A 56,611-nucleotide genomic window follows, 5' to 3' on the forward strand; every position below is an offset into this window, starting at 1 on the left:
CTCCGTCAGCCTCGCCAATGGTAGAAGATTCGGATGAGGAGATCAAACCCAACTTTGACGATATATAATTTAGTTGCTGCATAACATGCAAAGGCAAAATGAAAACGCGAACATCATGTTCGCGTTTTTTTAAAAAGAAAAGCGCAGGTCCTAAATTGAACCTGCGCTGTTTAAGTTGTACGTGCCTATTTACTGCACGCATCGACCGACTGGCTCGGTAACGACCCAGTAGCCGAGGGTTTGTCCGTGTGGGGTTGCTGAATCGTCAGCGATGCTGATTATTCGGAGCTGAGGTCTTTCCTTCCGGAATTTTACCAACTCGTCGTTGAAGTTTTTCTTTACAACATCGAAATAGAACACGCCCTCTCCTTTGTCGATTATCGCTGGCTTATTTTCCTCCGATGAATTGACGACCGGACCTGAACTGCACTGATCGGCGTACAGAGCCATAAATACCACCAAAAATATCTTCATGTTGCTCTTCTCCTTCTAGTCGAGCTGCTGTTAAACGGCAGCGACAGTATTGGCCTCCTGCATTTCCTCGATCTCCGCTTCGTTGCGGAATTCGAGCCATACGTCGAGTCTCCGCGTAACTTCCTAAGCGGTGTTAGCGCAGCTGATTTTGCCGTTTCTACGATCAGCTGGATCGATCTCGATGGTGTCGAACTTCATAATCAGCCCTTTTTTCTTCAGAGCAGATTTGAAGTTCTGTAGCGCCATATGCTCTGGGCCTTTAAACCACAGAGTGAGCTTGTTATCGGGAATGCCGAATGTGTTAACTTCCGGTTCCGACCAGAACTCGCCATTGCTTTCGAGCCACGCGAGCATCAGATCTAGAAGCATGAAGTTTCCGTAGTTAAAGACTCCTACGTCGAATCGGAAAGCCTTGCTAACTCTTTCGAGTATGTCGATCTCGCTGTGCATTGCATTTCTGCAAGCTGAGCAGCCGACAGCACCATGAAGGCGGCCATGATCGTTGCATGCGACGGCGTCTCCGAAGTTCGTGTATTCGTTTTCGATGTCGCTGCGAAGGCTCTCGACAGCTGCTTCATGAGGAGTCATATCCTCTTCGCGGAGTTCTGCGGGGCAGGGCACTTCGCCAGCTTCTTCAAAACCTTCGTCAATTTCGCGTTCGCTTAATTTAGCCACGTTATTCATTCTCCTTTTTTTTGGGGTTGGTATCTGATTTTTGTGTGTATATTTTACCACAAAATAGTACTTTTGTCAATACTGCGTTTTTTATTAAAATTTACCAAACAGGCATAATAAAAACGCGAATATATTCGCGTTTTAGATAAAATCAGCCTATGGCTCAAAGTCTTCGACAAAAGTTAGCGATTCAACAGTGAATCGTTCCGGAGCAGTGGGTCCGTCCAAATCCGTCAGATCATTAATGGTCAGAAAGATCTGGTCATGGCTGGTCATGCCGTAGAGCTCCACTTTTGCAACTAGTCCAGAAGCAAAGAGCGGTCCCATGAACTGCGGGTTGGTCCGCAGATACTTCTCCAGAAAAATAAAAGAAAGTTTTCCTTCCTCAACCTTTTGCTCATAAGTGAACGATTTTGCTCGACCTAGGAAAATATGCAATCGGTGCTGATCTTTACGATTGGATAAGTGTTGCTCCCAGGTTTCTCGGATTAATTCTTTAACGTCGTTCCAGTTGATCACGGGTGTTGCTGCAGCTTCCATTTTACCTCCAGTTTTATACAAAAGCTTGTTCTTCGGTCCAGATGCCGTTTACTGAATGGAGAAATCCAAAGATTTCATTATTTACAGTCCAAGGCGTTAGGGGGCCTGCAGGTGAGAGTCCTGGTAAGCTGGGCTTGTTTAGCTCTCGTTCTGCAAACAATCGGGCTTTGTCTGAGTTAAGGTGTATTGAGTATACGAACTCTTCACCGCTGTCGGACGTGCGCCGCCATTTTTGCTTGAACACAGTGTGGTCCATATTCTATTCACCTCCTTTAAGATTTTATAACTAGTTATATCATGTGCCGTGATTTTAAGCAATACCCGGCAAAACACCGAAATAAAAAAGACTCGCATCGCAAGTCTTTATGAAGGCAACTTCACCAAGTTTACATCCAAATAATTTAAAAATGGATACGGGCGGCCTGGGCAAGCGGGGTCGCTGGGTTTGTCTCTGAATTCAAAATAGAACTCGTCCTGCTCAGCGAGTTTCCATCCCTTTACAATTCTATTCAAGCAAGAACCGCTCCGGAAGGTTATACTCTTTCTTTCGAGCCCAGATGCTGGTTGCAGAATTATATCTACCTCGTAGCTGTATTCGCTAACGTTAGCCGTGCGGATAGCCATCACTTTATAACGTCCGGCGAATTTCCTGGCTTCCTGTTTAGCTTCCTCTACTTGCTTTTCCGACAACCTGTTTGCGCCGCACGAGATAAACAGATTAGGCAAGACAATCAGCAGGCAAAGTATAAGCAGTCTAGATGTTGGTTTCATTTATGTCCTCCTTATATGACTTCATATTTTGCAATATAATACTACATATGTCAAGGTAGTCGCCGTTTCTTCTTCTGAATCCGGGATGCACGGCTCAAAGCTTGACAACCTGGCTTAAAAGCCATAAAATAATTTGTGATTGGCGCGCTTTGCGGCCGCCAGTTTTTAAATCATTAAAATTCTATACGCTAAACTTTTTAGTCACCTGGATTCCTAAGTGAAAAAAAGAGAAACCCTCTCTTTTTCCTCGCATCGATAGGGGAAGGAGCGAGGGTATCTCGGTACCAAAAAGAAGATATAGACGAAAGGTAAAAATGGCAGAAGCATTTGATCGTTCAAAGCCTCACCTTAATGTGGGAACCATTGGTCACGTAGACCACGGTAAAACCACATTGACCGCTGCTATCACTACCGTGCTTGCAAAGTCTGGACACGCTAAAGCGAAAGCTTACGACCAGATCGACAACGCACCGGAAGAAAAAGCTCGCGGTATTACTATTAATACCTCTCACAGCGAATACGAATCCGACAAGCGTCACTACGCTCACGTAGACTGTCCTGGTCACGCCGACTACATCAAGAACATGATTACCGGTGCTGCTCAGATGGATGGTGCGATTCTTGTGGTATCTGCTGCTGATGGTCCTATGCCTCAGACTCGCGAACACATCTTGCTCGCTCGTCAGGTAGGCGTACCTTCTATCGTTGTTTACATGAACAAGGTAGACCAGGTTTCTGATCCAGAACTTCTCGACTTGGTAGAAGAAGAAATTCGCGACTTGCTTAACAAGTACGAATTCCCTGGCAAAGACACCCCAATCATTCGCGGTTCCGCGTTAAAGGCTCTCGAAGGAGATGCTGCTAACGAAGAAACTATCACTAAGCTTGTAGAAGCTTTGGATACTTTCATCCCAGAACCAACTCGCGAAACCGACAAGCCTTTCTTGATGCCTATCGAAGATATCTTTACTATCGAAGGTCGCGGTACCGTAGTTACCGGTCGTATCGAACGCGGTATCATCAACATCAACGAAGAAGTAGAAATCGTTGGTATCAAACCAACTTCTAAGACTGTAGTTACCGGTATCGAAATGTTCAACAAGCAGTTGGACAAAGGTATGGCTGGTGACAACGCAGGTTTGTTGCTCCGCGGTGTTAAGAAGGAAGAAGTAGAACGCGGCCAAGTTTTGGCTAAGACTGGTTCTATCACTCCTCACACTGAATTCGAAGCTGAAGTTTATATCTTGAACAAAGAAGAAGGCGGACGCCACACTCCTTTCTTCAAGGGTTATAAGCCTCAGTTCTACGTGCGCACTACCGACGTAACCGGTGAAGTTATCTTGCCAGAAGGCCAAGAAATGGTTATGCCTGGCGATACTGTTAACATCAACGTAAAGCTTATTACTCCAATCGCTTTGGAAGAAAAAGGCAAGTTCGCTATCCGTGAAGGTGGCCGAACTGTTGGTGCTGGTGTTGTCGTTAAGATTGTAAAATAATATATAAAAACTATTTGCACGAAGGGAGCGCTTTCGTCACTTCGTGACGGCGCTAGCTGACTCCCTTCATAGCAAATAGTTTTTATTTTCATCTCAATCATAGAAACTCCCCGAAAGGGGAGTTTTATATTTTCCGGTTTGTGATATCATTACTTTTCTCAATTTTTGGTATAATTTAATATGAATAGACAAGAAAATAATCTAATCATATGAAAAAATATATATTACCCTTAACTCTAGTTGTATTACTTATTGGTGGTTTTATACAGTTTCCCATAGCTAAAGCTCAGACAGGGGCTTGTGCGCCGCTATTTGGTTTAACAAAGCCCAGTGGGCGTCATTTTTATACTACAAACAAAGGTGAGGTATTTCAGGTTATGCAGTACGGCTATCGCTATGATGGCATTGTCGCAAATATTTTAGCTGCACCTAACTCGGATACTTTGCCCATTCAGAGATATTATCGATCTGCAACCGGGGCTCATCGTTATTTTGCAAGCAATAATGTTTCGGAATCTTACGGCGCTCATGAGGGTGTAGTCGGATATATAGCGCAAACAGAAGGCAATGGAACGGCCTTGCACTTTGCAGCAGACGATTCAATTACCGATGTTGTTTTTTATCAAGGTACCCGCAACCCAACCAGTAATTATAGTCGTACTGGTACTTTAGGGTACGCTTGCGGAGGGGAATCATACTTGGATAAACAAAATACAATATACCGTTATTATAATCCTCGGTCAGGCAAGCATTTTTACACTACTAGCAAGACCGAAGGTGACAGCGCTGTCACAAAATCAGGATTCAAATATGAAGGGGTTGCGGGGTACGTATTCGACATAAATTCAGCAGGGAATAGCAATCCTATATATCGACTATATAATCCTTCTCAGAATAAGCATTTCTATACAACGAACGAAGAAGAGAAACAAGCATTAACTTCTAATGGCGGTTACCGTTTTGAGGAACGATGGGATATACAGCCGGCGGGTATCGTGGTTTGACCATGCACCGTTTATATAAGGCTAGTACTAACGACCATTTATGGACTACTGATAATTTAGAAGCAGAGCGGGCAGAAAATGTCGGATATACCAAAGAGTCAGCACTGGGATTCATCAATCCTCACATCAATTAAGCAGGAGCAATAACTCCCCGAAAGGGGAGTTTTATATTTTCCGGCTTGTGGATAACCTTTTTGCCAAATAAACATTATTAAACGATAATTTAAATACATTATTAAGGGTTTATTAAACCCACGAAATTTAAATATGAAATTTGATCAACAATCCTTAATTGTAGGACTGCTAATCGGTTTGGTTATAGGTGGTGGTGTAATTGGTTATATCGATGCTAATCGCCCTCAGCCTCTTTTCTCTTCAGCAGATTTTGAAGAGGCGGGAAACTGTGATGCAGAATGGGCAGCAGCTGCTAACTATGCGAGGAAGAATAGAGTAACTCCTCAGAATATAGCAAATCATCCGCAGTATATAAGCTTGTTGCAGAATTGGGCTGCATGCAGAGATGGGCAACCTCAAGAAGGCGGCGGTCCAGGCTTGCTCCAATAGCTATTAAAAACTCCCTTTTGGGAGTTTTTGTTTTAACTAATTTATTCACTTGCGATAGAATCACCCTATCAAAAAAATAAAGGAGTCACGATAATGAACACTGGTCCATGGCGCAGCATTAACTCCATTAACATCATGCTTAGCGGCAGCACTGCTTTTTTAAATCAGATTCTGACGGAAATTCAGATTGAGCTTGCCGAGCAAGCATGCGACAAATCTATTGAACTCTTTCGTTACCGCACCGCGGAGTTCTTGATCAACAACCCAAGACTGGAAAAGAAGATTTCCGAACTAACTCCCGGTCAAAAGGAAAGCTTGGATGAACTACTCGCTGGTTACGGCAAGTCGCTTGGATGTATTATGGAGCTAGATGCTGCCGAAATCGGCACGAAGACGAACTGCAGTATGCGATTCGGGTTTCCGAACCCGTCGAGGATATCTCTCCTAGCGGAGATGATGATAGTGACATCAAAGTCGATCTTGCTCCGGAAATATTCGAGCTCCCATGGCTATGACTGCACGGGCGTAATATAAGGCGAATCATTGCGATTCGCTTTTTTTGTATAATTAGGAAGTAGGGATGTAGGTTATAAGTTTGGCGGGTTGACTTGCGGCTTAAAACATACTAATATTGCTTGTTAAAAACAATAGGAGGAAAATCTTGTGGCACAAGTTTTAGCATTTAAACCATCTGCCAAAGTTGTGAGGCTTATGAAGAACCGTTTCGCGGAAATGAGCGAAGAAGATATTGAGGGGTATGTCAGAAGAGTAATATCTCCAATGGTCGAGCGCGGTAATCGAGCAGACGCCCTTACGGAGTTAAATGAAATTGTGAAGACTGTTGACTTCGAAGATAAGCCGCGGGGAATTGCCGCAGCCTTGGGTGTTCGAATAGTGTTGAATAAGCACTTGTGGCAGAATACGGGCGAAAAAATGTATTTATCCGAGATGCTTAATGATGTTTATCAGGGTATTCACCTGGATATATCGAATGCAGTTCGTGCCCAGTTTACCTGCGCGATGGTGATGTTTCTGCCTCAATCGGGGGATAAAAAGCCGCCGAAGTTAAATACGAGATGGCTCATAATTGTGTCACCAAGGGTGGCAGGGAAGAAGCCGAATATTTGGGCCATTATGGTGAGGCGCTCGCTAATAACGGCAAGGCTGTTCAGGGATTGTTCCAGGTTCAAAGAGCACTAGATCTTATGCGCTGCGATCTTACTGGAACTGTGGAAGAGCGGCTAATTGTGACTTCTGGCTTGTATGGCCGCCTGGCGAAATGCGCTTTCAAAAGCTTTCGCTTAATCTTGGCTGTTCGGTCTTATCGGACTGGTAGAAAGCAGGCCGAAGAGCTTGCGTACCGGTACGGCATGCCGCAAAGATTGAATCAATATCGTCTCCGCTTACGCGAGAGAAGTGTATAAAAATAGCTCCGAAACGAAATTCGTTTCGGAGCTTTTCAGTTCATCTTGAAAAGATTAGTACCAGCCGCCGATTTCTATTCCCATTTTATGTACAAAAATGGTATAGATTCCCAGGCTTAAGGCTATTGCGCCACTTATCGTGAGTGCGCAATTATCCCAAGGTATGGGGTAAAGAAAATCAGTGACACCATTGCCGCAGCTAATACAACAACCACGACAGCGAAAGTCTTCTCCAGAACTTTTTTAGCATATGTCCTCCAAAACTATTTGCAAAAACGTATAAATTCTACCATAAAATAGGACTTTTGTCAAGATTAAAAAGAAATCAGAATTTCTTTAAATTTTTCAAGAAAATCATTTGACAATGCCCTAAAAATGGGATAAAATTTTGATTAAGTTCTGCTAGCAGTAACGCTAGTAGTTTTAATTGCTGTAAAGTGGCTCAATTAAGAGCAAAAACAGCGTCTTGTCAATTCATTTACTATGCAAACGGCCGAACACAAGCCTAAAATTCGCATCAAGATTCGCGCATACGATCATAAACTGATCGATCAAAGTGCAAAGCAAATCGTTGATACTGCTAAGAGAACTGGCGCCAGCGTTTCTGGTCCAGTGCCTTTGCCGACCGCAAAGCGAAAGTACACCGTGCTTCGTTCGACTTTTGTACATAAGGACAGCCGAGAACAGTTCGAAATGCGCACTCATAAGCGCATGATCGATATCCTCGAGCCAACCCCTAAGACTATCGATTCTCTCACTAACCTAAGCCTTCCGGCCAGGGTAGATGTAGAAATCAAAATGAGTTAGACAGTGTGAATTGGTTCTAGTCTGTGCGAGCCCAGAAAGCTCTTCAAGCTAGATAACTATTCGCCGAATAATTGCAAAGCATCTTTGCTGCAAGGCTTAGGCCCGGGGCAAACGTGATGAATTGTTTTTATGTGGTGAATAGCCGCATTTTTTTATTTTTAAGGACCTGATGTCTCTTCCGAGACCAATCAAAACCGTTATGAAATTTATCGTAGGTAAAAAGTTGAATATGACTCAGTATTTTGCAGAAAATGGCGAAGTGATTCCAGCAACTGTAGTAAAAGCGCCAGAAATGGTAGTTACGCAGGTTAAGCTGGCGGATACTAAAGACGGCTATAACGCCGTTCAGGTAGGTATCTCTGCTGGTGTTGCCGGTAGTCGCAAAGCTAATAAAGCTAAGGCCGGTCACTCTAAAAATCTAGGGACTTTTGGAAAATTTATCGAATTCCGCGTAGAGAACCCGCAAGATTATTCTGTCGGGCAAAAGATAGACGCTACACAATTTGAAATTGGCGAAATGGTCAATGTTATCGGTACTATGAAGGGACGCGGTTTTGCCGGCGGCATTAAGCGTCATGGCTTCCACGGTTTCCCGGCTAGTCATGGTCATAACCGTCCTCGCAGCGTAGGTTCGATTGGTCAGCGCTATCCTCAGCACGTTAACAAAGGCCACCGCATGGCTGGTCATATGGGTACTAATTCCGTTACTGTAAAGAATTTGCAAATTGTTGATGTTGATACGGCTAAAGGTTTAATTTTAGTTAAGGGTGCGGTGCCTGGTACTCGCAATGGCATGGTGCGCATTTCTACAACTGGTGTTACTAAGCCAATCGTTGCTCCAGAAGCAACAGAGGGCAAGAAGAAGAAATAGCCTAATATAGTTATATGAAGATTCAAGTATACAATCAGAACGCAGAAAGCGTAGGCGAAATCGAAGTCAGCGATGCTATCTTTGCCGTCAAACCATCTTTGCACTTAATGGCAGAAAGCGTACGCGCTCAAGCTAATAATGCTCGCAAAGGTTTGGCTAACACCAAGACTCGCGGAGAAGTGAGCGGTGGTGGTAAAAAGCCTTGGCGTCAAAAGGGAACCGGTCGCGCTCGCGCGGGCAGTACCCGAAGCCCAATCTGGAGACACGGTGGTGTGACTTTTGGTCCTACTTCCGATCGTAACTGGAGCTTAAAGATCAACAAAAAAGCTAAGACCAAAGCGCTATTCATGTCCTTATCCGACAAGGCTCGCGATGGCAAGCTTATTGTAATCGAAGGCTTAAACCTCGAAGCGCCAAAGACAAAAGAATTTATCAAGGTTATGCAGGCTTTCCATACTAAGCTAAACAACCTGGGTAACAAGCAGATGATGGTTCTTCCAAAGAAAGAAGAAACTTTGATCCGTGCCTCCCGCAATTTACCAGAAGTTTCTACCGCTTTTGCAACTAGCTTAAACATTACCGATATTCTCAAGGCTGACTCTATGCTCGTGCTAAAAGACAGCTTGTCTATTATAGAAAAGACTTATTTGAAAGCTACCGATAAAGCTCCTAAGGCACCAGCGAAAGCTGCTACCAAGACAGAGAAGCCGGAAAGCTAAGCAGACAGAGAAGGCGGGAAGCAGCAGTTAAGTAAAACCACTCATTAATTTATGGCAATTTTTTCCAAAAAGAAGACAGCAACGTCAAAGTTGATGCTGTAGCTGGCGATCAGCCAAAGCAGGTAGACTCAGAAGTTGCTGCGGAATCTCAGCAAGATGCTCCACAAAAGATGGTGGATGTTGTTAACAGTGGTTTGGGCAGCAAGGGTTTAATCGTACCGCGCGTTTCTGAAAAAGCGGGTTTTGTTGGACGATTCAACCAATATATTTTTCACTATCTATGGCAAGTTGAATAAGATTGAAGTTAAGAACGCAGTCGAAAAAATGTACGGCGTTAAAATCGCTAACATTAACATGATTCAGGTTGCAGGCAAGAGCCGCCGTTTTGGCCGAACTCAGGGCATGCGCAGTGGATTCAAGAAAGCGATTGTAACCTTAACTCCGGATAGCAAGAAAATTGATATCGTTGAGCCGAGTTAATACCTTTATATAGATCAAATTTATGGCAGTTAAAATTTACAAACCAACTACACCGGCCCGCCGCCAAACTAGCGTTATAGACTACGCTAAGGTGCTCGATAAAAAGAAAAGACTCCAAAGTCTTTACTGATGAGCAAGGGCAAGAAAGCCGGCCGCAACAATTCTGGTAAGATTACGGTTCGCCATCGTGGCGGCGGCGCTAACAAAAAAGTCCGTATCGTCGACTTTATTCGTAGCGATCGCAAAGATATCCCTGGAACTGTTAAGAGTGTAGAATATGATCCGACCCGCACCGCATTTATCTCTTTAATTCACTATCGAGATGGCGTAAAGCGATTGATCTTAACTCCAGCCGGTTTAAAGGTTGGCGATCAGGTGATTTATAGCGACACGGCAGAGATCCATCCTGGTAATCGTTTACCAATTTCTAGCATCCTGTTGGTACCACTATTCACGATGTAGAATTGATCCCTGGCCAAGGGGGAAAGCTGGCTCGCAGTGCTGGCAGCGGAGTATTATTGCAGAACATCGAAAGCGGTTATGCATTCCTCAAGCTCCCATCTGGCGAAATCCGCAAAGTTCGCGAAACTTGTACCGCTTCTATTGGAGCAATCTCTAATAGCGACTGGATGAACGTTCGCATCGGTAAAGCTGGCCGCAAGCGCCATATGGGCTGGAGACCTCAGGTTCGCGGTAAAGTGATGAACCCGGTTGATCACCCTCACGGTGGTGGTGAAGGAAGCAACTCTATCGGTATGAAATATCCTAAGACTCCTTGGGGTAAGCATGCTCTCGGCGTAAAGACCCGCGACAAGAAGAAGGCTTCCAATAAATTTATTGTTAAGCGCCGCTAAGAAGCGCTAACGCATAAGCGTTAGACGAAGCGCTAGGTAAAACTAGCCGCGGCAAAAGAAACGTTAATTACTAATTATGTCTAGAAGTTTAAAAAAGGTCCATTTATAGATCCTCGCGTCATGAAGAAGGTTTTGGCTGGAAAGCCAGGCGATAAAATCAAGACCTGGGCTCGCGATTGTGCTATTTCTCCAGAAATGGTTGGTTTTACTTTCATGGTGCACAATGGCCGAACTCATCTCGAAGTATTCGTTACCGAGAATATGGTGGGTCATAAGTTAGGCGAATTTGCTCCGACCCGTAAGTTCATCAGTCATGGTGGTAAGCTGGCTAAAGAGCAAAAAGCCGAAGCCGCTTCTAAGTAAACTTTATTTATATCAATTCCAATGGCAGAAAAAACTGTACAAAAGAATAAGAAAGCTGTTGCTGGCAAATCTACTGCCAAGGCTGTTAAAGCTGCTCCAAAAAAAGCCGCTAGCAAAGTCGCAGCAGGTAAAAGCGAAGCCGTGGCAACTAAGCCGCTGGTTAAGGCTTTCGCCCGCAATTTGCGCATTTCTCCTCGCAAGGCTGGCTGGTTACCAATCTGGTAAAGAATATGCATGCAGGGGATGCGCTAGTTCAGCTTCCAGTTCACCAATAAAAAGGTGCGCCGATGGTGGCAAAGCTAATTCAGTCCGCGATTGCTAATGCAGAGAATAATTTCTCGCTAAACCGCGACGGCTTGTACATTAAGAGCATTACCTGCGATATGGGTCCGGTGTTGCAACGCGCGTTTCCTCGTGCTCGCGGCAGCGCTCTTCATTATCCGCCGCAAGATGGCTCACGTAAATCTGGTATTGGAAGAAAAGGAAGTAAAAAAGAAGAAAACCGCAAAGGTGGCTAAAGTGAAGAAAGCAGATAAGCCAGTCCAAACTGTAGAAGGTTCTGTTGGAATGCCCGTCGAGAAAGCAGCCAAGATGCCGAAGGAAAAGAAAGTGAAAGAAGTTCATCGCGAGAACGAAGGCAGCTTAGTAGATCAAAAGACTGAACCGGAGAATTTAATAAAATAATATGGGAAATAAGATTAATCCAACTTCATTTAGACTGAAAGTTACCGATACCTGGAAATCCAAATGGTATTCCAAGTTAAACTTTGTCGAGCTGCTTAAGGAAGATGTTCGCATCCGCGAATACTTAGAGAAGCATTTGCGCAAAGCCGGTCTGTCTCGTATCGATATCGAACGCCTTAATGACGGCACTATTACTATCGTTATCCGCACCACCAAGCCTGGTTTAATTATCGGCAAAGGCGGCGCCGGCATCGAAGAGTTAAAGAAGCGCGTTAAGAAGCAGCTAAAGATCAAGAGCGAACTCAAAGTTAATATCGAAGAAATTCGTGATGTTAATATGCACGCTCAGGTTATTGCTAACGGTATCGCCGAACAGATCGAACGCCGTGTCGCTTTTTCGCCGCTTAATGGAAGCAGTCGTTAGAGCAAGTCATGCAGGCCGGAGCTAAGGGTGTAAAGGTTGCTATCGGTGGGCGTTTGAATGGAGCAGAAATCGCTCGTACCGAACATTTATCCAGCGGTAAGATTCCTCTTCACACCTTGCGTGCCGACATCGACTACGCTAAGGCTACTGCCCATACTACCTACGGAACTATCGGTATTAAAGTATGGATCTACCGCGGCGACGTCTTCGCTAACAAAGAAGCTAAATAATTTCTTTCGTTAATATTTCAACAAGTTTATGTTAATTCCAAAAAAGGTCAAACACCGCAAGCATCACCGCGGTCATAACAAAGGCAAGGCTACTTCCGGCAATTTTATTGCCTTCGGCAGTTTCGCGCTTAAAGCAATGGAAGGCAGTTTTGTAACTGCCCGCCAGATTGAATCTGCCCGCCGCGCTATGACTCGCAGTATCAACCGCGGTGGTAAAATTTGGATCCGCATTTTTCCTGACAAGCCGATCACCGATCACGGTAACGAATCTGTAATGGGTAGCGGTAAAGGTGCTGTATCTCATTTCGTGGCTGTAGTTAAAAAGGGACGCATCTTGTTCGAAATGGACGGAGTACCAGAACCGGCTGCCCGCGAAGCTATGCGCCTTGCGGCACATAAACTTCCGGTAAAGACTAAATTCTTAATTAAGGCTTAAAGTTATGAAGTATTCAGAAGTTACAACTCAATCTGTAAGAGCTTTACGAAAGGAATTGGCTACTTTGCAGGAAAAGCGCGAAAACCTGAAGATGAAGATCAAGCTTGGCCAGGTCAAGAACACCAACGAGCTTTCTCTTGTAAAAAGGATATCGCTCGCATTCTAACTCATCTTAATTCAGGGAGCAACTAAGTAATCTAAATTTATGGAAAAGCATATTACAAAACAACAGATGTCTGGAACCGTTGTCTCGAATAAGATGGATAAAACTGTTGTGGTAAAAGTAGATGTGATCAAGCGTCACCCTAAATACCACAAGAGCTACACTAAGTCCTATCGATTCAAGGCTCACGATGCAGATAATAGCTGCGAGATCGGCGACAAGGTCGTTATCGAAGCTATCCGCCCAATGAGCCGCGACAAGAAGTTCGCTGTCATCAAGAAAGCCTAAGCGCAAAGCGCAGGCTCTGGCGCTAATCTTAATTAGAGCGCCTCGCACGACCCGTGCATTACTTAATCTTTTAATAATCGTATGTTACAAATTCGATCTTACATTAAAATAGCAGACAATACTGGCGCTAAAGTCGTCAACTTGTTCAGCGTGAACGGAAAAAACAAGCGACGTTACGCCCGGGTTGGTGACATTGTTGCTGGTAGCGTTCGTCAGGCCGCGCCTAATGGTTCGGTTAAGAAAGGCGATAAGATTTACGCTGTAATTGTCCGCACTAAGAAAGAAATCCGCCGCAAGGACGGTTCTTACATCCGATTTGATGAAAACGCTGGCGTATTGGTAGATAAGGAAAAAGGCGAACCGAAAGGTACCCGTATCTTTGGTCCGATCCCTCGCGAAGTTCGTGATGCCGGTTTCGCAAAGATTGCGTCATTAGCACCAGAAGTTATCTAATTTATATATATGAGTAAAGCAAAGTTAAAAATTAAGAAAGGCGACACCGTAAAGGTTTTGTCTGGTAAAGATAAAGGTAAGACTGGAAAAGTGTTGCGCGTTCTTCCTACTGCTGGAAAAGTAGTGGTAGAAAACGTCAACATGCATACTAAGTTCGAGCGCAGCCGTCGTGCTGGTCAGCCGGGTCAGCGAATTACTTTCGCTGGAGCTATGGCTGCTTCCAAAGTGATGGTTGTCGATCCAAATTCTGGCAATCCAACCCGTATCGGCTACCAGATCCTGGAAAATGGCACTAAGCAGAGAATCGCTAAGCAGAGTGGAAAGGCTATCTAATATTATGAACCGTTTACAAGAACAATATAATAAAGAGATCGTTCCAGCTCTAAAGGAAAAATTCGGCTACAAGAATATTATGGCTGTGCCGAAGATCAAGCAGATCAACCTTAACGTGGGTGTCGGCCGTTTCCTAAAAGATAACCGCTTTATGGAATCTTTGAAAAAAGATTTCACTAAGCTGGCTGGTCAGGCTCCCGTAGAAACTATGGCACGCAAGTCTATCGCTGGATTCAAAATCCGCGAAGGCCAGCAAGTCGGCCTTACTGTCACTTTGCGCGGAACCCGTATGTATGAATTCCTGGATAAGCTTATCAGTATCGGCATGCCTCGCGTTAAAGATTTCCGTGGCGTTTCCCGCAAAGGTTTCGACGGTCGCGGTAACTATAACCTTGGTCTTAAAGAGCATCTCGTATTCCCAGAAATTTCTCAGGATGCACTCGAACATATTTTCGGTCTTCAGGTAACGATTGTAACGAACGCAGGAGAAGACGAACCTGCATACCAATTATTAAAGCAAATGAAGTTTCCCTTTAAGGATTAATTAAAACAATGGCTAAAAAATCTCTAATCGCAAAAGCAAATAGAAGCTTAACAAAGCCGAAATTCTCTACCAGAGTAATTCGCCGTTGTTTTAAGTGTGGTCGAAAAGCGGCTTTCATGAGAGACTTCTCTCTTTGCCGTATTTGCTTCCGAGAACTAGCTAGCCGTGGAGAAATCCCTGGTGTAACCAAGTCCTCCTGGTAGAACTAAATCTAATTATATGTACACAGATCCAATTTCCGACATGTTAACCCGCATTCGCAATGCCCTGGCTAGCCGCAAGGCCGATTTAGTCATGCCTTACTCCAAGTTCAAACACAGCTTAGCTAAAGTCCTTTTAGAAGAAGAACTGTAGCTGGCGTTAACGAACTCCCAGGCCGCGTCAAAATGCTGCAGATCAATTTTAAAGTATGATCAAGGCGGGAAGCCCGGTCATCTCTGGCGTGAAACGCGTTAGTACTCCAGGCCAAAGAATCTATTTGCCAGTTACCAAAATTCCTCGCACTAATGGCGGTTTCGGCGTGACTGTAGTATCTACATCTAAAGGTCTAGTTACAGATAAGCGTGCCCGCAAGGACCGCATTGGCGGTGAAGTAATCTGCCAAGTCTGGTAGGGATAATTTTAAATATATGAGTAGAATAGGAAAAAACCAGTCATCTTACCGCAAGGCATTACTGCCGAGCTAAAAGACAATCATCTTACTATCAAAGGTAGCAAGGGTAGTTTAGAATTAGATATTCACCCAAAGGTTTTGGTAGAAGTTAAGGATGGGGGAAGTGACTGTAGACGTTGCAAAGAAAGAGAATAAGCAAGAAAAAGCTCTTTGGGGTTTGTTCCGCGCTTTGGTTCAGAACATGGTAGACGGCTTAACCACCGGCTACACTAAGCAGCTCGATATCGTCGGCGTAGGTTTTAAGGCAGAAAGCCGCGGCCAGAGCTTAATTTTGAACTTGGGTTTCTCTCACCCAATTGATTTTCCAATCCCAACTGGTATTGAAGTAAAAGTCGAAAAAGATCCAGCTAAAGTAACTATCCAGCAGTATCAAACCACGGTTACTTTAACCGGTATTGATAAGCAATTAGTCGGTCAGGTTGCAGCAAATATTCGCGAATTAAAGAAGCCAGAGCCTTACAAAGGCAAAGGTATCCGTTATAGCGATGAAACTATCCTGCGCAAGGCTGGTAAAGTTGTTAAAGCAGTAGGTAAGTAAACATATGAACAAACAACAGCACAAAATTTTAAAGCATAACTTACGCAAAGGTCGCGTTCGCAGCCGTGTTAGCGGTACCGAATCTCGCCCTCGTTTAAGCGTGTTCCGTTCTAATACTCAGATCTACGCTCAGATTATCGATGACGTTACTGGCAAGACTTTAGCCGCTACTTCTAGTATTAATCTGAAGGCTACCGGTAAAAAAGTAGACCAGGCTGTTAATGTTGGAAAAGACATCGCAGCGAAAGCAACCGCAGCTGGTATTAAAGCAGTTGTGTTTGATCGCGGTGGCTACAAGTACCACGGCCGAGTTAAAGCATTAGCAGACGCAGCTCGCGAAGCTGGGCTACAATTTTAATTTAATTCAAATATATGGATAAGAGACCTCGCAGAAACAATCAAAGAGACGGCGGCGAAGCCCGCGAATTCGACCAGAAAGTGGTAGAAATTAGCCGCGTAACCCGCGTAACCGGCGGCGGTAAGCGTATGCGTTTTCGTGCTTTGGTGGTAATTGGTGACCACAAAGGCAAAGTTGGTATTGGCTTGCGCAAAGGTATGGATGTAACCGGAGCTGTAAACAAAGCTGTGAATGCCGCTAAGAAAAGCATGATTACTGTACCGATTGTGAATGATACCATTCCTCATCAAGTTAATATCAAATATAAGGCTAGCAAACTGCTAATGATCCCAGCCCGTCCTGGTACCGGTGCGATTGCCGGCGGTGCTGTTCGCAGCGTATTAGACATGGCAGGCGTTAAGAATGTGATCAGCAAAATGATCGGTTCTAACAATAAGACTAACAACGTTCGTGCTGCATACAGAAGCTTTCAAAATGATGCGCAGCAAAGAAGATATTAAAAAGAGCCGCGCCTAATTAACTGCAGCGAATAATTCGCAGCGTAATTTAAATATATGATTAAACTTCATCAATTAAAACGTCATCCAAAATCCACTAAGCGCCGCAAAGTTGTCGGCCGCGGTATTGGTAGTGGTCATGGTACCTATTCTACTCGTGGTGCAAAAGGGCAGAAGGCTCGCAGCGGTCACTCTAAGTCTCCGGCAGCATTCGAAGGCGGACGTCAGCCACTGGTACGCCAGATTAAAAAGCTTCGCGGTTTTAAGAGCTTGGCGCCAAACGCTCAAGCGATTAAGCTCGACTTGCTTAACAAGTTTGACGACGGTGCCGAAGTAACTTTGAACAGCTTGATCGCTAAAGGCATTGTTGCTTCTACCACTAAGAAAGTTAAACTCTTGAAGGGTGAGTTAAAGCGCAAGCTAACAGTAAAAGTTCCCGCATCTGGCACTGCTAAGTCTGCAATCGAAGCAGCAGGCGGTTCAGTTAAATAAATCAGAGCTCACAGTGAATTTTTGATCACCGTCGCTGAACAGCTACGACCAGCTTCGCTGGTCTGGGCAGTGAGGCTCCTTTGACCAAAAATTCACTGTGAGCTGTTTTATTTCTTATCCCATAAATCAATTAGACCCGAATCTCCGGGTAGAGTATAATACTAAATATGAACAAATTAAGCTTAATTTGGAAAACAAAAGATTTGCGCTGGAAGATTTTCATGGTGCTTCTTCTGCTCCTTGCTACCCGTGTTTTATCTCATATTCCAATCCCTGGGATCAGCGTAACTGGTCTTCGCGCCTTCTTCGAAAGCAATCAGTTCTTAAACTTATTGAATATTTTCTCAGGCGGAGGCTTGAGCAACTTTTCTATTGTACTGCTTGGTGTCGGTCCTTACATTACCGCATCTATTATTATGCAGTTATTGACCATGATCGTGCCTTCTTTGACTGAGCTGCAGAAGGAAAGCGGAGAAGCCGGCCGACAGAAGATTAATCAATACACCCGCTTCTTAACCATCCCTTTGGCGGTACTCTCTGGGTTTGGAACTATCCGATTATTGCAAAGTCAAGGCGGTGCAGAACTCCTTGGTACTTTTTCTCCTTTCCAGTGGTTCTTAACTTTGTTGACCGTTACAGCCGGCACTATGTTCATCATGTGGATCGGTGAAATTATTTCCGAATACGGGATTGGTAACGGTATTTCTTTAATTATATTTGCGGGTATCGTTTCTCAGCTCCCAACCAGTGTTGGTTCTTTGATCCAACTTTATGATCCAAGCCAGCTGCCGACAATTATTGCGTTTGCAGTGGCGATCTTGGTGGTAATTGCTAGCGTGGTTATGGTTAGCGAAGCCCAGCGCAACGTACCGGTTACATACGCCAAGCGCGTGGCAGGGGATAAGCAAGTCGGCGGAGTAAACTCCTTCTTGCCGCTGCGCTTAAACCAAGCCGGTGTAATCCCGATTATTTTTGCAATTTCTTTATTGCTATTCCCGGCGATCATTGCCCAATTCTTCTTAAACGCTAAAACCCCAATCATTGCAGAATACGCGCAGAAGGCGATTGACTTTACCAACAATCAGGGCGTTTGGTATGGTGTGGCCTACTTTGTATTAGTTGTGATGTTTACTTACTTCTATACGAACATCGTTGTGAATCCAGATGAAGTGTCCGAAAATATGCAACGCAGCGGCGGATTTGTCCCGGGTATTCGCCCTGGCAAACAGACTGCCGACTATCTGTACAAAGTTCTGAATCGTATTACTTTGCCTGGTTCTTTGTTCCTGGGCTTGATTGCAATCCTTCCTTTTATCGTTCAGTATTTTACCGGCACGCAGGCGCTGACCTTTGGTGGTACCGGCTTGTTGATCGTTGTAGCGGTGGTTATTGAAAGCATCAAGCAAGTGGAAGCCCAGCTGACCATGCATGACTATCAGAAATAATTAAAACCCTCGCAAGAGGGTTTTTAATTTTGTTTAAACTCTATTACATGGCCAATAAAAAACCCCGTCAATTTGACGAGGTTATTTTTTAAATTGGTAATATTTAGGCTGTGCTTTTATCGGCAATCAGCTTATCCATAGGCGATTGGCCAGAGTTTAGCTGCTTAGCATTATCGACCATATCTATTCCGACGTTATTGACTTTGCTCACTTCAGACCCTATCTCACGGAGTTTGTTTATTTGTCCTTCAAATAGGCGTGTTGCAGTATCATTAACCGATTCATAGCTACCCCCAGCATATTTTTGTATGAGAGGGTCAGCCTCTGATACGCTACGCAGGTCATTGACCATCTTGCTTAGTTCTCTGGAAACCTGTTCTGCTATTTGCATTTGGGCTTCTGTTTGGTCTCTCACTGCTATCAATTCTTCAGGGGCGCGGATGGCGCTGAGTTGAGAAGCGATGTTGTCCCGTGTCTCTTCGACCGCCTTTTTTTGGCTTGTATTTAGGAATCTATCTTCCTGAATAATTCTTTCGATCTTGCTCAGATCGTTTTCCAGCTCGAATCTTAAGCTATGTAATGCAGAGCTTACGTCGGCCTTAGCGTTTTCGAATTTGATCCTGAGTGCTGGTATTTTACACTCGCTGAGGAATTTATGCATCTCATCCATGCGAAAGATTGGGTCTATGAGAAACTGTCCCCTCATTTTACCCACCTGGGTAGATGTTCTTTTTGAGCTTCTTAAAATGCGCTCGGTGCGATCTTTAAGATAAAAGAAATTGGCACCCAGATAGCTGCCGATGGCTGCGCAAAGGAACCCTAACCCAATTCTTAGTGCTAGCCAGGGGACCCCAAATTCAGGGAAGTAAGGGTCGATGATGAAGACTCCTATGGTTGAAGCAACTAAAAACGCAAACAATATATTTCCGATTAAACCGCCTATCCTGGAATATAATTCTTTTCTGGTAGGGGGTTTGATGCTATCTTTCCAAAATTCCTCTAGTTCCGGCATCAGCCAGTCAAAACTGGTAGAATCCAAATAGGCTTTCGCCATATTATCAATTGATGACATATTACCTCCTAAGGATTAAGTTTTATTTTACTTATTTTTTACATAAATGTCAAGTACCGCGCCATGTATTGAATTCCCTAAAGATAGCTACATTTTATACTTTTGTGGTATAATGATGGCAATATGATTGATTTATTGCGTAATACTCCAGACCTAAATTCACCCGAAGCTGGGCACTCTCCAAATGAGTCCGAGCAGATTATTCACGGGCAGGAAGGACAATTAGAAGGCCAGGAAGGCGGAGCAGAACATCAGGGCTACGAAGCTCAGCCCGGCAGTTCCGAACAGGGAAATGCGCTAGAAGAAGAACCGGCAGCAGCAGGTCAGCAATATGAACAATCGCAAGTAGAAACGTTCGTACCGGCGCCGGAAGCTGTGCTAAATGAAACTCCACAGCAAATAGAGGATGAAACCGGCAAGCTTTTAACCGGAGAGAACAGGATTAATCCGGCAGACAGCTCTACAGCTAAAGCGCTGCTAGACATCCTTAACGGCGGAAAATAGCTTCTATTCAGCCGCTTTTATTCGGACATAGGTTCATGCGCAGTGAATTGTAAAATCATCTGAGATAAAAACTCAAAAACCAAAACAAATAAATGTTCGGATTAGAAACTAATACTATTATTTTTGCTTCACTGCTACTGGGTCTTTTAGTAGTAGTGTTTTTGTCTATCCTGGCGTATTATTTGCACCGCCACTGGTACTATAAGAAAGTCATTCTGCCTCGCACCAAGAACTGGGTGTTTTTAGAAATCCAGATGCCTAAAGATAATAGCGAAGATAAAGAAAAGTATCAGCGCGATGAAGAAAAGAAAAATCTAATTTCTATTGCCGAACAGCTTTATACCACTCTGTCTGGCATAAGCCACGAGAATTGGTTTTGGCAGCCGCGCGAATACATCAGTTTCGAAATTGCCTGTATAGAAAAAAAGATTTCTTTTTTCATTAACTGTCCGCGCAACTTGCAGGAGCTAATCGAAAAGCAGATTCAGGCTCAATACCCCCACGCCTTTATCGAGGAGATCAAAGGCTACAATCCGTTTCCGGCTAACGGCACTATCGAAGCGACTGAGTTAAAGCTCAATAAAGCCTATATGTTCCCGGTGCGCACTTATCGCAATATGGAAACCGATCCGCTGAATGCGCTTACTAACGCCATGTCCAAGTTAGGTGAAGAAGATGGCGCGGTCATTCAATTGATTCTGTATCCGGCCGGCCATCATTGGCAGCATCGCCCGCGCCATATGGCTTTGGAAATTCAGCAGGGAAAAAATCCCAACGTAGTTGCTAAGAGCGCTCTGGGAAGATTTGGAAAGGAAGTCGGCGGCGAATTAAAGAATACAGTTATCGGCGGCGGCAAGCTGACCGACGATCAGCGCAGTCAGCGTACGGACTTATCCGGACGTTATATGGCTATTAATCTAACGCCCATGCAGCAGGAGATGGTCAAGCGCTTTGAAGAAAAAGCCAGCCGGCCAGGGTTTTACAGCAATATCCGCATCATCACCGCATCGCCAAACGCCAATACTGCCAAGGTTAATATGCACAACCTCACTGCATCTTTTTTGCAGTACAGCATGCCGCCATTTAATGGCTTTCGCGTTAAGCGCCGTTCTAAAAAGCGAATTATCAAAGATTATATTTTCCGGATTTATCGCCGTTACGGCCGCAAGGCAATCTTGAATACCGAAGAGCTGACCAGTATTTGGCATCTGCCAACTCCATTTTTAGAAACCCCAAATATCAAATGGCTGCTTTCTAAGAAAGCTCCACCGCCGATTAACTTGCACGAAGATGGCGTATTAATCGGCCGCAATATTTACCGCGGCACAGAGACTAAGATTCATATGGGCCGAGATGACCGCCGCCGTCATATGTACATTCTCGGCCGTACCGGTGTGGGTAAGACCGAAATCATGAAGTATATGTCTGTACAGGATATCCAGAACGGCGATGGCGTTTGTATTATCGACCCCCACGGCGACTTTATCGAAGACGTATTGCCACACATTCCTAAGGAGCGAGCTGAAGATGTTATTCTGTTTGACCCATTCGATACCGACAGGCCGATGGGCTTAAACATGCTTGAGGTTACCAGCGAAGAGCAAAAAGACTTTGCTGTGCAGGAAATGATTTCCATTTTCTATAAATTGGTCACCGATCCGGCTATGCTAGGACCGATGTTTGAGCATAATATGCGCAATGCGATGTTAACGCTGATGGCAGACGAAGAAAGCCCAGGCACGTTGGTAGAAATTCCGCGTATTTTTACAGATACGGAATTTCAGAAGTATAAGGTTTCCAAGCTCCGCGATCCAGTTGTTCGGGCATTTTGGGAAAAGGAAATGGCCAAGACTTCGGACTTCCACAAGTCGGAGATGTTAGGTTATTTGGTTTCCAAAGTTGGCCGCTTCGTAGAAAATTCTATGATGCGCAATATCGTCGGTCAGCCAAAGAGTTCTTTTAATTTCCGAGAGATAATGGACAACAAAAAGATCTTGCTGGTTAACTTGGCTAAAGGAAAAGTGGGGGAGATGAATGCTAAACTTATCGGTTTGATTTTAGTTAGTAAGATCCAAATGGCTGCATTGTCCCGCGCTGATATTCCGGAAAGCGAACGCCAGGACTTCTATCTTTATGTAGATGAATTCCAAAACTTTATCACCGATGCATTTTCTTCTATTCTGAGTGAAGCGCGTAAATACAGACTTAATTTGATTATTGGCCACCAATTCTTGGCTCAGCTCGCGCAAGGAGCCGGTGCGCAAGGAGCCGGCAGTAACGATTTGCGTGACGCTGTATTCGGTAATGCTGGCAGCATGGTTACTTTCCGTATCGGTGTAGAGGATGCCGAGACTATGGCTAAAGAGTTTGCGCCAACCTTCAATGAATTTGATTTATTGAATGTTGATCGGTTTAATGCCTTTGTAAAGCTAATGATCAACGGTACAGCCAGTAAACCGTTTAACATCGCTACGTATCCGCTCCCTAAGCCAAACGAAGAGCAAAAGAAAACCGCCGGCGCTATTCGCCAGCTGTCGCGATTAAAGTTTGGCCGGCCGCGCAGCGATGTAGAAACGGAAATTCTAGAGGCTAGTCAGATTGCCGACATGATGGCCGCCGGTCCTGGCGCTATAGAAAAAACAGTTTAAAAAAGAAGCGTTCTCGGGAGAGAACGCTTCGATGCTTTTCAGCGAAAGAGGTAAAAGAATTTGGCCTACGGTTCAACAATCAAAGGCGATTGCTGCGAGATCGTGTCGTCGTAGATATCCTCGAAGAACTTTTGGAACTCCGGGTTATAAACGATATGATCGGCTGTACCTTCTGCAATACGGTCTATAAGACCGTCTGCTCGAAGATCGCGGATCACGAAGATCAATGCTCGCCGCGTTTTCGCCGACATCGGAGCGCCTTTGATATTGGCGCCAATGTCGAATGCGGAACCGATTACGTGCGTCCGTGGCTGCGTTTGGGGCAGGCACTTTCTCACGTCGTACATCCAGTTCGACCGGATTAATCCGGTCACTTCGAACGGGTCTGTACCCTCTTGCTCCTTTACCTTAGCAGCGATGAAGAATATCATGCCGGTGGTTGCTTTCCTGGTGTAGTAGTAGCTACTTTTGTGTTCAGGATCGCATTCGCCCACGGGGTTTTGTCCGGTAGTGCGGAGGACAAACCCATATTTGGCATTGTCAGGTACCGATACTAATTCTCCCCGCTTGGCAGCAAGGTCGATGTCTTGGCGAGTATTATACACCGCTTCGTCATCACCGTACCACGCGCGCATCGGCCGGTTGGCCAAACCGCCGTCCGGATCCTGCTGTTCGGCTACCATCTTGTCGAAGGCAGTACGATCGCTCCTCATTAGCTCGAAGCCTTTGAGGGCGGCTAGGCCGGTGTAGACGTAGGTGGCAGAACTGTCCTCAAGCCTATACAAGAACGAATATGTTTTCGGTGTCTTTGTGGGAGTGCACCGGAAAAATATGTCGTCGTACGTAAAGCCGTATTTGGCTATGGCTTTGGGAATGGACCTGTCCGGGTCGCTGATCTGGAACCTTTGCACGTTTTTCATGCCAGGAACATTAGATCGGTCGATCGGAAATTCTTTGCTCCAGCCTGGGTAGACTTCATCCAGGTAATGAACTACCAGCTTGCGCTGGAAGCCCTGACCCATATGGTACTGGACGAAAGCCCAGTTTTCGTCGCCCCAGTATTTGGTCGCCTTGCCTAGGATCGATGCAGCTACGGGAACAGCCGCGGACGGGTTAAGCCGTTTGTCGTCGATGTTTTCACCTTTGGGGATGAACTTCATCTTCTTCGCACGGGCTCGCTTGCAGAATGCTTTGTCGGCGATTAAGCCTTCTTCGCATCCCACACTCAACATAATCTGAGCAATGCCTGCCGCACCCGACGTGTTGTTAACTTTGTCGGTACTGCTGGCGCTCTCTACGAATAGCTGAGCTTCCAGGCGATTGGGAGTGATGCCGTTGGCATTGGCCTCATTCTCAATCAGATTCCGGAATTGACCCATACGCTCTGCATTCTTGGTAGCATCCTTTTGTCCCCACACTGCCCACATGGCGTGGTTGATGCGGTTCTCCTTGCGCTTTGCCAGATCTTCTACGCTCATGTCTCCGCGGTTTCGTCCATAAGGCCATTTCGATGCAACTGTTTCGACCGTTTTAATCGAAATGAATACCGAAACCGGAATAACGAAAGCGAGCGTAACGCCGATAGCTATTAGCCTGGTTCGGAGCGGTAAAGCCATGAACCATTTACCGGCGATTTTGGCGTACTCAATTTGTACAGAGTGAAGCTTTCCAAGACCCCTGCGAATGAATCGCAGGAAGGCATTGCCGATCTCAATAGCTCTGAAGAGCTTTGGCCGGTTTGCGAAAAGTTCAGGCTTGTGAACAAGTTTGCCTAGCACATAGCTTGAAACGATCAATAAGGTAAAACCTAAAATCAACCATATCGCGCCGTATGCCAGAGTTACGAACAGGTAGGTGAGCGCCAAAGCGGCTGCTGCTCCTACCGTCAGCCAGGGTAAAACATAGAACGTCCAAATGACGGTCAGTTTTACCAGCCACTTCGAAATCCAATGGTTCTTTGTACCATTGGACAGCATTTTATCAACCATCTTTTACCTCAATATTTCCTCTTTATATTTGAAATCGTCACAAATTTCAGTGACTTATTAAAATAGCATATTTTACCTGTTTTGTCAATAAATAAAGGGTTTTTTGGCTTTACCCTTGACAAAAACTTAAAAATAGTGTATACTAATCCTTCAAACTAAATACAGTGAATTTCCTGAGGAAAATTGGTTTATGAGGGATATAATCAATTTGCCCAAGAGTAAAGCAATTTTCCTCAGGTCATGCACAGTGCAGACCGTTGTAGCGTAGCGCCAAGAAATTGGTTAGCGACATTGTAACGGTCAGCATTTTGACCAGAGATTTCAAACATCGCCTAAAGGAGGGCACTATGTTTAAAAAGATTATTACTTTTGTACTGTTTGCTGTTTTCACGTTTGGTTTCGTTTCGCCGGCCCTTGCTGGCGGCGGTGACGATTGTCCGGTCGCCAAGAAGAAGGCTACTACGGTCGTCAAAAAGCGTACCTGCGTAACCTGTCCGAAAGCGGATGGTGTCGCACGGGCCGATAACAAGCGCCAGGACGAAGAGCTTGCTGCTCTTCGCGACGGTAAAGCTGACAAGGCCGACCTCGCGGGAAAAGCCAATCAGGCCGACCACGAGAACCTTGAAAAGCGGGTCACGGTGATCGAAAACAAGCTTCCAAGCTTCTTCGTTCTTCCGGACCTTGGTGGTCTGGGCTGGCTGATCTTCTGGATCGGTATCATGGCGCTAATCGCCGCTGCGATTTACGCACTCGTGCGAGGTCGTGGTAACGGCGGTGGTACTGTGTACAATTACCCGGCAAACCCGCCGGCCCCTCAGCCGGTGCCGGTGGCGTACAACCCCGGTTATCAATACCACCCGTATGGTTATCCGGCCCCGGCTCCTCAGCCCGCACCTGCGCCGGCCGCGCAGCAGAACCAAAACGGGGTATTCGTCCCCGTTAACTACGAGGTCGCTCCGATCACAATTCGACTGGGAGCCACCGTGGTTCCTCAGCAAGGCCCGGCAAACCCGCCGGCAGCGCAATAGTGCGCGAATCTTTTTTTACCAGAGGTCTAAGTTTCATGCTTGGGCCTCTTTTTTTGAGCTATTTTTATCCACTTTTCTTATTTATGGTTTATATATGGTATAATTAAGCAAAGCTGATTTCCTAATTTTGAAATAAAAACATGGCGAAACGCGAAGGTGCGCCTCGGCCTGAACAAGAAAACGACCAACAAAATATTGGACAAAATACAACCAGAATGCAGATCAAGCTGGTCGTTTAGACGTACCTCAGACAGAACAGGAGGCCCGTTATTATCAAGAAATTAACGAGTCTCGAGCTAAGGCCAAAGCTTACGAAGCTAAGCTAGAAGGTTCCATTGCAGAGCGTGAAGCTCAGGCAAAATACGTGGATAAGATGCGAGCCATGTACCCAAACTGGGATAAGTTCAACGGGGTGTCTTTAGCTGAGCAGTATGCAAATCGCGAACAGCTGCAAGCCAGAGCGGAGGTTGCGAGGGAGGTTGTTAATGGCGCAGAACAAATTGTAAACGAAGTTGTTCATGGCCCAGAACTTATTGCTCAGGTGGACCACGCATTGGCTACGGGCGCATTAACAGCAGAACAGGCGGCGCAGATGCGCGCAGCTCTGCAAAATGAGCAGGCCCGCCAGCAAATTGTTACCAAAACTATTACATGGAAGGATCGCGCATCTAATTTTAAAGATTGGGTTGTAGACAGAGCACCGGCATTTATTGCAGGTGCTGTTGCCGGTGGAGCCGCGCGCAAAGCCGTTAAAGTCGGAGCTATAGCAGCTTTTGGGGCTAATTTGCCTGTGGCTATTGCCGCCGGTGCTTTAGGCGGTGGTCTAGTAGAGGGGATTAAAACCGCCTGGCGCGAATCTAAATCATACCGCACCAAAGATATAATGGAGCGTTTTAATAATGCGGGCGATTTAGATAAAGCTGCGATGTTGGCGAAAATAGAGCAGTTGCACGCAGAGCAGCGTTTAGAGGCTAGTCCGGAGGAATATTTGGCAATCGGCAATGCTTTGGCTCAAGCAAGAGCACAAATGCAGCTCAGCGTGGAAGGTCGCGATAATCGCTATGCCAATATGAGTGAACGCGATAAAATCGCGTATATTCTTCATATTACAGACAAGAACCGTAAAGATGTGATGAAACTGGAAGACAAGAACCGTATGAAGGAATCTAAGGCTTTGATTAAAGCTTTAAATAAGGAAATTGAATCCAAGCATGACAAGAGCTTTGCACGCTTGGGCGGCAAGAAAGCCGTCGTCGGTAAAGCGATCTTTAAAGGGGCCGCATTCGGTGCGCTGGGCGGCACTATTGGCGCTGCTGTTGTAGATTACTTTAGCGGTCCGTCTAGTGAGACTATATCTAGAGTTGTAGAACAGAAACCTACTGTATCCGAGAGTTTTCATGCGCATATGGATCACCGCGGCATTACCGGTGGAGCGCGCGATTCGCTTCATACTTTAATCGAACAGCAGCGAGGTATAGATCCAGAATTTGCTAAGGGTATTAATGTCGAACAGCTTGTCTATGCAGAAGATACTCTTGCTAAAGATGCACTAAGAGCTGGAGTTAATCCTGGCGTAGAGAGCATGACTTGGTCTAAAGATGAGTTAATGGGCGCTTTGGAAAAGTCTGGCGCTATTCCGGATGATGCGACTCTAACAGAAGCCGGTCAGCAGAATATAAGTGAAGTTATCAAAACTAAAGCTCATTTCTTATCGGAAGCGACCAAGGCAAAGATGCTCGATTTTGATCCGGCTGAGGCCCGCACTTTTATAGAAGAAGTTTCTGTCGACAGAAATGATAGTTTTACTTATGAAGATTATGCAGCCTTGGCGGGCGTTTTGGCAGCTATATTAGCTTCCGAAGCCATAAGTTATGCAGATCGCGATAAAGCTGCCGCTAAGCTTCGAACTTTATATTACAACGTTCCAGGATTACCAGGACGGCCGCCAGAAGGCGTAGCTCCGACGGCCGGCGGCGAGTATGTTGCTCCCACTCCTGTTTTTAGGACCACAGAAGGGCGAGATGTAAACAGAACCCAACCGGAAGACCAGCCGATTCCAAGGCCAGAGGGTGTGCCGTTTGATCGAGCCGAAAATTCAGAAGATGCTCCGATAGCTAAGCCGGAGGGCACGCCTTTTAATAACGAAGAAAAATCTGATGAAGATGACCAGGGAGACAAAAATGAGCGTTTTCCAAATGGAGCGCCTCCATCGCCATTTACTCATCCGGAAGGAGTGAATCCTGAAGCGCAAGATAACGAGGAGCAGAATGAAGAAGCTGAAGAAGCTACAGAAGGTGAACAGCCTAACGAGGAAGGCACAGAGTCTAAGCCTAAGGGTCCTCACGCGAAGTTCGCGGAAAAATTAAATAAGGAATTGCAGGATGCAAAGATTCCTACCGAAGTGAAGTTGCCGCGGGGTAAGCTTAGCGAAAAAGACAGAAATCGCATCGAGTACTTAACCGATGAGTTTATTTTGAATTCCGAAAGATTGGATGGCTTGGATATTCCTCATAAGGTTGTGTTAGATTTTTATCCGAAAGGGGAGAGGAAGTTAGGATTTAATCAGGACAACGAAATTGTTGTTGGAGTGCCTTTTACAGATAAGCAAATCAATGGCAAGTCTATGCTAAAACTTGCTAAAGAAATCGTTAAGCTAAAAGTCGAGGATGTGATCCAGGGCGTTAAGGAATTGTATGGCCAGGTATTAACAAAGAGCGAACGCAAGCGTTTGAATAAACTTCCTGTAGAGAACCAGCTTAGGGCTGCTAATATGCTGTTAGAAGCGCATGATAAGAAAGCTATGGAGAAGGTTCTGCCTAATGTCAGGGGTTACTTGAAGGAATCACCGTTGGCTGAGGAAGGCGAAAATATTATCGAAGGTGAGTTCATTGATATTGTTGAAGACAAAAATGAAGTCGAATCTGTGCCGGAGAAAGAAGAACAGCTTACTAGCGCCGAGATACCGGGATATTCTAATATTTTTATCGATGAGAGATTTGATAAAGTCGATAATAAACAGCAGGTATTTTTTAAAGATACAGTTAGGGATATTTTGGACCATGAGTTTTTAGGTGGACTGAATCCGGATTTGAAAATTGTGCTTTCAAATCAATTTTCTGTTAAGGATAAAACTCTATATTTGGATGCCAATAAATCCGATTGGAAACATATATCAGGACGTTTGCACAGCGGTATTCGCTTAGCTTTGAAAGGCGGGGATTTCCGTACGCTAGAACCGGCGAAAGATTACGCTTCAAAAGCGAAGAGAAAAAAAGCAGACGACGAATACCAGATGGGTCAGCCTAAATTTAGAAGCAGCGAGGGGCGCGATTTAAACCAAGAAAAGGAAGAATTACAGGATAGCAATACTCCAGATAGAATTGCTGCAGAAAAGTTTGCCGACAGTGCTGTAAAAGAGCTGTTTGATACTGATGTTAATTTAGTGGATTTGAAAAAAGGCGACACCGAATGGCAGCAGTGGATCGACGAAGAGAGATTGAATTTGGATAGAATTTCATCCAAGAAAATTTCCAATACCCAAAAGAAAAAGATCGAAAGTCATTTGGGGAAGAAAAAAATCACAATAGAAAGTTTATTAGATGAAGAAGCACCTCCCGAAATTGCCGGTGTAAAGCCTAATACTGTAAAGAGGTATATTGCAGAAGCTGCCTTGAATAAATTGGAAGAAATAATTAATGACCCTGCTGACCTTGACGAAGAATTTAACAGTCTTCGCAATAAAACCGAAGAATATTTGGAAAGGAAAGACAAGTGATCAAAGACATTATCAACAAAGCATTAGCTGATCTTAATATTAACGACCTGCAGGAAGCAGAGCAGTACCAGGTCATGACTCAGCTTACTGAGCATTTTAACCAAATCGCAATCGATACTGTAATTGCTAATTTGAACGATGAACAATTAGCGGAGTTTAAAAGTATTGTTTCGGGCGGCGACCCGGAGAAATTGGAAGATGACTTGTCCGTGCTTGTGGCTAAGATTCCGGCTATCGATTTAAAGCTAGAAGAAGCGATTAATTCTGAAATTGCCCATATCAAAGCCTCTAAGGCAATTATGGATAAGTAACTAGCTTGCCTAATTTTATTAGGGGTGTTATAATTTTTTTGAACTTCTGAGATTCTGAAATACAAATAAAAAACAAAATTACAATGGATAAAGGAAATTTTGCTTTGATCGTGCAAATGATCGAAGCGGCAGAAAAAAATATTCAGTCAGCCAAGCATTTGTTGCGCGAAATGGCCGGTGGAACTATACCTAAATCGACTACTAACTTTGCAGAAAAGGCTAGTACTCTTGGCGTTGCCGAAGGCGGTAAAGTTATAGAAGGGGTATTTGACGGCCAAAATATGATTGGACCAGACAGCAAGCAGTATCCGGTGCCTGCAAACTATGCTTCTAAGTCTAAGCTGGTTGAAGGGGATGTGTTAAAGCTGACCATCGCCGAAGACGGATCTTTTATTTACAAACAAATTGGTCCGGTTGAACGCCGCAAAATCATTGGCGTATTGATGCAGGATGAAAATGGCGATTACAAAGTTATTGCTGATGGAAAAACTTACCGCGTCCTTTTGGCTTCGCTTACTTACTTTAAAGCAGAAGCAGGGGATGAAGTTACCATTGTGGTGCCTAGCGAAGGAGAAACCCAGTGGGCGGCGGTGGAAAATGTGATCAAGCACTTGGCTGGCGGAGCTGGCGGCGAATTTGCCGGTCCTTCTAGTGCTCCTAAAGATGAAGACATCGAAGCCGACTTAGCTGTCGGAGAAACCGAAGAATTTTAATGCAAGCTTTGCAGAGCTATAATCAAAAAATTTCACAATTACTGGCCGAAAAACCAGTAATTTTGCAACTGTTAAAATTTGCCGCAATTGGCTCGTTAAATACGGCCTTGGATTTTATAATCCTGAATTACGTTACTAAATCTTTCGGCGTTACTTCCGGTTTAAATCTGGGCCTGCTCAATTTTATCAGCTTTAGCGCCGCAATGATCCAAAGTTACCTATGGAACCGTGCTTGGACGTTTGCCTCTTCCACACTGTCTCCACTGCGTAATCTATTCCGCTTGATCGTAGTCGGCAGCTTGGGGTTTGGCGCGTTTGCCCTGGTGTTTATTGGCGGCCTATACAGCGTAGTCGATACTTATTATCTATTCATTTTAATTGTCTTCCTTATTGCCGAAATTTTAATCTGGTATGGATTTGGCCTGAACTTAAGCCAGAAGGTAGATGCCGGAGCCAGTCATCAGTTTGGCGTATTTATGATAGTTAGTCTTGTGGGACTGGTAATCAACAGCGCAATTGTGGTTGGCGCCTCTATTGCCTTGGCGCCTATGCTGACTAGTTTGATCAACGCTGACACTATAAAAAACGTGGCGAAAATCTTGGCAACGGCAGTTTCTTTGATCTGGAATTTCGTAGGCTATAAGCTGATCGTTTTCAAAAAATAAAGCGCTTATATAAGAGATAAATCAGCCTCAAAAAGGCTGATTTTTGTATGGTATAATATAAGTAATAAAAGTTTACTTTTTCTTCAGAAATCCTTATAAAATTTAGATCAAAAACAAACCCGAATGGCAGTCTTTTACCAAATTTATCGCCCAAAAAATTTCTCTGAAGTGATTGGTCAAGAATCAATCGTTAGGACTCTTCAGCAAGCTGTTTCCAATAAGAATGTTGGACACGCTTATTTATTTACCGGGAGCCGGGGGATTGGTAAAACCACTCTGGCCAGAATTTTGGCGAAGGCTGTCAATTGCGAAAAAGTTAAAGACGGCAATCCTTGCGGTGCATGCGATGTGTGCACTTCGATTGCGGCAGGAAACTTTTTGGATGTCATAGAAATAGACGCTGCCTCCCATACGGGCGTAGACAATATTCGCGAGCTAATCGAACATATTCACTTTCAGCCAACGCGAGGACGTACCAAAGTTTTTGTCATCGACGAAGTCCACATGCTGTCTAAGGCTGCTTTTAATGCGTTACTAAAGACTTTGGAAGAACCGCCAGCAAACGTCTTGTTTATTTTAGCCACCACCGACATCGAAAAAGTCTTGGATACGATTATTTCCCGAACTCAGCGCTTTGATTTTCGCAAGATCACCGGCGAAAATATGAAACCTGCTTTGGAGCAGATTGTAAAAAATGAAAAACTGAAATTGCCGGCCGGCACCCTGGATGTGATTGTAGAAAATAGTGAAGGCGGCCTGCGCGATGCATTGTCCCAGCTGTCTATGGCAGCTCACTTGGACAGCTCGAGCAGTATTGATGATGTTCATTTATTGCTCGGCACCACTGCCCGCGCATCCGTAATAGAATTGTTGAACTTAATTGCCCAAGGCAGCACAGGAGAAATGAGCAGTTTTTTCAAAACGCAGACAGCCGCCAATTTTGATGCTGCTTCGTTTGCCCGCAAGACTCTGGTTATTTTGCAGGAGCATTTGGAGGTTTCTCTGTCTAAACAGCAAGGAGCTCCGGATTTAGTAACCCAGTTCAGCCTTAATCAGCTACTGTATATTATCCGTCTGTTCATGCGAGCCTACAAAGAAATTGACAGGGCTACTTCGTCCGAATTGCCTTTATTATTGGCCAGTATAGAAGCGGCTATGTTTATTCAGCCTGGTAGTTCTGATTCTGGCACCGATAAGGATGAACCGACTTATACCCCAGGCAAGCGGGCGGGTGCTGCTCCGGCAATCTCAAAAATGGAAGTAATAGAAGAAAAAGTTTCTTTAAAGCAGCCTGCGATGGCCAAAGATGTTCCGGAGGCAAGTGCGCAAAACTCAGTCGTGTTTAATAGCAGCGACATAGAGTTGGACACCGCTCAGGTAATTGCCTGGTGGCCGGGACTCATTGCTAACGTTAAGAGCGTAAATAGCCCTCTGGCGACACTGCTTAAAAATTCTCCCTTGCATGAGGTCAGCGGCAATAAAATCATCATTGGCGTAAAGTATTTATTCCATAAGGAGCAGCTGGAAGCGGCTAAGGTTCGCACTCAGATAACTAACTTCTTAAGGGAGAAAGCTGGCGGGGATGTAGAATTTCGGGTTGTCATCGCTAAAGATTCTATGGGCGAGCAAATCGTCGACACGGCCGCCGCGGTCTCTGATGCTTTAAAGATATTCGGCGGCGAGCTGGTAGAGTAGCTTCCTTGCAGAATGGCTTTAACGAAATAAAAATTTTAAAACAACAAAAAAATTAAAAAATTATGGAAGACAAAAATAAAAAATTATCATACGCAATCATAGCCCTGGCGGTGGTGGCATTGGTTGTCATAACAGTTTGGCAGCCGGGGGAGTGGAGCTTTAGGGACCGCACCAATTACGACGCTGCCACCAAGGCTGCCCAGGAAGAACTGGAGCAGTACAAAGCTTTTCTGGCAGAGCTTGATCCAAATTACGAAGCCAGCCAGCAATTGTTGGAAAAGATTGCCACCGAAGATGTTGTGCGGGAACAGGTAGAGACTGTTCTTAATACCAAGCAGCGCATTGTCGTTCCTCAATTGGCTAATTCGGAAATTAAAATCAGCTCCCGCAAAGATGCAGGTTTTGTAGTCAATTACCTTACGGATATAAATTCGATGGTAACCAATTACCGCAACGCCATCAATACCAGCGTAAATAATCTGTATTCAGCCAATGCCAGCCTGGCCGATTTGCAAAAAGGTAAATCCGAAACCGCGAAGCTGGTAGCTAGCTTAAAATCGGCAGAAGTTCCGAGTTCTTTGGTGGAAATGCATAAAGCCAATATCGTATCTTTTCAAAAGTACGGTGAAATTTTTGACAGTGCTACTGGTTATAGTGAAGGCCGCGTAGCGGAGCCTTGGGCGGATTTCTATCAGGATTATGCCGTTATAGATAACCGATTGGCAGTGGTGAATTCCGAGCTGGAGAAGACTGCTCAGCAATATGCTATGGCCGGAGAGCTGGAACAGAACTTGAATGTATTCGGCATTAAGACGGCTCAAGCCCAAATTCCGAGCGTGGTTACTGTAAGCACAGATCTGAAACGCGACATTCTGGAAGGCGTCAAAATGGGTTTAGCCAAAGCTTTTGCTAATTTTTCTATAAAGATGCTGGATAAGCTGGTGGCGCATATAGAAAAGAGCTTTGCCATTGCCAGCCAGCTTTATTACTCTAACGAGCTCGGACGGTTCTATTCGGTGGAATATATGAAGAAATTCGTATCCGATCCGCTTGATCAGGATATTATCCAAAAATTCTTGCCCGAATACTTTTGCATTAACCCGAGTAAAAAAGATCTTAACCAGATCTTTGTGGCCAAAGCCCGTGAGAATATTGGAAACGACTTAACCATTAATCCAGGCGATCCGGATTTTGTTCAGAAATTAGCCCGCTTGGGAAGCGACGAAAAAAACTACCCGCAGTGGTGGGAAGGTTATTACGAGACTTTGGCCGCACGTACTAAGGCAGAGGCCGAAGCAGCAGCAACCAAAGAAGTGTTGAGTCCTGGGATTAAGACGGGTCGAGATTTGGTTAGTAGTCAGGTTAACAAAACCGTATCCGCGATTTTTAATGTACAGGAAGCGGCTATTTCTGGGGCTATCGAACTGGGTACTAACAATACCGAAAATCCTGTGAGCCAATTGGTAGCCGGAGTGGTAGAAAATTTGGTTAACAAGTTTGTGTTTACTCCGATTTCCGGAGGTAGTTCCAGCAGTGGCGGTATTGGGGTAATCCAGGAGCGCAATGTTTGCTTGGATACCGCATCCATAAAACCGTTAATTCCTTTAGCTTCTTCTGGCTATGAAAATTCGGAAGGATCTGGAAGTTCGACTGCACCGGTTTCTACTCCTCCATTTTCTCCGCGCGAATAAATAAATCTTTATGAAAGTATTAGGTATTGACTACGGAACAAAACGAATAGGGTTAGCTATCTCGGACGAAACGCAGACTTTAGCGCGTGAGCTGGCGATTGTATCGCCGGAAGAATTTTGGCAGCAGATCGACGGGCTTATAGAGGAACAGGGAGTTAGCATCATCGCCCTGGGGCTGCCGCTGAATATGTCGGGCGAAGCTACTCAAAAGTCTGCAGAGGTTCAGGAGTTTAGCGACAAGCTGCAGCAACGCTTAACTATACCGGTGGAGATGGTGGATGAGCGACTATCCAGCGTTATGGCCGAACAAATTACGGGTAGCGGCGAGCAAATCGACAGTTTGGCTGCACAAATCTTTTTACAAAATTATTTAAATAAAAATAAACAGTAATGTCTCAATTTCGCCGCAATCCCATTAATAAGCATTGGGTTCTAATTGCTCCGGGCCGCAATAAGCGTCCGGAGGAGTTTAAAACATACAGCGTGAGTTCAGGCCTGCCGGAAATTGATCCCGCATGCGTGTTTTGTCCTGGGAATGAAAATAAGAATCCGGATCTATGCGAAGACGTTTGCCGGTTGCCAGATAATAAAGATTGGCAATTAAGGGTGATTCCGAACAAATTTCAATCTCTAGAAGAAACTCGCATATACGCAAATCGCGATTTTTACGAGTCTCGTGCGGGGTATGGCGAGCATGAAGTCATTATCACTCGCAAGCACAATGAGCCTCCTGCTTTGCAGTCCGCGGTGCTTGTCCAACAAACATTAAAATTATTTCAGGACCGGATTAAGGAGATTCAGAAGGATCCGGAAATAAAATATGTACAGATATTCCATAATCACGGCCGCGATGCCGGCGCATCCCTAGTGCACCCTCACTATCAGATCTTGGCTACACCAATCGTTCCTCCGCATATCCACGAGGAGCTCCGCAGTTGCTACCATCATTATCAACAAACAGGAACTTGCATTTACTGCGACATCGTCAAAGAAGAGATTAAGAACAAGGACCGCATTGTTTATGAGGATGACTATTTTGTTGTGATGTCCGCATACGCATCGCGCAGTCCGTTTGAGACTTGGATCTTGCCCAAACGCCATCATGCGCGCTTCGAAGCTACGTCCGATGTCGAATTGCTGCATCTGGCGCATGTATTAAAGAAAGTTTTGGGAAGTTTGTATGTAAAGCTGTCAGATCCGCCATTAAACTATTACATTCACACCATGCCGCATTCCCAAGACAAACATTTGGTTCATGAAGAAAAGAGCTACCATTGGCATCTGACTGTTTTCCCGCGGTTAACCATTTGGGCAGGTTTCGAGTACGGCACCGGCATTCCTGTAAACCCAGTGGCTCCGGAAATGACCGCTAAGTTTTTGAGAGGAGAATAAATGCATAAAGTTATTGTTGCTAACTGGAAGCTTAATCCGCTAACGGCGCGTGAAGCTACAGACCTGGCTAGAAAAATCGAAGTTGTTTCCAAATACGAAGTGGTGCTTTGCCCGCCGACTCCGTTTTTGGGCGTTATCGAATACATGCACTTAGGAGCTCAGGATGTTAGCAGTCAGATCAAGGGGCCGTACACCGGACAGATTTCCGCTGCTAACTTGGCTAGCTTAAATGTCAGCCATTGCATTGTCGGACATAGCGAACGCCGCGCGCTCGGAGAAACAGAAGCGCAAATAAACGCCAAGATTCAGGCCTTGCTGGATTATAAAATCACCCCGATTTTATGCATCGGTTACGGCACGGCTGTAGATCAGGATGAATTAGAAGTTACAGATGTACTAGCATCTCAGTTAAGGCAGGATCTGGCTGACGTTGATCCTAAGAAAGTTATTGTGGCTTACGAACCGGTCTGGGCGATCGGCTCTGGTCGCCCGGCTACAGCAGACCATGCCGAACAGATTGCGCTTTACATCAATACTAAGTTCGGAGTTAAGTCGGTTTTGTACGGCGGCAGCGTCAACAGTACAAATAGCGCAACATTTTTGGGACAGCATAACATCGGCGGCTTATTGGTTGGGGGAGCGTCCTTATTGCCGGAAGATTTTAATAAAATTATTCAGAACTAATAATCGAGCAGTATGATTTATATCGGCGCCGATCATGGCGGATACAAGTTAAAAGAGCATCTTAAAAAAATTTTAGCCAAACGAAAGCTCGATTTTAAAGACATGGGCGCGTTAACTTTCAAGCCCGACGATGATTACCCGGATTACGCGGCTAAAGTTGCCAAGCAGGTTTCCAAAAATCCTTTGGGGAATTTAGGAATACTTATTTGCCGAAGCGGGCAAGGGGTGTGTATTGTAGCCAATAAATTTAAAGGCGTTCGAGCGGCGTTAGTATGGAACACCAGCGAAGCCAAGGCCAGCCGCAATGACGATATGAGCAACGTGCTATGCTTGCCAAGCGATTACGTAAATTCCCAGGCAGCAGAAAAGATTATGGAAGTATGGATAGATACAAAATTTTCCACCGAAAGCAGGCATATGCGTCGCGTAAAAAAGATTAGCGCTCTGGAGAATTAACTTATCAATCAAGTTTGTCATTTATGATTATTCCGGCAATTTTAGAAAATAAAGTAGATAATTTCAACCAGAATCTGAAGTTGGTGATGGGGCTTAAAGGTGTCCGTGCTATTCAGATCGACTTTGCGGATGGCAAATTGGTGCCAACCAAAACTTTGAAGATCGAAGAGATCAAATTGCCAAAAAGCAAAATCTCGTTCGAAGCGCATCTAATGATAGATGAGCCGGCCAACTTCGCTGCTTATAAAACTGCCGGTTTTACGAAAATAATCGTTCATTACGAAGCTTTCCGAAGCGAATTGGATTTGGAAGCTGCGGTGGAGGAGATTAAAAGGCTCAAAATGACTCCTGCTATAGCTGTTTCACCGACCAGTGAAGTGTCTGTGATTCGATACCATGTGGATACTATAAATGATTATGTACTGCTTGGCGTTACCCCGGGTAAGCAGGGGCAGAAGATGTTGCCGGGAACAAAGCAGCGATTGCGAGTTATGCGCGACTTAGCACCGATGGCGAGAATCGACGTCGATGGCGGAGTAAACGAAACCAATATTGCTAAACTCATCGACAATGGCGCAACTAGCTGCGTGGTGGGCTCGGGCTTGCTCAAGGGAGACGTGAAAGAAAATTACGAAAAATTGTTGGAAGCTCTTAAATAGTGAAATGTAAATAGCAGATTTTTATAGACACAAAATAAATTTGAAACGCAAAATAAAAATGAAATTGTCTTCCACAGAATTACAACTTAAAGCCAACGAGATAAGGCAGAATATTATCGAGATGCTCGTCGAAGCTGGTTCTGGTCACAGTGCCGGTCCCTTGGGTATGGCGGACATTTTCACTGCGCTTTATTTTGAGGTGATGAATATTGATCCGCTCAAGCCAGGCTGGCCGAACCGCGACTGGCTAGTACTGTCTTGCGGTCATACTTGTCCGGTATTATATGCCACTTTGGCGCAGCGCGGGTATTTTCCGGTAAGCGAGCTTAAGACATTGCGTAAAATTGAATCCCGCTTGCAAGGCCATCCACATAATTTAGAGTTGCCTGGAATCGAAACCAGTAGCGGCCCGCTGGGTCAGGGTTCTTCGCAGGCCGTGGGGATTGCTTTGGCAATGCGCATGGACAGCAAAAGCAACCGCACCTATTTGGTTATGTCCGACGGGGAACAGAATGAAGGGCAGGTATGGGAAGCAGTGATGTTAGCGGGAAAAGAACGGCTGCATAATTTAACGGCTATTATCGACCGCAATAATATTCAGATCGATGGCTATACAGAAGACGTCATGCCTTTAGATTCTTTGCGCGCCAAGTATGAAGCTTTTAACTGGCACGTGTTGGAAGTCGATGGTCATAATATTCGAGCCATTATAGATGCATGCCACGAAGCGCGAGCAATTTTTGAGAAGCCGACTGTGATTATTGCGCATACGATTCCAGGAAAAGGAGTGGATTTTATGGAAGGGCGGTATGAATGGCATGGATCGCCTCCGGATGCGGCTAATATTGCTGGCGCCCCGCCCAAAGGCCAGCAGGCAGCAGAGGCATTAAAGGAGCTGCGCACTCTGCAGGGAAAAATTAGAAGTGAACACGAATAAAACAATTAATTATTTATAAAATGACATTTATACTAGTCATCATATTGGCTGCATATATTGTTTCTTTATCGAAACGTGTTAAGCGCTTAGAACAGTCATTACCGGCAGAATTGACTCTCACAAAGACTGGCGCCGCGCCCGCAAGTCCGGCTGCAGCTGCTTCGCCGGCTCCGGCCCCCGCATCTATGCCCTCGAGTCTGCCAGAACGGTCGGCGCCGACCGTATCTTCGCCGCTCACAAAGGCTCCTGCTTCCCCCGAATATCATGCTGAACCAAGAGACTTTGTAAATCTGCTGCCGAAAATTGGCGTAGTGGCCTTGCTGTTTGGCCTGGGGTTCTTCCTTAAATACTCTATTGATCAGGGCTGGGTCAGCATTAATTTGAGATTGCTCATCGGCGCGCTGGTAGGGCTGTTTATGCTAATTCTTTATTATTACTGGAAAGATAAATATGCTAAGTATGCCTTAACTTTAGCCGGAGGCGGAATCGGCATCTGGTATCTAACGATGTTCGCGGCCGTTCAGATGTACGGCGTTATCAGCCCGGTGACAGGGTTGGTTATTCTTGTAATTATATGTTTAGCAGTTCTAATCTTATCCCGCTCCGTTAAATCCCAGCTTTTGGAGATATTTGGTTGGGTCGGCGCATACTTATCGCCATTAATCTTGGGCCTAGACGAAAATTCATATTATCTGACTTTAACTTATTTGACCGTAGTATCGGTCGCTATTTTTGTAAATAGCACCAAGGAGCGCAATCATGCGCCGATTGCTGTTGCGATAGTTGGTTCGCTTTTCAATTTGGTATTTTTGGAGCACCGGGAGCTGGTCGGATTGAATAAGGGATTGCCAGTAATAATTTATTTAGCCGCCCATTTTATAACGGGTTTGTTCTTTACTGCTGTTGCACTGAGGGAATCTGCGCAGGGTATTACTGAAACAGTCAAAAAAGAATTTACTTTACTGTTTTTGCTTCTGTCGTTGATCTTCGGAATTCCATTAAGCTATTTGGTTTATAATAACTATCCTGACTATGCAAGCTTAATTTTGCTGTCTATGGGAGTTTGGTCATTTATTTGCTACGCAGTTGTTGACCGTGTAGAAGTTAAAGGGGTTAATTATGCTCTTGCCGGGGTAGGTGCAGCGTTTATGTCGTTGGCGGCTATTTGGGAGTTCGGCCCATACGGGCAGGTTTTGGCTATTTATATTCTAGGATTGGTAGGCTTGGTAGTGGGCAGAATTCAGAACCGTGCCGAGATAAGAATCTATGGCTTATTGGAAATTATACTAGGGTTGGTTTTAGCAGCTTCGATATCTTACGAATCCGCTTCTGCTTTATTTATTTCCAATAAATTTGGCATAGAATTACTGGGCATTGTTACGCTGATTTTGGCTTACTTCTCTTTTACTCGAGATAATATTTCCGAATTCGAAAACGATGTTCACCGCGGGATCCAATACATTGCATCCGCGGCGCTAATGTTCTTCGTATCGTATGATTTGCTGAATTTCTATGATCTACCAACCCAGGTCAACGAACGCAACCTGGCTTTAAGTATTTGGTGGTTAATTTTAGCGGTCGGCATGTTTGCTTTGTCCGTTATGAAAACTTTCCGTACTTTGCGAAAACCTTCCTTGGTTCTGTTTGGGATTGTCATTCTAAAAGTGTTCTTGTATGACCTGCAGACTTTAGATACGGTTTATAGAATAATTTCGTTTATCACCTTAGGGGTGATTCTGCTGGTGGTTTCGTTTATGTACCAAAAAAATAAAGAGAAAATTAAGCACTATTTAGAATCTTAATGCTAAATCCGGATCAAAAATTAAATCCGCAGATCGAAGGCTCTAGCAGCTCTGCCGGCATCGACCATAAAGGCACTCGCGATGGTTTTGGCGAGGCATTGTTGGCATTGGGCGAGCAGGACGAACGAATCGTTGCTTTAACTGGCGACCTTGCAGAGAGTACCCGCGTTCTGGAATTTAGCAAAAAATTTCCCGACCGTTTTATTGAGTGCGGGGTGGCAGAGCAGAACATGATGGGCGTTGCCGCAGGCTTGGCCTTGGCTGGAAAAGTTCCATTTGCTGCTAGCTATGCAACTTTCAGCCCTGGTCGCAACTGGGACCAGTTGCGGGTCTCGGTATGCTATAGCAACGCTAATGTAAAGGTAGTGGGTGCGCATACCGGTGTTTCTGTAGGGCCGGATGGCGCGACTCATCAAGCTTTAGAGGATATAGCCATAACCCGTGTGCTGCCTAACCTGACAGTGGTCCAGCCGATGGATAGTATCGAAGCTGCCAAAGCCACTGTTGCTATAAGCCATATCACTACTCCGGCGTATCTAAGGCTTACTCGAGAGAAAACTCCGATCATAACAACTCCAGAATCTCCTTTTGAGCTTGGCAAAGCCAATGTGCTTAAAGAAGGCAAAGATGTAGCTGTAATTGGTTGCGGTCCGATTCTATACAACGCTATTAGGGCGGCAATAGACTTGGAAAAAGAAAACATCAGCGTCATGGTGATCAACAATCATACAATTAAGCCGATCGACAGCGAAACAATTATCTGGGCAGCGAAGCTAACTGGCGCAGTGGTCACAGTAGAAGAACATCAGGTTACCGGAGGATTGGGTAGTGCAGTAGCGGAAACTTTATCGTTAAATTTCCCTGTGCCCATAGAAATGATCGGAATGCCAGACAGCTTTAGTCAAAGCGGTACGCCGGAAGAATTGTTCGACAAGTACGGCATGAGCATTAATTCCATTAAGCAATCAATTAAAGAAGTTATAGCCAGGAAGGCAGTTAACAAATAAAGGAAAGCAAAAAGAAATATGAAACAAAAATACGAATTTATTGCCATTGGCGACCCGACAATCGATACTTTTTTGCTAGTAGAAGATATAGAAGTAAAAACTATCAAAGGCCAGCTTAAAGCCATAATAAATTGGGGAGACAAGCTGCCTGTCCAGCATTTTTATCGAACTGTGGCAGGTAATGCTGCAAACGCTGCGGTAGGCGCCAGTCGTTTAGGTTTGAAGACAGCTTTTTATACTGTTTTGGCGCATGATGCAGGCGGCCGTGAGATTATTCATAAGATGAAGAAAGAAAAGGTTGCGACCGACTATGTGGTAATTGATGAGCAGCACCCGACCAATGCCTCCACGGTTTTAAGCCACAACGGAGAACGAACCATTTTTGTTTACCACGAGCATCGCAAATATAAGCTGCCCCGCTTAGCGCCAGCCGAATGGGTGTACCTGACCAGTTTGGGAGTCGGTTTTGAAAGGATCTATAAAGATCTCGCCAAATATTTGGATAAACATAAAGTCAAACTGGCTTTTAATCCTGGAACTTTTCAATTACGAAAGGGTCCGAAATTTAATAAGCTCATGCTGGAGCGGACCGAAGTTTTGTCCCTTAATAAAGAGGAAGCGCAGAGCTGGGTGGGGCATAGCGAGGACATCGAAGTGCTTTCTAAAAAACTCCGTAAGCTTGGCCCTAAAATTGTAGTTATCACAGACGGTCCAAAAGGAGCTTATAGTTATAGCGATGAAGGATTTTTTTACATCCCTCAATTTCCTGGTCCTCGCATAGAGGCCACCGGAGCAGGGGATAGTTTTACCACTGCGTATGTTTCGGCTTTAGCGATCGGTAAGACCAATAGGGAAGCTTTGCAATGGGGGCCGATCAATGCTGGCAGCGTGGTCCAGAAAATTGGGCCGCAGGAAGGCTTGTTAACTTTAAAAGAAATTCAGTCCAAGATTAAATACACCAAGAGTTTTAAAGCGATAGAATTGAGTGATGAACGCGCAAAGTCGAGAGTCGCAGCCATGGTGGGCAGGATGGATAAAGATCTGAACGCTAAGACCAAGAAAGCTAAAAGTTAATCATGCTAGTCCATATTAAAGAATTATTTGCTAAAGAAGTCCGAGGTAAGTTTGCTTACCCGGCTTTCAATACCATGAACCTCGAGATTACCCGCGGGATTATTGAGGCTGCCGAAGAATTGAACACGCCGATTATCATTGAAACCAGCGAAGGCGCCATTAAGTATGCAGGCCTCGAAACTATGTTCGAGATGATCGCGAGCATGGCCATTAAGGCCAGGGTGCCTATCGCGCTGCATATGGATCACGGCAAAGACGAAGATCAGCTTAGGAGGGGAATAGAATTGGGATACTCGTCGGTGATGATTGACCATTCTTCATTGCCAGTGGATCAAAACATCAAAGACACCGTTGCAATGGTTGAGTTTGCCCATAAGGAAGGAGCTTGGGTACAGGGCGAAATTGGCCGCATCCGCGGCAATGAGGACTGGGTTTCTGTTTCGGAAAGCGAAAGTCTTCTTACCGAGCCGGACGAGGCTAAACAGTTTTATGAAGCTACTAAAGTGGATACTTTAGCCTGTTCTTTTGGCACAATTCACGGTATTATTAAGATGAGCGGTAAAGCCGAAGCGCATGTTGATATCAACCGCATCGAACAAATTGCCAGCGTGATTCCGGTGCCGCTTGTGTTGCACGGAGCCAGCGGCTTGCCTGACGATGTCATTGGTCAGGCTATTAGCGCTGGTATTAGCATCATCAACATTGATACAGAATTGCGCATGGGCTTTACTCAGAATTTAAGGGACGCACTAAAGCAACATCCGGATGAAGTCGACCCGCGCAAATATTTGGCGCCAGCTATAGAGGGAGTCAAGGAGGCTGCCAAGAAAAAATTGATCGCATTTAAGACTATTAATCAAATAAACTAATATGGGTATTGCTGGAAACAGTTTACATAGCAAAAACGTACGTCTGCGCTTCTTTTCTTATATATTCATGGGTATTCTGGCTTTCGGAGCTCTGATGTACTGGAAGACCCAACTGTATATGACTACGGAGTACGTGGAGCTGCAGCCAACTAAGCATACTATCAAGCACCGAGCGGGGATTATGAAGTCTAGCAATTACCAGCTAGAAGAGGTTGAAGTCTCCCCGAGCGTACAGTAACTAGCGCCTGAAATAAAATCCGAAAATAAAACTCAAAATAAATTATAAAAATGGAAAATAAAATAAAAATAGGCATTAATGGCTTCGGGCGCATTGGGCGTCAGGCTTTTAAAATTGCTTTAGAAAAACCAGAAATAGAAATCGCTGCCATTAACGACCTTACGAGCCCGGCAGTTTTAGCGCAGTTGCTCAAATATGATTCTAATTACGGGCAGTTTAACCGCAAGATCGAATCAAACGAAACTCATATTATCGTAGACGGTAAGAGTTACTTAGTTACTGCGGAAAAAGATCCCGCTAATTTGCCATGGGGCAAGCTTGGCGTAGAAGTGGTTATAGAGAGCACTGGCCGTTTTACCAGCAGCGAAAAGGCCAAGGGCCATTTAGAGGCAGGAGCCAAGCGCGTAATAATTTCTGCTCCAGCTAAAGATGAGGGTATTACCAAGACTTATGTGCTTGGCGTCAATGAAGACCAGTATTCGGATGAAGCGATTGTAAGCAATGCTTCTTGTACTACCAATTGCATTGCACCAGTCGCTGCTGTACTGCATGCTAAATTTGGAATAGAGAAAGCGATGATGACAACTATTCATAGCTATACGGCAGAACAGAATTTAGTCGATGGTCCGCCGCCGGGTGAACACTCTAATGATCTTCGCCGGGCCCGAGCCGCTGCGGTAAACATTGTACCCACTACAACTGGCGCAGCAATCTCGGCAACAGAAACCATACCAGATCTTAAAGGCTTATTCGACGGCATGGCTATCCGCGTACCAACGCCGGTTGGGAGCTTAACCGATTTTACAATGCTGCTTAAAAAAGACGTGACTGTAGAAGAGGTTAACCAGGCGTTTATCGATGCCAGCACCCACCCATTGTATAAGGGAAAATTAGTCGTAACTAACGAACCGCTAGTCTCTTCGGATATTGTTGGAAACCCAGCTTCGGCTATCGTTGATTTGGCTTTGACAAAAGTAACGGCAGGTAATTTTGTAAAAGTTATTGCCTGGTACGATAATGAATACGGTTATTCTAATAGGTTGGTAGAGCAGGCAATTCTCGTAGGGAAAACTATTAAGTAAAAAGTTGAAATAAAAAAGAACAGCCGAGACTGTTCTTTGTAGAGAAAGGTAAAATTTGTTTAAGGGAGTTGGAATATTAATACGTATAGGACGAGCGCTATGCCGACGAAGTAGGTAGCGGCGATAACGTGCTTGGGTCGGATCTCGACGTTGATTTTCTGCAGGAATTTTACCATGAGGGTCCTCCGAGTTTCAATTTTATAAATAATATATCATAAAATTTCTATTTTGTCAATAAAAACGCTCCAAACTGAATTAAAAAACCTTAAGGATAAGCGAGTTTTGCTCCGCTTGGATTTAAACGAGGAAATCGACGCAAGAGGGAAATTGGTTGATAATTTTCGCATTGAATCCGCTTTGCTTACCATTAGGAAGTTAGTAAAAGCAGGAGCAAAGATAATCATCGCCTCTCATCTTGGACGGCCGGAAGGCAAATGGGACAAGGCATTGTCTTTAAAGCCTATTGCCGAGTGCTTGGCGGAATGTTTAAAGTATAAGTTTGTAGAAACGGAGGATAGTTTGCCGTCTTATAAAATTCCGCATGTGATTTTATTTAAAAAGCCTCTCAACAAACGAGGGGTGGCTAAGTTGTTAGGTGATCAGTCCGCGCACGATATAGTGATGTTAGAAAACATCCGTTTTTATGAAGGCGAAGACAATAACTCGCCGGAATTTGCGGAGCTACTCTCTAAATTCGCCGATTATTATGTTAATGATGCATTCAGTGTCACTCATCATCCAGCTAGTTCCATAGTGGCTATTACAAAAAGATTACCTAGCAGCGCCGGACCTCTTTTGGAGAAAGAGATTAAATCTTTGGATCATGTGCTTAACGGTAATATCCGCAAGCCATTTGTTCTGGTAATGGGCGGTATAAAAATTGAAGATAAAGCAAAGACATTGCGCAACCTCAGCAGGCGGGCCGATAAAGTGTTATTGGGAGGGGGATTGGCTAACTTATTTCTATGCGCGCAGGGATATGACATAGGTAAAAATAATATTAGCAAAGCGAGCTTAGCTATCGCCAAAGAGTTGCTGTTGAACCTTAAATCAAAATTAATCTTGCCGGCAGATGTAGTTGTTCTCTCTTCTAAATCGGCAACCAAAGGCAAGGCTCAGGCAAAGAAAATTACTGATGTCGGAATAACAGATCAAATTTTCGATATTGGCCCCCAAACTATTTTGTCCTACAGCAAGGAGTTAAAGCAGGCCGGTACTATCTGCTGGAACGGGCCTTTAGGTTATTTTGAAGACAAAAAGTTCCGAGCTGGGACGATGTCGCTTGCTAAAGTCGTCGGTGGTCTTGGCAAGCGCAAGGCTTATGCTTTGGCTGGCGGCGGGGAAACCGTTGCCGCGATTCGCTTAGCCGGACAACTGGAGCATTTTGACCATATCTCCACCGGCGGAGGTGCGATGCTGGAGTACTTGGCTGGCGAGAAGCTGCCGGGTATAGAGGCTTTAAAAAAATAATGAGCTCTGTGAAAGTTGCCCAAAAAAGCACAATAGGAAATATAGTTTAAGAACAAATGTCTGCAAAAATTACTAAAATAAAAGCGCGTCAAATTTTGGACAGTCGGGGTAATCCAACCGTAGAGGTTACGGTTTTTTCTGGCAGCCACTTTGCGGTCGCTTCTGTGCCAAGCGGTGCTTCTACTGGCAGTCATGAAGCAGTAGAACTGCGCGACGGCGGCAAGCAGTGGCGCGGTCTTGGCGTGGCCAAAGCCTGCCGCAACATCGAAAAGATTATTTTTCCTTTGTTAAAAAATGTATCGGTATTCGACCAGGAAGAAATTGACCGGCTGATGATAAATAAGGATGGTACCGTTAACAAATCAAAACTGGGAGCGAATAGCATTTTAGGGGTTTCCTTAGCTATTGCGCGGCTTGCGAGTCAATTAAAAGGGCAGTCACTTTATTTTTATCTGGCCAAAATTTACGGCTTTAAGAAGTTATCGATGCCTACGCCCTTGCTAAATGTCATTAATGGCGGTTTGCATGCCGATTCTGGGACAGATGTTCAGGAATTTTTCTTCATACCCAAGCGCGGTTCGTTTTCTCAAAAGATCGAAATGGGGAGCAATGCTATCAATGCGCTCAAGCATATTTTGGCGTCCAAGAAATTATCCGTGGGTTTGGGAGACGAAGGCGGCTTTGCCCCAAAAATTTATTCTAACGAGAAAGCTTTGCGTTTGCTAACGGCCGCTGTTCATAAGTCTAAGCTGCAATTGGGGAAAGATATTGCGCTTGGAATTGATGCTGCAGCCAGCGAATTTTACGATATCGATAAAGAGCTTTACAGCCTTAATTCCGACAAAAAGCATTATAAACCGGCCAGCATTCATCAGTTATATGCTAGCTGGGTAAAGAGGTTTGGCTTAGAAATAATTGAGGATGGCTGTAGCGAGGATGATTTTACAGGTTGGCAGAATCTAACCCGGGTTTTGGGTTCGACCGTGACATTAGTTGGTGATGATTTGTTTGTAACCAATCCGGCAAGACTGCAGGCTGGTATTATTGCCGGAATTGCCAATAGCGTATTGATCAAAGTTAATCAGATTGGCACTTTGTCCGAAACGATGGCAGCCATTAAGATGGCGAAAAAATTTAATTATAAAATAGTTATCTCTCACCGTAGCGGCGAAACGACTGATGATTTTATTGCCGACCTGGCAGTTGCTACCGCAGCCGACTATATTAAAGCTGGCAGCTTAGCTCGCGGAGAACGTTTGGCAAAATATAACCGGCTGTTGAAAATTGCCGAGGAACTGAAAAAATAATGGTGGAGCTTGGAATTTACAAACACTATAAGGGCGGATTGTATAAGGTAATCGCCAACGGGCTGATAGAAAGCACGCAGCATCCCGCGGTGATTTACGAAGCGATGTACGATAACCCTAAATCTAAAATTTGGATCAGGGAAGAAGCCGATTTTTTAGCAACCGTAGAAGTCGACGGGCAAAGGGTTGCCCGCTTTACAAAACAAGATTAGAAATTTGTTCATATATATTAATGGCAAAGACTTATAAAAAAATTGTATTGGTAGTGCTGGATGGTTTTGGAGTAGCTACTTACAGTCACGGCAATGCCGTGGCTTTGGCTAATCCAGAAGCAATGAATGACATGATAGCCCACTATCCGTCTTTAACGCTGCTGGCTTCTGGGCCGGTAGTCGGTTTGCCCTGGGGGGAAGTAGGGAATTCGGAAGTGGGGCATTTGAATATGGGCGCCGGCCGGGTGGTTAGCCAGGACCTTCCGCGCATTAACGCGGCGATTTCGAATCATTCATTTTTGTCAAACGAAGTTTTTTTGCAGGCTATCGAGCACGCTAAAAAATACAATTCCAAGCTGCATTTGGTAGGGTTGGTAAGCGATGGCGGTGTGCACAGCAGCAGCGAGCATCTGTATGCATTACTTGGTATTGCTGCCGAACAAAACTTTAAAGAAGTATATATCCATATGATTACGGATGGTCGCGACACAGGTCCGAAAGTGGCTTTGGATAGCATTGCTAAATTAAAGGAGCGCATTGCCCGGGAGGGCGTAGGGAAAATAGCAACCATAGCCGGGCGTTTCTATGCCATGGACCGCGGACAGCACTGGGACCAGACAGAGTCTGCCTACCGCGCCATGGTAAAAGGCAGCGGCGCAGCGGCAGATTCTCCAGAAGACGCAGTGCTTAATAATTACAACCAAAACATTTTTGACGAAATGATTCCTCCGACCGTAATTGTCTCGCGCGGGGATGACGGCAGCATAAAGCCCACGGCTGTTGTTTCTGCCAATGACGCCGTGATCTTTTTTAACTTCCGATCCGACCGCGCTTTGCAGCTGACTACCGCGTTCGTTCAGCCTGATCAGATGAACATCGAGAAGAAGCACCCGCAGATAGAAAATCTGTACTTTGCAACCATGACAGAATATTTCAAAGGCTTGCCTGTGCACATTGCCTTTGCGCCAGATAATGTCAAAAACAGCTTAGCCGAAGTTTTGGCAGCTAATAAGATTCGCCAGTACCATATTGCAGAGAGTGAAAAGTACGCTCACGTTACATCATTTTTTAACGGCGGAATTAGCTCGCCTTACCCTAATGAGGAGCGCACGATTGTGCAAAGCCCGATCAACGATAAAAATTATGTAGACCGGCCGCAGATGTCGGGAATCGAATTGGTAGACAAGCTTGTGCAGAAAATCGAAAAAGAAGATTACCAGTTTTATTTGGCCAATTTTGCCAACTCCGACATGGTGGGTCATACCGGCAATTTGGATGCAGCTGTAAAGGCTGTGCAATATTTGGATCGTTTCTTGGAACAGATTCGCCGCGCGGTTTTGAATGTCGATGGCTTGCTGATCATCAGCGCTGACCATGGAAATATAGAAGAAATGATTGATCGAAAAACTGGCGGTATAAATACTGAGCACACCACCAGCCCGGTGCCTTTCATTGCTGTGGCCAAAGACCTAATGTTTGCTCAAGCCAAGAACCGCAATTATTTGTCGCTGTCCAGCATGATGCCTTCCGGCGTAGTTTCGGATATCGCTCCGACAATATTGGAGTTTTTCGGCATAACTAAACCCCCGGAAATGAACGCCGTAAGCCTAGTAGAGCAAATTAGAGGCTGAGCTTAAATGATTTATCCCGCAACTCGCAGTTGCGGTTTTTAGTTATGCTATTATTGTTGTATGGCTAAACAATGGCAACTAAAAAACACCGTACCTGAAGAAATTTTGGAGCAATTTCCGGAAATTTCGCCTTTGCAAACCCAATTACTCTATAATATTGGTCTTTCTGATCCTGACCGAGTCGATTGGTTTTTAAATCCCGATTATCACAATCTGTACGACCCTTATTTATTTGGGGAAATGCGCACTGCTGTGGACCGCACCTGGCAGGCGATTCAAAGACAGGAAAAAATCCTTATTTATGGGGATTATGATGCCGATGCGGTAACTGCTAATGCGGTGTTGCATCAGACTTTTCGCTACTTAGGGGTAGATGTGGAAAGCTATATTCCAGACCGTTTTACAGAAGGGTATGGGCTCAATTTGGAAGCTTTTCAAAAAATCAAAGACCAAGGAGTAAAAGTAGTCATTACTGTTGATTGTGGCACTAATTCTGTAGAGGAAGCCAAGTTTTGCAAAGCTAACGGCATAGATTTGATTATTACGGATCACCATGAAATCACCGGCGATATTCCGGAAGCTTTTGCACTGGTAAACCCAAAAAACCCCAACGAGCTGTACCCGGAAAAGCAGATTACCGGAGTCGGCGTAGCTTATAAGTTCGCCAAAGCTTTATTGTCGGAACACGAAAAGGTGATCGAACAAAAGCAGATTCCGCCGGAGAAATATAATTCTGAATGGGATAAGTGGCTACTCGATTTAGTTGCCATCGGCACAGTCGCGGATTGTCACTCGCTGCTTGGGGAGAATAGAATTTTAGTAAAGTTTGGCTTGAAAGTATTGTTAAACACCCGCTGGCTCGGCCTGCGCTTATTAATAGATAACGCCGGTCTGGATTTTATTAAAAACCCGCCGGATTCTGTCACGATCGGCTTTAATATTGCGCCGCGCATTAATGCTGCCGGGCGCTTGGAGCATGCCGATATCGCGCTCAAGCTATTAACCACTACTGATTATGCAGAAGGAATAGACTTAGCTAATCGCATCGAAGAAATCAATCGGCGCCGCCAAGATATTACCGCCCGAATAGTTTCTGAAGCCAAAGAAAAAGCCGCGCTAATTAGCGATCGGAAATTTTTGGTCCTAGCCGATAATGCCTGGCCAAAGGGAGTAGTGGGGATCGTAGCCGGCAAACTGTCTGATCATTATAAAAAACCAGTTATCATCATGGAGAAAGGCGAAACAGAGAGCACTGGATCCGCGCGCACCGCTCGCGGTTTTGATGTGATCTCTGCCCTGATTGCAGTAAAAGACAACATCAAAAAATTTGGCGGCCATAAAGAGGCAGCCGGCCTAACTGTAGAGAATGACAAATTTGATCAGTTCTATATGGAGCTATTAAAGTATACCGATCAGCATTGGCCGGAAGATCTTCCGCCGGCAATTATCGAAATTGACGCCGCACTGCAGGAAAAGGATCTAAATTTTGAACGTTATGCAGAAATAGAAGCGTTCGAACCTTATGGTGCCGGCAACCCAAAACCAAAGTTCATGCTTGATAACTGTACGGTAATGTCATATCGATTAGTTGGCGCAAACAGCCAGCATTTGCAGCTGACGGTGTTATGCAACGAGACTATGCTGGACTGTATAGGATTTAGCATGGGTTATCTATTTGCCCAGATAGATGCCGGAAAGGAAATAGCTATTGCGGGAGAATTGATGGTGGACACCTGGAATGGCACTAAGAAATTGAAAATGCGCTTAATTGATGTCAAAATAAAGGAAGAGCAAATTGTCCAAGCAGTAGAAGCAGAGACTCAGGCTCCTGCAGAACAACAAATTACTAAAGAACAAAATGACCCAATCCCAACAACACAAGAAATTATGGCTTAGCACAGACGGCGGCGCGCGCGGCAACCCGGGCCCGGCCGCTCTTGGTTTTGTTCTCAAAGACGAACAAGGCCATGTTGTTATGGAGCACGGTCAGTATTTAGGTGAAACCACAAATAATGTCGCAGAGTATTCTGCTCTAATAGAAGGGTTGAAAGCTGCAGCCGTGTTGGGCGCCGTTGAAATTGATATTGCTATGGACTCCGAGCTTATCGTTAAGCAAATGAGCGGAGAATATAAAATAAAACAGCCTCATCTGCAAGAATTGGCTGTCCAGGTAAAAAGGCTGTTAACGGATTTTGATAAATATGAGTTTAAGCACGTGCTGCGCGCTTACAACAAAGACGCGGATCGTATGGTTAATCATGCAATTGATAAAGCGTTGGGAATCAAATAAATTTAATTATTTACAACTATAGTGTAAAGCGTTTGATCAGCTAGAATAACTAGCTGATTTTCGTTTCCGCTTAGGGCCATGTCGGCAATTGCGGCATCCTTAAATATATTGTATTGGTTTTGCCCGTTGCGCTTGTCTATTTCTATGGCGGTAGCATTGTTTTCAATGGCAATAAATCCGTATCCTAATTCCGGAATCACGAAGGTTCTGGTGATGGTAGCAGTCGAACGGTGGAAGAGTTCTGGCAAGCCAGAAGCAAAATTGTAAAAGTATATCTCGGCCGGTGTTTTATAGGTGAGCTGTTGGCGAACAGCGTTAAACGAAACTTGTTCGACTTGGTTATTGATTAATTCAGGCCGGTTATTGATGCGGAAAAGCGAGCGGTCTACCTTTAAAAACAATTCTTTGTGAGCAGTCAGATACAGCTCAGTGTTTTTACCGTTCTCAATGGCTCCGGCAAATAGAATATTTTGCAAAGATAAAGTTTCTCCATCCCATAGATAAGTTTCTATTCCATTGGTTCCCGGGGTGGCGATGTAAACAGTGTTGCCATTGGTGGTGAAGGCCCGAATATTTTTGGTTACCAATCGAGGCGCGTTGGAAGAGGCGATGGTGTAGGCTAGCAATTCGGTATCGCGTTGGATGAGCAAGTCTTGATTGGAGATAAGCTCAATGTTCTGGCTAAGAATTAGCTCTTCAGGGAGCTCGGTAAGAATGAGAGTACGTACATCCAATACATATAATTTTTCTTGGCCGGTCCTGGCCAGAATGAAATTGTTGTTTAAAGCTTTGCCTAGATGAGTTATGCCTTGCTTGAGCTGGGCGGTTCGGGTAACCTTCTGTTCATTCAAGCTATAGACAGTGGCTGTGCCGTTGCTCTGTGTGTAAATTAAGTTGTTGTCTACAACCTGCATGGCAATCACTGCGCCATCAGTTATTTTCACAGGCTGCTGATCGGGCAAGAGTTTTACTGAGTCATTTAGATGGCCGGCATAAGTGACTTTTCCAGCTTCAATGAATAGTTCTTTGCGCCAGGTGTGGTATCCGGCTTTTTTAACTTCCAGGGCATAATTGCCTTGTTTGATGAATCGAACCGTTGACGGTGTGTTGTCGACTGGGTTTCCATTCAATGTAACCTGAGCATCGCTAGGTTCGCTTTGGATGTCCAATATTCCCGTACCGTTAGAAAAATCGTTAAAGCTAAAATTCCTCCCGCTTACGTAAAGCACGATAAGCGGGGCCAGAGCCAAAAATACTATAAAGATGAAAACTAGAATTAAATAGCGGGTTGTTTTGTCCATTTGTCTTTTAATTATAACAAATCTGCGAATTTATTGCTGGTTTATGAGTTTGGATATAAAATATAAGGACTATGTCTATATCTTCCCACGACGACAAATTTATCATCACCGGCGGCCAGCAGCTGGGCGGAGAGATTTCTGTCCGTGGCGCTAAAAACGCCGCTCTCAAGGCTTTGGCAGCCAGTTTGATTTTGGACGAACCGTCCAAGATTTTAAACGTGCCAGATATAGAAGATATTAGCCGGCTGGTAGAAATTATGGAAGATATAGGAGTGGAAATTTCTAAAGATGGCGCTGATTACACTATTAGCAATCCAAAAATTCTCAAGAGCCATATCGAACCTCATCTTCACCAAAAAACCCGTTCGTCTATGATGCTGGCGGCTCCTATCTTAATGCAGCATGGCGAAGTAACTTTTGCTTACCCTGGAGGCTGCGTAATTGGCAACCGCCCGATTGATTTTTTTCTGCAAGGATTTAGGGAGTTTGGCATCGAAGTAGAAGATCACGATAACGGTTATACTTTAAAAGCCAAGCAGTTGCGTCCGGCAAAAATAGTCTTTACCCGCATTAGCGTTACAGGTACAGAAGCTATGATGATGCTGGCTTGTAAGACGCCAGGACGAAGCGAGATTATCAATGCTGCAATGGAGCCTGAAGTTGTAGCCTTAGCTGAGTTTTTAAATTCATGCGGAGCTAAAATTTCCGGTATCGGTTCGCCTCATTTAGTTATCGACGGGGTAGAGAAGCTCAATGGGGGAGAATACATCACTATCCCTGATCGTATCGAGGCAGGAACTTTTGCGATTTTAGCAGCTGCCACCAACAGCGAAATCACTGTCACTGGAATAAATCCTAACCACTTGGAAGTACTATGGCAGTTCTTTAAGCAGATCGGCATTAATTTTTCTTTGTCCGAAAACAGCGTAACTGTTAAGCCGGCAACAAAACCTCTGCAGGCAATTCGGAAAGACATAGTCACTCATGAATACCCTGGTTTTCCTACAGACCTGCAGGCGCCAATGACTGTTCTAATGACCCAGGCGCAAGGCTCTTCGCTTATCTTTGAAACAATTTACGAAGGCCGATTATTTTATATAGATAAACTTAATTCCATGGGCGCAAATATTTTCATGGCCGACCCTCATCGCGTTATGGTTAATGGCCCGACCAGATTGAACGGCAAAAAAATCAGCTCGCCAGATATTCGCGCTGGCATGGCGATGGTAATAGCAGCTCTCATTGCAACCGGAGAAACGGAGCTGGATAATATTTACCAGATCGACAGAGGGTACGAAAGAATAGAAGAACGCCTTCAGGCGATTGGCGCAAAAATTGTCCGCGTAGCAGCGTTGCCCGAACCCCTTAAATAGGCTAAAATGTAATGTATATGTTCGAAAACAAGATTGGAATCGACCTAGGCACAGCCAATGTATTGGTGCATGTTCCTAAGCGAGGAATTATTATCAACGAGCCGACTGTAGTGGCAATTTCGGTGGACGACAACCGTGTTTTAGCTGTGGGTCAGGAAGCCAAAGAAATGCTCGGCCGCACCCCAGAAACTATCATTGCCAACCGTCCGATGCGTGACGGCGTAATCGCCGATTATCGCGTGACCGAAGCCATGCTTCGATATTTTATTAACAAGGCCTTAGGAAAGGTGCGCTTTTTCCGTCCCGAAGTAATGATTAGCGTGCCAGGCGGCATTACCTCCACAGAACGCCGCGCGGTAATCGATGCGGCTCGCAGCGCTGGCGCCAAAACTGCTTTCGTAATTAAAGAGACCGTGGCTGCGGCCATCGGGGCAGGCATTCCTATTTCTTCCGCTAGCGGCAACTTGATTATCGACATGGGGGGCGGCACTACCGACGTAGCTGTGCTTTCGCTTGGTGGTATTGTCAATTCAACTTCTGTGCGTGTAGCCGGAAATAAAATTGACGCGGCGATTATAGAATACATCCGCAAGAAGCATGGCTTAGCGATTGGGGAGCGAACTGCGGAAGAAATTAAAATCAATATCGGAAGCGCTTTGGCCTTGCCGGAAGAGGAAGTGATGGAAATCAAAGGCCGCGATAACGTAAGCGGTCTGCCTAAAACCGTCACCATTTCTACTAACGAAGTTGTCGAGGCCATTCAAGAAGAATTGAAAGGTATAGTCAAAGCGGTAAAAACAGTGTTGCAAGACACTCCGCCAGAATTAGCCAGCGACATTATCGATAAAGGCATGATCATGACAGGCGGCACCGCTCAGCTGCGCAATTTAGACCAATATATTTCTAAAGCGGTCGGCGTACCTTGCTACTTGGCCGAAGAGCCCTTGCTCTGTGTAGCTAAAGGAACAGCTATAGCGCTGGACCACTTAGATAGTTACAAGAAGAGCATTCTCAGTATTAAATAATTATTACAAAATAAAACCGCGTATTGGCGGTTTTATTTAGATCTCGAAGGTATATTTAGAAGAAACCCGTCATTTGCATCATATCCGCATATGAATTCTTTTTCTAGAATTTGCTTTGTATGGTATAATAAATTTACAGGTTCAATAGCAGAACTTAAGAAATAAATACAAAAACAATGGATAAGTCTAAGCGCAAAGCGTTATACGTTTTTTTAACCACTCTATTGGGGGTATTGATCTTTTTAATGTTCCATAGGGCAGTGTTTGTCATCTATGATATACTCGCAAGTTTCTATCCGAATAGTCCGGCATTTGATATCGCTCCTAATATCCTTTTTGGAATAGATTTTTACACAATGCTGCTAGCGGTAGTATTGGGCGGATGGTATGGCGTATGGCTAGGGCTAGACTGGTATAAGATGATCTATGAAGAGCGGGGCGTAACTCGTTGGTTTCATGGCTTTCTTCCTCACAATCTTCGCGGTCATCGCAGTCACAAGCAAAACACCCACAAGCCGGCTAGTGTTCCAAAGCAAATAACTGTTAAGACTTCTTCTCCCCGCGTAGAAAGCTTTGAGTCATTCCGCCGCACAGCGGCTAATACTGCTTGGAGCTTTGACGATGTAGAGAAAGCTCCCGCTAAGCCTAAGCGCAAAGCTCCTGCTAAAAAGCGCGTCGCTAAAAAGCGCGTAACCAAAACTAAGGCGGAATAATATGACCCCCGGACAACTCATACTAAAGACTGCGATCGTTCAGGTTTTGCTGCTAGCAACTCGAATTGTCTTTTTTCGGCTTCTCAATATAGAATTACTGCCGATTCTCATTGCTTACTACGTATTTTTAGCAGCAGTCTCGATTGCTGTTGCCCGCAGGCTCGGGGTGGTTAATTATCTGGAAATTTTCTTAACTATAATTATTTGGCTCGTCTTCAGCCTAGTTATAGACTTGGTAATCACCCGCGAGGTTATCGGCGGCGATAAATACTTAACCGTTAATTTCTGGGTGTCGTATTTGATTATGCCGATTGCCATTCTAATTTTCCACAAAAAGCAGCATGTAGCGGTTCGCAAAGGATTGATGTAAAACCGAATACCACCAAAAAATTGATTTGA

The 56,611-nt window shown here is 44.8% G+C and carries 66 protein-coding genes and 3 pseudogenes (1 of these 69 cut by a window edge); 61 read left to right on the forward strand and 8 right to left on the reverse strand.

Going from position 1 to position 56,611, the window contains the following annotated elements; translation table 11 throughout:
* Positions 1-68 carry the 3' end of a hypothetical protein gene (locus tag IPM19_01150; GenBank protein ID QQS23157.1) on the forward strand. The gene continues 418 nt to the left of window position 1, outside the view, so 68 of the gene's 486 nt are visible here — the last part of the coding sequence; its start codon lies off the left edge, out of view; it ends in the stop codon at positions 66-68.
* A 121-nt stretch (positions 69-189) separates the two neighbouring features.
* On the opposite strand, the gene IPM19_01155 is transcribed toward IPM19_01150, so the two are convergent.
* From IPM19_01155 to IPM19_01175, 5 genes are all read right to left on the reverse strand, one after another.
* Positions 190-474 carry a hypothetical protein gene (locus IPM19_01155; protein ID QQS23158.1) on the reverse strand — a complete coding sequence of 95 codons (285 nt, stop codon included), beginning with the start codon at positions 472-474 and terminating at the stop codon, positions 190-192.
* Between the two features lie 123 nt (positions 475-597).
* On the reverse strand, positions 598-1,149 hold the full coding sequence (locus tag IPM19_01160; GenBank protein QQS23159.1) for a hypothetical protein: 552 nt from the start codon (positions 1,147-1,149) through the stop codon (positions 598-600).
* A 156-nt stretch (positions 1,150-1,305) separates the two neighbouring features.
* Positions 1,306-1,710 carry a hypothetical protein gene (locus tag IPM19_01165; GenBank protein QQS23160.1) on the reverse strand — a complete coding sequence of 135 codons (405 nt, stop codon included), beginning with the start codon at positions 1,708-1,710 and terminating at the stop codon, positions 1,306-1,308.
* On the reverse strand, positions 1,703-1,945 hold the full coding sequence (locus IPM19_01170; protein QQS23161.1) for a hypothetical protein: 243 nt from the start codon (positions 1,943-1,945) through the stop codon (positions 1,703-1,705). The genes IPM19_01165 and IPM19_01170 overlap by 8 nt, the downstream gene beginning before the upstream one ends.
* 107 nt (positions 1,946-2,052) lie before the next feature.
* Positions 2,053-2,460, reverse strand: a complete 408-nt coding sequence (locus IPM19_01175; protein QQS23162.1) for a hypothetical protein — start codon at positions 2,458-2,460, stop codon at positions 2,053-2,055.
* Positions 2,461-2,774: 314 nt separating this feature from the next.
* On the opposite strand from IPM19_01175, the gene tuf reads away from it, so the two are divergent.
* From tuf to secY, 29 genes and pseudogenes are all read left to right on the forward strand, one after another.
* Positions 2,775-3,956: an elongation factor Tu gene (gene tuf / locus IPM19_01180; protein ID QQS23163.1), complete on the forward strand. Its 1,182-nt coding sequence runs from the start codon at positions 2,775-2,777 to the stop codon at positions 3,954-3,956.
* Between the two features lie 377 nt (positions 3,957-4,333).
* The gene (locus IPM19_01185) at positions 4,334-4,960 is read left to right on the forward strand and encodes a hypothetical protein (GenBank protein QQS23164.1); all 627 of its coding nucleotides are present in this window, start codon (positions 4,334-4,336) and stop codon (positions 4,958-4,960) included.
* Positions 4,961-5,227: 267 nt separating this feature from the next.
* Positions 5,228-5,524, forward strand: a complete 297-nt coding sequence (locus IPM19_01190) for a hypothetical protein (protein ID QQS23165.1) — start codon at positions 5,228-5,230, stop codon at positions 5,522-5,524.
* 93 nt (positions 5,525-5,617) lie between these two features.
* Positions 5,618-6,058 carry a hypothetical protein gene (locus IPM19_01195; GenBank protein QQS23166.1) on the forward strand — a complete coding sequence of 147 codons (441 nt, stop codon included), beginning with the start codon at positions 5,618-5,620 and terminating at the stop codon, positions 6,056-6,058.
* Positions 6,059-6,600: 542 nt separating this feature from the next.
* Positions 6,601-6,948, forward strand: coding sequence for a hypothetical protein (locus IPM19_01200; protein ID QQS23167.1), 348 nt, complete (start codon positions 6,601-6,603; stop codon positions 6,946-6,948).
* Between the two features lie 483 nt (positions 6,949-7,431).
* Positions 7,432-7,755 (forward strand): 30S ribosomal protein S10, encoded by a 324-nt coding sequence (rpsJ, locus tag IPM19_01205; GenBank protein ID QQS23168.1) that lies wholly within the window; start codon positions 7,432-7,434, stop codon positions 7,753-7,755.
* Positions 7,756-7,954: 199 nt separating this feature from the next.
* Positions 7,955-8,626 carry a 50S ribosomal protein L3 gene (gene rplC / locus IPM19_01210; GenBank protein QQS23169.1) on the forward strand — a complete coding sequence of 224 codons (672 nt, stop codon included), beginning with the start codon at positions 7,955-7,957 and terminating at the stop codon, positions 8,624-8,626.
* 14 nt (positions 8,627-8,640) lie between these two features.
* Positions 8,641-9,345 carry a 50S ribosomal protein L4 gene (gene rplD, locus IPM19_01215; protein QQS23170.1) on the forward strand — a complete coding sequence of 235 codons (705 nt, stop codon included), beginning with the start codon at positions 8,641-8,643 and terminating at the stop codon, positions 9,343-9,345.
* Positions 9,346-9,588: 243 nt separating this feature from the next.
* Positions 9,589-9,825: a 50S ribosomal protein L23 gene (locus IPM19_01220; protein ID QQS23171.1), complete on the forward strand. Its 237-nt coding sequence runs from the start codon at positions 9,589-9,591 to the stop codon at positions 9,823-9,825.
* A gap of 22 nt (positions 9,826-9,847) precedes the next feature.
* Positions 9,848-10,679, forward strand: a pseudogene (gene rplB, locus IPM19_01225) (50S ribosomal protein L2).
* Positions 10,680-10,799: 120 nt separating this feature from the next.
* A complete protein-coding gene (rpsS, locus tag IPM19_01230; protein ID QQS23172.1) occupies positions 10,800-11,042 on the forward strand; it encodes a 30S ribosomal protein S19 in 243 nt (80 codons plus the stop codon).
* Between the two features lie 21 nt (positions 11,043-11,063).
* Positions 11,064-11,267, forward strand: coding sequence for a hypothetical protein (locus tag IPM19_01235; protein QQS23173.1), 204 nt, complete (start codon positions 11,064-11,066; stop codon positions 11,265-11,267).
* Between the two features lie 62 nt (positions 11,268-11,329).
* Positions 11,330-11,560 (forward strand): hypothetical protein, encoded by a 231-nt coding sequence (locus tag IPM19_01240; protein ID QQS23174.1) that lies wholly within the window; start codon positions 11,330-11,332, stop codon positions 11,558-11,560.
* A 1-nt stretch (position 11,561) separates the two neighbouring features.
* Complete coding sequence (locus tag IPM19_01245; GenBank protein ID QQS23175.1) at positions 11,562-11,726, forward strand: hypothetical protein; 165 nt, start codon at positions 11,562-11,564, stop codon at positions 11,724-11,726.
* Between the two features lies 1 nt (position 11,727).
* A pseudogene (rpsC, locus tag IPM19_01250) lies at positions 11,728-12,380 on the forward strand (30S ribosomal protein S3).
* Positions 12,381-12,408: 28 nt separating this feature from the next.
* A complete protein-coding gene (gene rplP, locus IPM19_01255; protein ID QQS23176.1) occupies positions 12,409-12,816 on the forward strand; it encodes a 50S ribosomal protein L16 in 408 nt (135 codons plus the stop codon).
* 4 nt (positions 12,817-12,820) lie between these two features.
* Positions 12,821-12,982 (forward strand): hypothetical protein, encoded by a 162-nt coding sequence (locus IPM19_01260; GenBank protein ID QQS23177.1) that lies wholly within the window; start codon positions 12,821-12,823, stop codon positions 12,980-12,982.
* A gap of 39 nt (positions 12,983-13,021) precedes the next feature.
* Positions 13,022-13,267, forward strand: a complete 246-nt coding sequence (gene rpsQ, locus IPM19_01265; protein QQS23178.1) for a 30S ribosomal protein S17 — start codon at positions 13,022-13,024, stop codon at positions 13,265-13,267.
* An 81-nt stretch (positions 13,268-13,348) separates the two neighbouring features.
* Positions 13,349-13,720 (forward strand): 50S ribosomal protein L14, encoded by a 372-nt coding sequence (gene rplN, locus IPM19_01270; GenBank protein QQS23179.1) that lies wholly within the window; start codon positions 13,349-13,351, stop codon positions 13,718-13,720.
* Between the two features lie 9 nt (positions 13,721-13,729).
* Positions 13,730-14,053 carry a 50S ribosomal protein L24 gene (gene rplX, locus IPM19_01275; GenBank protein QQS23180.1) on the forward strand — a complete coding sequence of 108 codons (324 nt, stop codon included), beginning with the start codon at positions 13,730-13,732 and terminating at the stop codon, positions 14,051-14,053.
* Between the two features lie 4 nt (positions 14,054-14,057).
* Positions 14,058-14,597, forward strand: a complete 540-nt coding sequence (gene rplE, locus IPM19_01280) for a 50S ribosomal protein L5 (GenBank protein QQS23181.1) — start codon at positions 14,058-14,060, stop codon at positions 14,595-14,597.
* An 8-nt stretch (positions 14,598-14,605) separates the two neighbouring features.
* On the forward strand, positions 14,606-14,800 hold the full coding sequence (locus tag IPM19_01285; GenBank protein ID QQS23182.1) for a type Z 30S ribosomal protein S14: 195 nt from the start codon (positions 14,606-14,608) through the stop codon (positions 14,798-14,800).
* A gap of 16 nt (positions 14,801-14,816) precedes the next feature.
* The gene (gene rpsH, locus IPM19_01290) at positions 14,817-14,951 is read left to right on the forward strand and encodes a 30S ribosomal protein S8 (protein ID QQS23183.1); all 135 of its coding nucleotides are present in this window, start codon (positions 14,817-14,819) and stop codon (positions 14,949-14,951) included.
* Between the two features lie 55 nt (positions 14,952-15,006).
* Entirely contained in the window at positions 15,007-15,210 is a 204-nt protein-coding gene (locus IPM19_01295) for a 30S ribosomal protein S8 (protein ID QQS23184.1), read from the forward strand.
* A gap of 16 nt (positions 15,211-15,226) precedes the next feature.
* Positions 15,227-15,808, forward strand: a pseudogene (gene rplF / locus IPM19_01300) (50S ribosomal protein L6).
* Positions 15,809-15,812: 4 nt separating this feature from the next.
* Complete coding sequence (locus IPM19_01305) at positions 15,813-16,166, forward strand: 50S ribosomal protein L18 (protein ID QQS23185.1); 354 nt, start codon at positions 15,813-15,815, stop codon at positions 16,164-16,166.
* A 14-nt stretch (positions 16,167-16,180) separates the two neighbouring features.
* The gene (rpsE, locus tag IPM19_01310) at positions 16,181-16,666 is read left to right on the forward strand and encodes a 30S ribosomal protein S5 (GenBank protein ID QQS23186.1); all 486 of its coding nucleotides are present in this window, start codon (positions 16,181-16,183) and stop codon (positions 16,664-16,666) included.
* 57 nt (positions 16,667-16,723) lie between these two features.
* The gene (rplO, locus tag IPM19_01315; protein QQS23410.1) at positions 16,724-17,155 is read left to right on the forward strand and encodes a 50S ribosomal protein L15; all 432 of its coding nucleotides are present in this window, start codon (positions 16,724-16,726) and stop codon (positions 17,153-17,155) included.
* Between the two features lie 167 nt (positions 17,156-17,322).
* Complete coding sequence (gene secY / locus IPM19_01320) at positions 17,323-18,600, forward strand: preprotein translocase subunit SecY (GenBank protein QQS23187.1); 1,278 nt, start codon at positions 17,323-17,325, stop codon at positions 18,598-18,600.
* 103 nt (positions 18,601-18,703) lie between these two features.
* On the opposite strand, the gene IPM19_01325 is transcribed toward secY, so the two are convergent.
* Positions 18,704-19,672 (reverse strand): hypothetical protein, encoded by a 969-nt coding sequence (locus IPM19_01325; protein ID QQS23188.1) that lies wholly within the window; start codon positions 19,670-19,672, stop codon positions 18,704-18,706.
* 123 nt (positions 19,673-19,795) lie between these two features.
* Between IPM19_01325 and IPM19_01330 the strand changes: the two genes are divergently transcribed.
* Complete coding sequence (locus IPM19_01330) at positions 19,796-20,176, forward strand: hypothetical protein (protein ID QQS23189.1); 381 nt, start codon at positions 19,796-19,798, stop codon at positions 20,174-20,176.
* A gap of 92 nt (positions 20,177-20,268) precedes the next feature.
* Positions 20,269-22,824 (forward strand): type IV secretion system DNA-binding domain-containing protein, encoded by a 2,556-nt coding sequence (locus IPM19_01335; protein QQS23190.1) that lies wholly within the window; start codon positions 20,269-20,271, stop codon positions 22,822-22,824.
* 65 nt (positions 22,825-22,889) lie between these two features.
* On the opposite strand, the gene IPM19_01340 is transcribed toward IPM19_01335, so the two are convergent.
* Positions 22,890-24,812: a hypothetical protein gene (locus IPM19_01340; GenBank protein QQS23191.1), complete on the reverse strand. Its 1,923-nt coding sequence runs from the start codon at positions 24,810-24,812 to the stop codon at positions 22,890-22,892.
* A 347-nt stretch (positions 24,813-25,159) separates the two neighbouring features.
* Here IPM19_01340 and IPM19_01345 point away from each other — a divergent pair, with 347 nt between their 5' ends.
* The 25 genes from IPM19_01345 (at position 25,160) to IPM19_01465 (ending at position 51,800) form a co-directional block, all read left to right on the forward strand.
* Positions 25,160-25,840, forward strand: coding sequence for a hypothetical protein (locus tag IPM19_01345; protein ID QQS23192.1), 681 nt, complete (start codon positions 25,160-25,162; stop codon positions 25,838-25,840).
* 382 nt (positions 25,841-26,222) lie between these two features.
* Positions 26,223-29,615 (forward strand): hypothetical protein, encoded by a 3,393-nt coding sequence (locus tag IPM19_01350; protein ID QQS23193.1) that lies wholly within the window; start codon positions 26,223-26,225, stop codon positions 29,613-29,615.
* Positions 29,612-29,926: a hypothetical protein gene (locus IPM19_01355; GenBank protein ID QQS23194.1), complete on the forward strand. Its 315-nt coding sequence runs from the start codon at positions 29,612-29,614 to the stop codon at positions 29,924-29,926. Before IPM19_01350 ends, IPM19_01355 begins: the two co-directional genes overlap by 4 nt.
* Before the next feature lie 83 nt (positions 29,927-30,009).
* On the forward strand, positions 30,010-30,639 hold the full coding sequence (locus IPM19_01360; GenBank protein ID QQS23195.1) for a hypothetical protein: 630 nt from the start codon (positions 30,010-30,012) through the stop codon (positions 30,637-30,639).
* Positions 30,639-31,304 (forward strand): GtrA family protein, encoded by a 666-nt coding sequence (locus tag IPM19_01365; protein ID QQS23196.1) that lies wholly within the window; start codon positions 30,639-30,641, stop codon positions 31,302-31,304. Before IPM19_01360 ends, IPM19_01365 begins: the two co-directional genes overlap by 1 nt.
* A 123-nt stretch (positions 31,305-31,427) precedes the next feature.
* Entirely contained in the window at positions 31,428-32,999 is a 1,572-nt protein-coding gene (gene dnaX / locus IPM19_01370) for a DNA polymerase III subunit gamma/tau (GenBank protein QQS23197.1), read from the forward strand.
* Between the two features lie 62 nt (positions 33,000-33,061).
* Positions 33,062-34,690, forward strand: coding sequence for a hypothetical protein (locus IPM19_01375; GenBank protein ID QQS23198.1), 1,629 nt, complete (start codon positions 33,062-33,064; stop codon positions 34,688-34,690).
* A gap of 10 nt (positions 34,691-34,700) precedes the next feature.
* Positions 34,701-35,081: a Holliday junction resolvase RuvX gene (gene ruvX / locus IPM19_01380; GenBank protein QQS23199.1), complete on the forward strand. Its 381-nt coding sequence runs from the start codon at positions 34,701-34,703 to the stop codon at positions 35,079-35,081.
* Positions 35,081-36,082, forward strand: coding sequence for a galactose-1-phosphate uridylyltransferase (gene galT, locus IPM19_01385; protein ID QQS23200.1), 1,002 nt, complete (start codon positions 35,081-35,083; stop codon positions 36,080-36,082). The genes ruvX and galT overlap by 1 nt, the downstream gene beginning before the upstream one ends.
* Positions 36,083-36,766, forward strand: a complete 684-nt coding sequence (locus tag IPM19_01390; GenBank protein QQS23201.1) for a triosephosphate isomerase — start codon at positions 36,083-36,085, stop codon at positions 36,764-36,766.
* 12 nt (positions 36,767-36,778) lie between these two features.
* Positions 36,779-37,222, forward strand: a complete 444-nt coding sequence (locus IPM19_01395; GenBank protein QQS23202.1) for an RpiB/LacA/LacB family sugar-phosphate isomerase — start codon at positions 36,779-36,781, stop codon at positions 37,220-37,222.
* A 14-nt stretch (positions 37,223-37,236) separates the two neighbouring features.
* Positions 37,237-37,881 carry a hypothetical protein gene (locus tag IPM19_01400; GenBank protein ID QQS23203.1) on the forward strand — a complete coding sequence of 215 codons (645 nt, stop codon included), beginning with the start codon at positions 37,237-37,239 and terminating at the stop codon, positions 37,879-37,881.
* Between the two features lie 52 nt (positions 37,882-37,933).
* A complete protein-coding gene (locus tag IPM19_01405) occupies positions 37,934-38,818 on the forward strand; it encodes a transketolase (protein ID QQS23411.1) in 885 nt (294 codons plus the stop codon).
* A gap of 20 nt (positions 38,819-38,838) precedes the next feature.
* Positions 38,839-40,620, forward strand: coding sequence for a DUF2339 domain-containing protein (locus IPM19_01410; GenBank protein ID QQS23204.1), 1,782 nt, complete (start codon positions 38,839-38,841; stop codon positions 40,618-40,620).
* Positions 40,620-41,627, forward strand: a complete 1,008-nt coding sequence (locus IPM19_01415) for a transketolase family protein (GenBank protein ID QQS23205.1) — start codon at positions 40,620-40,622, stop codon at positions 41,625-41,627. The genes IPM19_01410 and IPM19_01415 overlap by 1 nt, the downstream gene beginning before the upstream one ends.
* Before the next feature lie 18 nt (positions 41,628-41,645).
* On the forward strand, positions 41,646-42,701 hold the full coding sequence (locus IPM19_01420) for a carbohydrate kinase family protein (GenBank protein ID QQS23206.1): 1,056 nt from the start codon (positions 41,646-41,648) through the stop codon (positions 42,699-42,701).
* Positions 42,702-42,703: 2 nt separating this feature from the next.
* A complete protein-coding gene (locus tag IPM19_01425) occupies positions 42,704-43,570 on the forward strand; it encodes a class II fructose-bisphosphate aldolase family protein (protein QQS23207.1) in 867 nt (288 codons plus the stop codon).
* A gap of 67 nt (positions 43,571-43,637) precedes the next feature.
* The gene (locus IPM19_01430; GenBank protein ID QQS23208.1) at positions 43,638-43,808 is read left to right on the forward strand and encodes a hypothetical protein; all 171 of its coding nucleotides are present in this window, start codon (positions 43,638-43,640) and stop codon (positions 43,806-43,808) included.
* A gap of 50 nt (positions 43,809-43,858) precedes the next feature.
* A complete protein-coding gene (gene gap / locus IPM19_01435; GenBank protein QQS23209.1) occupies positions 43,859-44,890 on the forward strand; it encodes a type I glyceraldehyde-3-phosphate dehydrogenase in 1,032 nt (343 codons plus the stop codon).
* A 228-nt stretch (positions 44,891-45,118) separates the two neighbouring features.
* Entirely contained in the window at positions 45,119-46,360 is a 1,242-nt protein-coding gene (locus IPM19_01440; protein ID QQS23210.1) for a phosphoglycerate kinase, read from the forward strand.
* A gap of 56 nt (positions 46,361-46,416) precedes the next feature.
* Positions 46,417-47,667 carry a phosphopyruvate hydratase gene (eno, locus tag IPM19_01445; protein QQS23211.1) on the forward strand — a complete coding sequence of 417 codons (1,251 nt, stop codon included), beginning with the start codon at positions 46,417-46,419 and terminating at the stop codon, positions 47,665-47,667.
* Positions 47,667-47,879 (forward strand): DUF1653 domain-containing protein, encoded by a 213-nt coding sequence (locus IPM19_01450; GenBank protein ID QQS23212.1) that lies wholly within the window; start codon positions 47,667-47,669, stop codon positions 47,877-47,879. Before eno ends, IPM19_01450 begins: the two co-directional genes overlap by 1 nt.
* A gap of 20 nt (positions 47,880-47,899) precedes the next feature.
* Positions 47,900-49,510: a 2,3-bisphosphoglycerate-independent phosphoglycerate mutase gene (locus tag IPM19_01455; GenBank protein ID QQS23213.1), complete on the forward strand. Its 1,611-nt coding sequence runs from the start codon at positions 47,900-47,902 to the stop codon at positions 49,508-49,510.
* 60 nt (positions 49,511-49,570) lie between these two features.
* Entirely contained in the window at positions 49,571-51,406 is a 1,836-nt protein-coding gene (gene recJ / locus IPM19_01460; protein QQS23214.1) for a single-stranded-DNA-specific exonuclease RecJ, read from the forward strand.
* On the forward strand, positions 51,369-51,800 hold the full coding sequence (locus tag IPM19_01465; protein ID QQS23215.1) for a ribonuclease HI family protein: 432 nt from the start codon (positions 51,369-51,371) through the stop codon (positions 51,798-51,800). Before recJ ends, IPM19_01465 begins: the two co-directional genes overlap by 38 nt.
* Before the next feature lie 2 nt (positions 51,801-51,802).
* Here IPM19_01465 and IPM19_01470 read toward each other — a convergent pair whose 3' ends face one another.
* Positions 51,803-53,101 (reverse strand): PEGA domain-containing protein, encoded by a 1,299-nt coding sequence (locus IPM19_01470; GenBank protein QQS23216.1) that lies wholly within the window; start codon positions 53,099-53,101, stop codon positions 51,803-51,805.
* A 71-nt stretch (positions 53,102-53,172) separates the two neighbouring features.
* Between IPM19_01470 and murA the strand changes: the two genes are divergently transcribed.
* The 4 genes from murA (at position 53,173) to IPM19_01490 (ending at position 56,582) form a co-directional block, all read left to right on the forward strand.
* On the forward strand, positions 53,173-54,474 hold the full coding sequence (murA, locus tag IPM19_01475) for a UDP-N-acetylglucosamine 1-carboxyvinyltransferase (protein ID QQS23217.1): 1,302 nt from the start codon (positions 53,173-53,175) through the stop codon (positions 54,472-54,474).
* A 17-nt stretch (positions 54,475-54,491) separates the two neighbouring features.
* Complete coding sequence (locus tag IPM19_01480; protein ID QQS23218.1) at positions 54,492-55,499, forward strand: rod shape-determining protein; 1,008 nt, start codon at positions 54,492-54,494, stop codon at positions 55,497-55,499.
* 176 nt (positions 55,500-55,675) lie between these two features.
* Positions 55,676-56,212, forward strand: coding sequence for a hypothetical protein (locus IPM19_01485; protein QQS23219.1), 537 nt, complete (start codon positions 55,676-55,678; stop codon positions 56,210-56,212).
* A 1-nt stretch (position 56,213) separates the two neighbouring features.
* Positions 56,214-56,582 carry a hypothetical protein gene (locus IPM19_01490; GenBank protein QQS23220.1) on the forward strand — a complete coding sequence of 123 codons (369 nt, stop codon included), beginning with the start codon at positions 56,214-56,216 and terminating at the stop codon, positions 56,580-56,582.
* Positions 56,583-56,611: the final 29 nt, after the last annotated feature.

The organism is bacterium, from assembly GCA_016699995.1.
GTDB lineage: Bacteria > Patescibacteriota > Doudnabacteria > UBA920 > UBA920 > UBA920.

Excerpts from the sequence above, each read along its gene's own strand:
- IPM19_01345 (QQS23192.1), top strand. The coding sequence starts at position 25,160 with ATGTTTAAAAAGATTATTACTTTTGTACTGTTTGCTGTTTTCACGTTT.
- rplX (QQS23180.1), top strand. The coding sequence starts at position 13,730 with ATGAGTAAAGCAAAGTTAAAAATTAAGAAAGGCGACACCGTAAAGGTT.
- dnaX (QQS23197.1), top strand. The coding sequence starts at position 31,428 with ATGGCAGTCTTTTACCAAATTTATCGCCCAAAAAATTTCTCTGAAGTG.
- rpsH (QQS23183.1), top strand. The coding sequence starts at position 14,817 with ATGTACACAGATCCAATTTCCGACATGTTAACCCGCATTCGCAATGCC.
- IPM19_01190 (QQS23165.1), top strand. The coding sequence starts at position 5,228 with ATGAAATTTGATCAACAATCCTTAATTGTAGGACTGCTAATCGGTTTG.
- IPM19_01240 (QQS23174.1), top strand. The coding sequence starts at position 11,330 with ATGGTGGCAAAGCTAATTCAGTCCGCGATTGCTAATGCAGAGAATAAT.
- IPM19_01350 (QQS23193.1), top strand. The coding sequence starts at position 26,223 with ATGTACCCAAACTGGGATAAGTTCAACGGGGTGTCTTTAGCTGAGCAG.
- IPM19_01195 (QQS23166.1), top strand. The coding sequence starts at position 5,618 with ATGAACACTGGTCCATGGCGCAGCATTAACTCCATTAACATCATGCTT.
- gap (QQS23209.1), top strand. The coding sequence starts at position 43,859 with ATGGAAAATAAAATAAAAATAGGCATTAATGGCTTCGGGCGCATTGGG.
- IPM19_01235 (QQS23173.1), top strand. The coding sequence starts at position 11,064 with ATGGCAGAAAAAACTGTACAAAAGAATAAGAAAGCTGTTGCTGGCAAA.
- IPM19_01295 (QQS23184.1), top strand. The coding sequence starts at position 15,007 with ATGATCAAGGCGGGAAGCCCGGTCATCTCTGGCGTGAAACGCGTTAGT.
- murA (QQS23217.1), top strand. The coding sequence starts at position 53,173 with ATGTCTATATCTTCCCACGACGACAAATTTATCATCACCGGCGGCCAG.
- IPM19_01330 (QQS23189.1), top strand. The coding sequence starts at position 19,796 with ATGATTGATTTATTGCGTAATACTCCAGACCTAAATTCACCCGAAGCT.
- IPM19_01470 (QQS23216.1), bottom strand. The coding sequence starts at position 53,101 with ATGGACAAAACAACCCGCTATTTAATTCTAGTTTTCATCTTTATAGTA.
- galT (QQS23200.1), top strand. The coding sequence starts at position 35,081 with ATGTCTCAATTTCGCCGCAATCCCATTAATAAGCATTGGGTTCTAATT.
- rplP (QQS23176.1), top strand. The coding sequence starts at position 12,409 with ATGTTAATTCCAAAAAAGGTCAAACACCGCAAGCATCACCGCGGTCAT.
- IPM19_01375 (QQS23198.1), top strand. The coding sequence starts at position 33,062 with ATGGAAGACAAAAATAAAAAATTATCATACGCAATCATAGCCCTGGCG.
- IPM19_01455 (QQS23213.1), top strand. The coding sequence starts at position 47,900 with ATGGCAAAGACTTATAAAAAAATTGTATTGGTAGTGCTGGATGGTTTT.
- rplD (QQS23170.1), top strand. The coding sequence starts at position 8,641 with ATGAAGATTCAAGTATACAATCAGAACGCAGAAAGCGTAGGCGAAATC.
- IPM19_01155 (QQS23158.1), bottom strand. The coding sequence starts at position 474 with ATGAAGATATTTTTGGTGGTATTTATGGCTCTGTACGCCGATCAGTGC.
- IPM19_01420 (QQS23206.1), top strand. The coding sequence starts at position 41,646 with ATGAAACAAAAATACGAATTTATTGCCATTGGCGACCCGACAATCGAT.
- IPM19_01390 (QQS23201.1), top strand. The coding sequence starts at position 36,083 with ATGCATAAAGTTATTGTTGCTAACTGGAAGCTTAATCCGCTAACGGCG.
- IPM19_01415 (QQS23205.1), top strand. The coding sequence starts at position 40,620 with ATGCTAAATCCGGATCAAAAATTAAATCCGCAGATCGAAGGCTCTAGC.
- tuf (QQS23163.1), top strand. The coding sequence starts at position 2,775 with ATGGCAGAAGCATTTGATCGTTCAAAGCCTCACCTTAATGTGGGAACC.
- secY (QQS23187.1), top strand. The coding sequence starts at position 17,323 with ATGAACAAATTAAGCTTAATTTGGAAAACAAAAGATTTGCGCTGGAAG.
- IPM19_01185 (QQS23164.1), top strand. The coding sequence starts at position 4,334 with ATGCAGTACGGCTATCGCTATGATGGCATTGTCGCAAATATTTTAGCT.
- rpsJ (QQS23168.1), top strand. The coding sequence starts at position 7,432 with ATGCAAACGGCCGAACACAAGCCTAAAATTCGCATCAAGATTCGCGCA.
- IPM19_01260 (QQS23177.1), top strand. The coding sequence starts at position 12,821 with ATGAAGTATTCAGAAGTTACAACTCAATCTGTAAGAGCTTTACGAAAG.
- IPM19_01480 (QQS23218.1), top strand. The coding sequence starts at position 54,492 with ATGTTCGAAAACAAGATTGGAATCGACCTAGGCACAGCCAATGTATTG.
- rpsE (QQS23186.1), top strand. The coding sequence starts at position 16,181 with ATGGATAAGAGACCTCGCAGAAACAATCAAAGAGACGGCGGCGAAGCC.
- ruvX (QQS23199.1), top strand. The coding sequence starts at position 34,701 with ATGAAAGTATTAGGTATTGACTACGGAACAAAACGAATAGGGTTAGCT.
- rplC (QQS23169.1), top strand. The coding sequence starts at position 7,955 with ATGAAATTTATCGTAGGTAAAAAGTTGAATATGACTCAGTATTTTGCA.
- rplE (QQS23181.1), top strand. The coding sequence starts at position 14,058 with ATGAACCGTTTACAAGAACAATATAATAAAGAGATCGTTCCAGCTCTA.
- eno (QQS23211.1), top strand. The coding sequence starts at position 46,417 with ATGTCTGCAAAAATTACTAAAATAAAAGCGCGTCAAATTTTGGACAGT.
- rplN (QQS23179.1), top strand. The coding sequence starts at position 13,349 with ATGTTACAAATTCGATCTTACATTAAAATAGCAGACAATACTGGCGCT.
- IPM19_01325 (QQS23188.1), bottom strand. The coding sequence starts at position 19,672 with ATGTCATCAATTGATAATATGGCGAAAGCCTATTTGGATTCTACCAGT.
- IPM19_01360 (QQS23195.1), top strand. The coding sequence starts at position 30,010 with ATGGATAAAGGAAATTTTGCTTTGATCGTGCAAATGATCGAAGCGGCA.
- rpsQ (QQS23178.1), top strand. The coding sequence starts at position 13,022 with ATGGAAAAGCATATTACAAAACAACAGATGTCTGGAACCGTTGTCTCG.
- IPM19_01200 (QQS23167.1), top strand. The coding sequence starts at position 6,601 with ATGGCTCATAATTGTGTCACCAAGGGTGGCAGGGAAGAAGCCGAATAT.
- IPM19_01490 (QQS23220.1), top strand. The coding sequence starts at position 56,214 with ATGACCCCCGGACAACTCATACTAAAGACTGCGATCGTTCAGGTTTTG.
- IPM19_01175 (QQS23162.1), bottom strand. The coding sequence starts at position 2,460 with ATGAAACCAACATCTAGACTGCTTATACTTTGCCTGCTGATTGTCTTG.
- IPM19_01395 (QQS23202.1), top strand. The coding sequence starts at position 36,779 with ATGATTTATATCGGCGCCGATCATGGCGGATACAAGTTAAAAGAGCAT.
- recJ (QQS23214.1), top strand. The coding sequence starts at position 49,571 with ATGGCTAAACAATGGCAACTAAAAAACACCGTACCTGAAGAAATTTTG.
- IPM19_01365 (QQS23196.1), top strand. The coding sequence starts at position 30,639 with ATGCAAGCTTTGCAGAGCTATAATCAAAAAATTTCACAATTACTGGCC.
- IPM19_01485 (QQS23219.1), top strand. The coding sequence starts at position 55,676 with ATGGATAAGTCTAAGCGCAAAGCGTTATACGTTTTTTTAACCACTCTA.
- rpsS (QQS23172.1), top strand. The coding sequence starts at position 10,800 with ATGAAGAAGGTTTTGGCTGGAAAGCCAGGCGATAAAATCAAGACCTGG.
- IPM19_01425 (QQS23207.1), top strand. The coding sequence starts at position 42,704 with ATGCTAGTCCATATTAAAGAATTATTTGCTAAAGAAGTCCGAGGTAAG.
- IPM19_01340 (QQS23191.1), bottom strand. The coding sequence starts at position 24,812 with ATGGTTGATAAAATGCTGTCCAATGGTACAAAGAACCATTGGATTTCG.
- IPM19_01285 (QQS23182.1), top strand. The coding sequence starts at position 14,606 with ATGGCTAAAAAATCTCTAATCGCAAAAGCAAATAGAAGCTTAACAAAG.
- IPM19_01410 (QQS23204.1), top strand. The coding sequence starts at position 38,839 with ATGACATTTATACTAGTCATCATATTGGCTGCATATATTGTTTCTTTA.
- IPM19_01305 (QQS23185.1), top strand. The coding sequence starts at position 15,813 with ATGAACAAACAACAGCACAAAATTTTAAAGCATAACTTACGCAAAGGT.
- IPM19_01170 (QQS23161.1), bottom strand. The coding sequence starts at position 1,945 with ATGGACCACACTGTGTTCAAGCAAAAATGGCGGCGCACGTCCGACAGC.
- IPM19_01430 (QQS23208.1), top strand. The coding sequence starts at position 43,638 with ATGGGTATTCTGGCTTTCGGAGCTCTGATGTACTGGAAGACCCAACTG.
- IPM19_01465 (QQS23215.1), top strand. The coding sequence starts at position 51,369 with ATGACCCAATCCCAACAACACAAGAAATTATGGCTTAGCACAGACGGC.
- IPM19_01335 (QQS23190.1), top strand. The coding sequence starts at position 20,269 with ATGTTCGGATTAGAAACTAATACTATTATTTTTGCTTCACTGCTACTG.
- IPM19_01450 (QQS23212.1), top strand. The coding sequence starts at position 47,667 with ATGGTGGAGCTTGGAATTTACAAACACTATAAGGGCGGATTGTATAAG.